This is a genomic window from Polaromonas glacialis (genome assembly GCF_000709345.1).
Classification (GTDB): domain Bacteria; phylum Pseudomonadota; class Gammaproteobacteria; order Burkholderiales; family Burkholderiaceae_C; genus Polaromonas; species Polaromonas glacialis.
In genome coordinates this window covers 2,527,273-2,582,441 of sequence record NZ_KL448323.1, presented here as the reverse complement: position 1 = coordinate 2,582,441, position 55,169 = coordinate 2,527,273, and the positions used below count along the sequence as shown (strand labels likewise).

Below are 55,169 nucleotides of genomic sequence, written 5' to 3'. Positions count from 1 at the left end.
TGCTTCGCGGGGTGCTGTGTAATTCCATTTCCAGATCAAACCGATATGTCGTTGCTTCGCCTTGCCGTGCTACAGCACTGTCTGCGGCTTCGCCCCTAATCTCGAATTGATCTGGAAACGGAATAAAAAGCGCAGAAGCGAGCAAAGCGCCGGACTTGCCAGTCCGCCAGCAGGGGCTGCGGAACCGGCTTCGCCGGGCCGCAGGCGCAGCGGCCCCTCGGGGGGCAGCGCATTACACGAAGTGAAAAGCGTGGGGGCCATTCAGGTCCGCGCCAGCGCTTCCACCACGCAGCGCGTCACCACCGGCGGCCCGTCGCCGATGTGAAAGGCCAGCTTGCGCTCGCGCAGCGCCACGTCGCTGGCGGTGACGCGGTCAAAACGCCGCAGGTGCTCGGTCCATGATTCATCGACGATCTGCTCCACGAAGCGCCCGGGCTGGTTCACGTCGCGCAGCAGTTCCCATTCCAGCGCGCCCTGGCGCAGCCGGCTGCGGCGGCTCATCCGCATGATCTTGTGAAAATCGTCGGCCCGCGCCGGGTCGATCAGGTATTCAATCGTCACCACCATGCGGCCCGCGCCCGGCGGCGCATCGGCCACCGGCATCTTGAAGTCGCGCGACGGCGTCAGGTCTTCCTCCATGCTCAGGTCGCGCACCCAGTGCTGCGCCAGCAGCATGGTGACGGTGCCGCTCGCGGCGGCCACCAGCAGCGCGGTGGGGACATCGGTCACGGTCGCCACCTGGCCCCACAGCGCGGCGCCGAGCGCGCTGGCGCCCATGATGGCCATCTGGTACATCGACATGCCGCGCGCCCGCACCCAGTCGGGCAGCGCCAGCTGGGCCGACACGCTGAGCGAGTTGGCGCAGGTGATCCAGGCCATGCCGTTGAGCATCATGGCCGGCACGGCCACCCAGGCATTTGGGGCCATGGCCATGGCGGCCGTGGACGCCGACTGCAGCATGACCGAACGCAGCACCAGCGTGTCTCTAGCCATCATCTGGCGCAGGCGCGGCAAAAACAGCGCGGCCACGATCGCGCCCGAACCCATGGACGCCAGCAGCAGCGTGAAGGTGCCCGCATCGCCGCCGTGCAGGCCGCGCGCCACCAGCGGCAGCAGCGCCAGCAGGGCGGTCGAGTGCAGGAAAAACAGCGAGATGCGCACCAGCACCGCCCGCAGCCGGGTGGACTGGCTGACAAACTGCAGCCCGACCCGCATGGCGCTGACCAGGCGTTCGCGGCCCAGCGGACTGTGTACATGCTCGCGCCGCCAGCGCATGATGACCAAGCCCGAGATGATCGACAGCACGGCATTGAGCACGAACACATAGGCCGTGCCGGCACTCGCAATCAGCGCACCGGCCACCAGCGGGCCGACGATGCGCGACGCATTCATCGAAATGCCGTTCAGCGCCAGCGCCGCCGGCAGCTGGATGCGCGGCACCAGTTCGGGAACGATGGCGGAAAACACCGGCCAGCGCATCGCCAGGCCGATGCCGTTGGCAAAGGTCAAAGCCAGCAGCAGCGGCGGCGTCATGACGCCCGAAACCACGGCAATGCACAGCAGCGTGGCCACGCCGGCCACCCAGAACTGCGTCATCAGAAAATAGCGCCGCCGGTCCAGGATGTCGGCTAGAGCGCCGCTGGGCAGGCCGAGCAAAAACACCGGCAGGGTAGAGGCCGACTGCACCAGCGCCACCCACAGCGGCGTGCTGGTCATGGAGGTCATCAGCCAGGCGGCGGCCACGTCGTTCATCCACATGCAGATGTTGGCCGTCAGCCAGACGGTCCACAGCATGCGGAACACCGGGCGCTTGATGGGCCCCCAGGGCGACAGGGAAGGGGCCGCAGCCACGGCGGCGGTCGGGGAGGGCTGGGCGGCTTCTTCAGGCATGGCCTGCCATTTTCAGGCCTTTTCCGCCACCTTGCTGTGCGGGGTATCACGCACCTGGTACAGGGCAGGCGCACCGGGCGGCAGTTTTTCCAGTTCCCACAGCCGGCCATGGAAAGCCGCCACCGCCGGCCGGTGGGCAATCGACACCAGGCTGCCGCCGGCCGCCTTGACGCTGGTCAGCAGCCGGTCGTAAATGGTTTTCTCGGCGGCTTCGTCAAGCGCGCTGGTCGCCTCGTCGGCAAACACCCAGCGCGGCTTTTTCAGCAGCACCCGGGCAATCGCCAGCCGCTGCTGCTCGCCGCCCGACAGCTTCTGGCTCCAGGCGTCCTCGTCGTCCAGCCGGCTGGTCAGTTGCGGCAGCAGCGCATCGTCCAGCGCCTTTTTGAGCGCAGCGACGTCGTACTGCGCTGCCGGCTGCGGATAGGCCAGCGCGTTGCGCAGGCTGCCATCGGGAAAGTAGGGGCGCTGCGGAATGAACATGGCATCAAGCGGCAGCTGCGCCCTGCCGGTGGCAAACGGCCAGATGCCCGCCAGCGCGCGGAACAGCGTCGATTTGCCGCTGCCCGACGGGCCCTTGAGCAGCACGCTCTCGCCCGGCCCGGCCTGCAGCGACACGCCGCTGAGCAAGGTAGCGCCGGTCGGCAGCTTGAGCGACAAATCGTTGACGGCCAGCGTGCCGGCCGCCAGCGGATGGGCATCGTTTGCTGTTGAATTGATAGCGGTCTGCGCCCGTCCCTGCTGGGTGATGGCACTGATGTTGTCTTCAAAACTGGTCAGCCGGTCGGTCGTGGCGCGCCAGGCGGCCAGGCTGCTGTAGTTATCGACCAGCCAGCTCAGCGAATCCTGCACACGCCCGAAGGCCGACGAAATCTGGATCAGTTCGCCCAGCTGGATGGCGCCGCTGAAAAAGCGCGGCGCGGCGACGATGAAGGGAAACACCACCGCCGCCTGGCCGAAGAAGTTGGTGAACCAGACCAGGTTCTTCTGCTTCTTGATCAGCTTGAGGTAGTTGGCCAGCACGGCGGCAAAGCGCGTATCCAGCTGCGCGCGTTCCACCGCTTCGCCCTTGTCCAGCGCAATCGATTCGCTGTATTCGCGCACCCGCACCATGTGGTGGCGAAAGTCGGCCTCGACCTGTTGTTGCTGGAAATTGAGCCTGATCTGCGGCCGGCCGATGTAGTGCGTGATCACGCTGCCGGCCACGCAGTACAGCACCGCCATCCAGACCATGAAGCCCGGAATGGAGTAGCTCGCGCCATTGAAGTTGAAGGCAAACGCGCCCGACAGCGACCATAGGATGCCGACAAAGCTCACCAGCGTGACCACCGCGTTCAGCAGGCCCATGCTCAGCGAAATGCTGTAGGTGGTGAACAGGTTGATGTCTTCCTGGATGCGCTGGTCCGGGTTGTCCGGCGTGCCCGTGGTTGCGCTGCCTTCGCCGGTAAAGCGCGCCAGTTCCATCTTGTAAAAAGCATGGTCGCTCAGCCAGCGCTGCAGGTAATGCGCCGTCATCCAGGCGCGCCAGCGCACCTCCAGCAGCTGCGTCAGGTAAAAGCGGTACACCGCGATGATGATGAAGGCAAACGCCAGGTAGGTGAAGCGCGCCAGCTGCGTCCAGAACACCGCCGCATCCTTGTTTTGCAGCGCGTCGTAGAACACCCGGTTCCACTCGTTGAGCAGCACCAGCATGTAGACCGCGCCCAGGTTCAGCAGCACGATGGCGGCCAGCAGGCCGCGCGCCTTCCATTTGTCCTCGGAGCGGAAGTAGGGCGCCGACAAGGCCCAGACGCGGTTTTTGAAATGGTTGAAGTCGCGGAGCTTTTGGGCGATGCGTGCAGGCTGGGTCATTCAGGGTTCTCTTGGCAAAAATTCACAACAGCGGGTTCGACACGCCGCTGACCACATGGCCAGCCGGCACATGCATCGCGGCCGAGTGGACATGGCCGGTCTGGTCGTCAAAGAAAAAATCGGGCTCGAACTCGCGCAGGAACTCGCCCTTGGCCAGGCCGCCGAGGAACATCGCCTCATCGACCTCGATGTTCCAGTTCATCAGCGTGCGGATCGCCCGTTCATGCGCCGGCGCGCTGCGCGCCGTGACCAGCGCGGTGCGGATGCTCATGCGCGAGGTGCCGGCCTGCTGCAGCCGCTGCAGGGCCTCCAGCAGCGGCTTGAACGGCCCGGCCAGCAGCGGCTGCGCGGCCTTGTCGCGTTCATGCGCCTGGAAGGCGCTCAGGCCCTGCGCCTGGAACACCAGCTCGGCCTCGTCGGAAAACAGCACGGCATCGCCGTCAAAGGCAATGCGCACCTGGTTCGGATGCGCGTCGCTGGCACGGGCCGATTGCGGATAGACCTGCGCCGCCGGCACGCCCGCCTGCAGCGCGGCGCGCACGTCGCTCAGGTGGGTGGACAAAAACAGGTTGGCGTGCAGCGGCTTGAGGTAGCGCCACGGCGGCGCGCCCCGGTTGAAGGTGCCGCGCTGGATGTTCAGGCCGTAATGCTGGGCCGAGCGGAACACGCGCATGCCCGACACCGGGTCGTTGCGCGACAGCACCACGACTTCGACGCGCTGGCGGGGCGCCGCCGGGTTGATGTTTTCCTCGACGCTTTCCGGCGCATCGTTGAAGGCCAGCAGTTTTTTGACCAGCGAAAACGCCACGCCGGGCTTGGCCGGCACGTCGAGCCGCTCCAGCTGCAGCTTCATGTAGGCCGCGTCTTTCTTCACGCCGGGCGGCGTGTCCGGGTCCAGGCCGGGGGCAAAGCCGGTTTCAAACACCTGGTTTTCTTCCTCGAAATCAAACAGCGCGCGCGAGGAAATCGCCACCACGAGCTGGCCCTCAAGACTTGCCGACATGGGTTTGCCCCTCCTTGCGTTGCTTTTTTGGATGTCTGGCGCGCCGCCATCACGGGCCGGCGTGCAGGTTGACCAGCCGCCATTGTCCATATTTCGGCGCGTCCAGCGGCCACTGGTCGGCGCGCTCGATCTGGCGCTGGCCTTGCGCCAGCAGGCAGGCCGTCCGGATCACGCCGGCATGGGTGATCCACAGCGTGTCGCCGTGGCCGGGCAGCGCATCGAAGGCCGAGCCGACGCGCGCCATGAAGCGGGTCACGCTTTCGCCGTCATGGCCGACGCGGTAGTTGGCAAAATCGCGGGTCCACGCGTCCAGTTCGGCCCGGTCAATGGCCTGCCAGGCGCGGCCTTCCCACTGGCCAAAGTCCATTTCCTGCAGCCGGGCGTCGGTTTTACAAGCCAAATCAGGCCTTTGCGCATACAGGGCGTGCGCCAGCTGCTCACATCTTTGTAGCGGCGAGCTGATGACACGGCTACCAACGGGAAGCCATTCCGCCAGCGCTTGCGCGCATTCGGCGGTGGCGGCGGCATCGGCCGGCATGTCCAGCCGGCCGTAGCAGATGCCGGCTTCAACCAGCGGTTGTGCATGGCGCACCAGCCAGAGCTTCATGCGCTCAAAGGCTGATCGCCAGCCCTAGGTAAAACGCGATTTCGCAGACCTGCTGCGTGGTGCCCAGGCAGTCGCCGGTGAAGCCCTGCAGCCGGCGCCTGAAAAAGCGCAGCAGCCCCAGCAGCGCCAGCACCGACAGGCCGCAGGCAAATGCAAGATTGATAGCATCAAACACAGGACTGGCAAGCGCAAGGGCAGCAAAACACCATAAAAACGCAATTCCCAGCCCTCCCCCGGAGATCTGGTCGGCCAGTGGTTTGGATTTGGACGTGGCCGTGTCGCCCACATGCGGCAACAGCCGGATCATCACCAGCGGCAAGGTGCGCGACACCACATGGCCCAGCCACAGCGCGGCGCACACATACCAGCCGCCGAAAGCCGGGGTGTCCCCGGCATCGGTAATCACCTCGACCGAGCCCAGAAGCGCCAGCAGCGCCACCTTGCACAGCAGCGCCAGCACCAGCGCCATCGCGCCGAAAGCGCCGACGCGCGAGTCCTTCATGATCTCCAGCGCGCGGTCCCGGTCGTAGCTGCCGCCCAGGCCGTCGGCCACGTCGGCCAGGCCGTCTTCATGAAAGCCGCCGGTGAGCCAGACCGTGGCGACGGTGGACAACGCCGCCGCCACCAGCGGCGTGAAGGTCGTGTCGGGCAGCAGCAGGAGCAGCAGCGCAAAGACCGCCGCCGCCGCGCCGCCAATCACCACGCCAATGCCCGGGAAATGCGCGGCGCTGGCGCGCAGCATGTCGGGGCTGTAGCCCACCCATTCGGCCAGCCGGCCGGTGACCGGAATGCGGGTGAAGAACTGCACGGCCAGCAGGTAGTGGCGAATGAACCGGAGCATCAAGGCGCTTACTTTTCGCTCACGCCGGCCGACTCGAAACTGGCCATTTCATTGAGGAAGTTCGCCGCCGACTGCACCAAGGGCCAGGCCAGCAGCGCGCCGGTGCCTTCGCCCAGGCGCAAATCGAGTTCGAGCAGCGGCCTGGCCTCCAGGCAGGACAGCAGCAGGCGGTGGCCGGTTTCGGCGGAGCGGTGGCAAAACACCAGGTAGTCGCGCACGGCTGGCGCCAATGCCTGCGCCACCAGCGCCGCAGCGCCCGCGATGAAGCCATCGACCAGCACCACACGCCGTTCGCTGGCCGCCTGCAGCATGGCGCCGGCCATCATGGCGATTTCAAAGCCGCCCAGCGCCGCCAGTTCCCCGACGGCGTCAAACGGTTCGGTGGCCGGGTGCCACAGCAGTGCGCGCGCCAGCACCGCCTGCTTGTGCCGCAATTGCGGGTCGTCCAGTCCGGTGCCGCGTCCGGTCGCATCCATGATGCTCGCGCCCGTCAGCCGGGCCAGCAGCAGCGCGGCGGGCGAAGTGTTGGCAATGCCCATCTCGCCAAAGGCGACGACGTTGCCCGGCAGCGCCTGAACGACTTGCATGCCTGCCATGAGCGCGGCCTGCGCCTCAAGCCGCGACATGGCGGCCTCTAGGCAGATATTGTTCGTTCCCATGGCGATTTTTCGCGCCTGCAACCGGGGATGGGCGGGCAGTTCGGCGGCGACGCCGGCATCGACCACCTGCAGCGCAAAGCCGTGCTGGCGCGCAAACACGTTGATCGCCGCGCCGCCGGCCAGCATGTTGCCGACCATCTGCACCGTCACCGCCTGCGGATAGGCCGACACGCCTTCGGCGGCAATGCCGTGGTCGGCCGCGAACACCACCATCTGCGGGTCGTGCAGCGCCGGCGACTCGGTGCGCTGGATCAGGCCCAGCTGCAGCGCCAGGGTTTCCAGTTGGCCGAGCGCGCCCTGCGGCTTGGTTTTGTGGTCGATCTTGTGGCGCAGCCTGGCCTCCAAAGCGAGGTCGGCGATGGCTTCAATCGCGGGCAGGTGAAAGCGGGTGTTGTCGTTCATCGGTAATTTGTTTCAGGCAGGCGGGGCAAAAGCAGGAGGCTGCGCTGCTGTCCGGCAGCGCTTGTTCAGGCAGGGCAGGGGGAACCGGCATCACATGCGGCAACTGGACGCACCAGCATTCGGCATCGCCCGCCACCATGCCGCAGCGCAGGCCCGCGCCGCAACGCGGGCAGATAGAGGTGTCGGGTTTCAGTTCAGTTGATGCCATGGCGGCGCTCAGCTTTGCAGGAACAGCCGGTACACCGGGTTGCTGGTTTCTTCCACATGCGGGTAGCCCAGCGTGTCCAGGAACTCCTGGAACGCGCCGTTATCGGCCTGGGGCACCTGCAGGCCGACCAGGATGCGGCCATAGTCGGCGCCCTGGTTGCGGTAGTGGAACAGCGAGATGTTCCAGCCGGGACGCATCAGGCTCAGGAACTTCATCAGCGCGCCCGGCCGCTCGGGAAAGATGAAGCGCAGCAGGCGCTCGTCTTTCGACAGCGCGCTGTGCCCGCCGACCATGTGGCGGATGTGCTCCTTGGCCAGTTCGTCGTGCGTCAGGTCCAGCGCCTTGAAGCCGTGGCGGTTGAACTGCGCGGCAATCTTGCTGCTCTCGCCCTTGGACGAGGTGGTCAGGCCGACAAACACATGCGCCATCGCCTGGCCGCTGATGCGGTAGTTGAACTCGGTCACGCTGCGCGGCCCGCCGGGCAACTGGTCGATCAGCTCGCAGAAACGCCGGAAGCTGCCGCGCTCCTCGGGAATCGTCACGGCGAACAGCGCTTCGCGTTCCTCGCCGACTTCGGCGCGCTCGGCGACAAAGCGCAGGCGGTCGAAGTTCATGTTGGCGCCGCACAAAATCGCGGCATAGGTCTCGCCCTTGGTCTTGTGCCTGGCGACGTACTGCTTGATCGCGGCCACAGCCAGCGCGCCGGCCGGCTCGACGATGCTTCTCGTATCGACGAACACGTCCTTGATGGCGGCGCAGACCGCGTCGGTGTCCACCGTCATGAACTCATCGACCAGTTCGCGGCTGATGCGAAAGGTTTCCTCCCCCACCAGCTTGACCGCCGTGCCGTCCGAAAACAGGCCCACGTCAGGCAGCGTGATGCGCTTTTCCGCCTTGACGGACTGGATCATGGCGTCGGAGTCGTTCATCTGCACGCCAATCACCTTGATCTCGGGCCGCACCGCCTTGATGTAGTTGGCCACGCCGGAAATCAGTCCGCCGCCGCCAATCGCCACAAACACCGCGTCCAGGCGGCGCGACCCCAGGGTTTGCAACTGGCGCAGGATTTCCATGGCAATCGTGCCCTGGCCGGCAATCACGTCCGGGTCATCGAAAGGATGGACAAAGGTCAGGCCCTGCTCTTTTTGCAGCGTCAGCGAATGCGCATGGGCATCCGAATAGCTGTCGCCGTGCAGCACGACCTCGCCGCCCCAGCCCCTGACCGCGTCGATCTTGAGCTGCGGCGTGGTGGTCGGCATGACGATCACCGCACGGCTGCCGAGCTTTTGCGCGCTCATGGCCACGCCCTGGGCATGGTTGCCGGCCGAGGCGCAGATCACGCCCTTTTTGAGCTGCGCCGGGGTCAGGTGCGCCATCTTGTTGTAGGCGCCGCGCAGCTTGAAGCTGAACACCGGCTGCTGGTCCTCGCGCTTGAGCAGCACGGTGTTGTTCAGGCGCAGGCTCAGGTTCCTGGCCGGCTCCAGCGCGGACTCGACCGCCACGTCATAGACCCGTGCGGTGAGGATTTTTTTCAGGTAGTCGGCGGGCTTGAGCGTCCTGGCCACAGGCTTGGCGACTGTTTTGGCGGAAGCTTTGGGGCCGGATGGCGTGGCGGTTGCAGAAGCAGCGCCAGCGATGGATTTTTTAGCAGAAGGCATTTTTTTTCTCGCAGCAGAACCTGATGATCATAGGCGCACGAAAAAAAAGGCCCAGACCATGCGATCTGGGCCTGTAAATCCACCCTTTGAGGAGGTGGAGGAGACAACCAGTGCAAAAATACAGCGGGTCGGCAAGGACTGTGTACTGATGCGATGAGTTCAGTATATCGGAGTCGATGCTGCACTGCACCATGCATTTGTGGCGAAAGTCGCACAATTACAGCCTTTAAGGGTTTCTACCTACAAGACGACTACAAGTCGCTGCCACGGCCGCCAGTGCGATGAATGCAGGTAGGCTCGGCAACACCAATCAATCTGGACAAGGAATGGCAGTTATGGAATGCACAGTGAGCTGGACCGGCAGCAACGCGGTCAATGGATCGAAATCGGGAATGACCTTCCTGGCAGAAACCGGCAGCGGCCATACGCTGGTCATGGATGGCGCCCCCGATGCGGCCAAGCCAGAAAACGGCGGCGCCAACCTCGCGCCCCGGCCGATGGAAACCGTGCTGGCCGGCGCGGGCGGCTGCACGGCCTACGATGTGGTGCTGATCCTCAAGCGCGGCCGCCATGATGTGCGGGGCTGCACGGTCAGGCTCAGCACCGAACGGGCGCCCGTGGACCCCAAGGTATTCACCAAAATCCACATGCATTTTGTCGTGACCGGCAGCAAGCTCAGCGACAGCGCTGTCGAGCGCGCGATTGCCATGAGCCACGACAAGTACTGCTCGGCCACTATCATGCTGGGCAAAACGGCGGACATCACTACCAGTTTTGAATTGGTAGAGATTTCTGCTTAAATAGACGTCATGGCTACCATCACATTTGATTCCCTCAAGCTCAGCGACAAGCTCAAGGCTTCAGGTTTCACCGCAGAACAAGCCGAAGCCGTAGTTCGCGTCATTGCCGAAGCGCAGGACGATCTGGTGACAAAAAGAGACTTGCAGATCGCTTTGGAGCAATCTCTTAACCCCATGAAAGCTGATCTTCTTGTTTTAAAGTGGGCTGTCGGATTGAACACAGCGCTTGGCTTGCTGATTTTAGGCAAGCTGTTTAGCCACTGATAAATCTTTAAATCCGGTGCGCCACCGTCGTCATCACCTTGGCGGCAGAACGCATCATCAACCTGACCGGCGCGGGCAACTGCACGCCGCCCGCGTCTTGCGCCATCCTGGCATGGTGCGCTTCGTCGTCCTTCATCTGCGCCACGATGGCGCGCGATTCGTGGTCGCCCTGCGGCAAGTGCTCCAGGTGGCTGGCCAGGTGGGCCTCGACCTGGCGCTCGGTCTCCACCACGAAGCCCAGGCTCAGCCGGTCGCCCAGGCGGCTGGCCACCAGGCCCAGTCCAAACGCCCCTGCGTACCACAAAGGGTTGAACAGGGAGGGGCGGGCGCCCAGTTCGTCCAGCCGGTCCTTGGTCCAGGCCAGGTGGTCGCCTTCCTCGCGGCTGGCGTCCAGGAAATGCTTGCGCAGCACCGGATCGCGCGTTCCCAGCGCCTGCGCCGCATACAGCGCCTGCGCGCAAACCTCGCCCACATGGTTGACGCGCATCAGCGCGCCTGACAGCGCTTTGTCCTCGGCGCTCAAGTCGGTGGCCTGGGCGGGCACAGTGGGGCAGGCGCGGCTGGCGTGCGGTTTGGCAAACAGGGTGCGCAGGGCGCCGTCCGCGGCATTCAGGGCAAGGTCAAGGGCAGTGGTCATGGGCAGCTTTCATGCTTGGGGGCAGGAGGGTCGACAGTTCAGCCACCATGTTAGCGCCCGTCAGCCAGGCTGCCGAAAAATGAAAAAGCCCCCAAAAGGGGGCTTTCAATGTGTCAGGCCCGGCCCCAGGACCGGACAGTGATCAGAACATGTGGCGAATTCCAAATGCCACGTTGGTCGAATCCGTGCCGGCAGAAGCCGTGACGCCGCCGAGGAAGCCATTTCCGCCAGGGGCAATTTGACCAGCCCCCTTGTTGTTAAAGCGCGTCAGCACGGCGTTCAGGTTGGTGCGCTTGGACAGCGCATAGGTGTAGGTTACGCCATAAGAATCAGTGTCGGCGTTGACCACCCGCTTGTCGTCAAGCCGGTTGAAGGCCGTCACGAAGGTATGGACGCCGCTCGTGAGTTTGTAGCCGATATGCATCAGCTTGGCGTCTTGCCGGAAGGCTGCGTTGTAAGCGTTTTGGAAAACAGGGCCGGCAGTCACAAAAAATGGCGAAAGACCGGAAGGATTGTCGTCCTTGATCGTCGCGTACTGGCCATACAAGGTGCCCGGTCCAACGTTCAAGTTGGCGCCTAACACATTGTTGGTGAGGGATTTCTGGCCAAACTCGTTCTTTTTCTCGTTGTGTCCAAAGCCGACAGAAAAACCGTCGCCTGCGTACATCGCCATGGCACCGAGAAACCGGCCTGCGGAATTGCTGCCTGGCACTTCTCCTGCCCCGTACATCAATGTGGCCGTAACGCCGCCTGTTTTAATCCCGTATTGCACGGTATTGCTCAGCCGGATGTCAAACGCCGCCGGCAAACTGGCAACCTGCCCGGCTGCCAGGCTCGATTGGGTTCCTGAGGCGTCGAACGCGGCGCTGGTGAGATAGGCCGGTGTGTACTGGCGGCCCAGCGTGAAGGCGCCGAATGGCGTGACCAGGCCGGCAAAGGCCTGGCGGTCAAACAGGTTGCCGGCAAGGTTGACGCCAAATGCGTTCGTGCCAATAGCGTTGTTGATGGCCGATATGGTGCCGAGTGCAAGTGGGGTTCCGGCAAGGCCAACGGGCAGGTTGGCGTTCACGGTAGACCCAACACGATCAGGAAGTTGGTTCCCCGATGCGGGCCGATTTGTCACCGACCCCGTATCCGCCTCAAACCTGCTTTCGAGCGTAAAAATGGCTCTGTAACCGCCGCCCAGGTCCTCATTGCCGCGCAGTCCCCAGCGCGAACCTTCCATGATGCCGCTGGCGATGCCGTTGAAAGAGCCATTCTTCAGGCCGCTGACGTGGTTGTAGCCCGCGTCGACCAGGCCGTAAAGCGTCACCGTGCTTTGCGCCATGGCGCCGGAAGCAGATAACAGCCCCATCACGGCAGTTGCAACGAGAGTAAGTTTTTTCATGAAATCTCCAGGATTCTTGATTTGATAAGGAAATGTTTCCAACGCGCCATCACTGTGTCGATGGTTTCGACAGAGTCAAGATTAATGGTGAAGCCAAGACACGTAAAGAGTGTTACCACGCACGGGTATCACTTTTGGGACAGGGGAAAACCCTGTACTTTCAACCACTTGCAGACGCCCGGGTGGGTGGGCCAAAGCCATTTTGTTCTTGCGTTTGTCCCTCAAATCAATAAGGGCCATCTCATCGCAGCGCATGCTTCTTGTCATGTTGTGTGGTTGCAAAATCTTTTGAGTCCGGCGAACACATTTTTAGTATTTGTTGTAATAAAGAGACTCTAAAACCTGCGAATCCTCGTTTTTAAATTGCCTGCGTTTTAAATGTCGTGGGACGAATATGCGATGTCAGCTTTGCATGCTTTTCTTTGCTGCCTATGCACCGGTATTTACTGTTGAAGAATTAACACCACAACGTGCACTGTTTTGGTGCTTCTGGTGCAGAAAGTGGGGCGCAAACACCCTGCAGTCATGCCGTTTTCAAGTTGCTCCTCCAATGAATTTCTCTGCGTTGCGAACGACGTTGCTCGTGACCAACAGGTAAGGCACATAAGTTGCTTTTGTTTTAAAAGGCTTTGCCTTGAATGTGACTGTTTGGTTAAATTGACTAAGGGTTAACCAGAAAGCCCTCAAGCAATGTTTTGGCCCAGTCTTTTTGTTTTCCACTTTTGGAGTTTTTCAATGAAAAAGAATTTGATCGCTTTGGCAGTTCTCGCCGCTTCCGGCGTTGCATCGGCTCAGTCCAGCGTGACCCTTTACGGTCTGGTCGATGCCTATGTGGGCACCAGCAGGATCAAGCAATCATCGCCAGGTCTTGCCACCACATCGGCACGCCAGAACGTGGTTGACAGCGGCGGTTTCAACACCAGCCGTTTCGGCCTGAAGGGTTCGGAAGACCTGGGTAGCGGTTTGAAAGCCAATTTCGTGCTGGAAGCGGGTTTTGATGTCAGCACCGGCGCGGCAAACAACTACACCAATCCGTTCACTGGTGCCGTGTCCAGTTCAACGTTCGGACGCCAGTCGTGGGTTGGCCTGTCGGGTGGTTTTGGTGAAGTCCGCATCGGTAAAATGTGGACGCCTTATGACGAAGTCAAAGGCAGCGGTGCCGCAGCTTTCGATGCCAATATCTTTGCGCCCGCAACCGGGGTGTGGGTGAGCAACAGCTACCAAGATCGTCCAGGCAACGCGCTTTATTACGCAACTCCGTCTTTTAGCGGTTTCAGCGCTGCAGCTATGTACAGCTTCGGCGAAAACAAGACGACAACGCAAAGCGCCGGCAAGATTGCCAGTTTTAACGTGCAATACGCAGGTGGCCCGATTGCAGCTGCACTGGCCTACCAGACCGAAAAAGAGGGCGGTGCATTGTCTGCAAACGCTACGACCAAGTACACGCAACTCAATGGTTCGTATGACTTCGGTCCCGCCAAACTGCTGGCTGCTTATGGCCATGTGAAAGATGGCAGTGACAAGGCCAAGGAATTCCAGATCGGCGTTGACGTTCCGCTCGGCGCTGTCACCGTATCCGGTGGCGTTGCACGTTCCAAAGTCACGCTCGGCGCCGGTGGCGAAGTCAAGAGCACCGGCGTTGGCCTGGCTGCCAAGTACGACCTTTCCAAGCGGACCTTCCTGTACACCGGTCTTCAACTGGCTAAAAACGAAATCGCCCGTTCGGAAGTCAAGACCGACACGTTCGCAGTGGGCGTTCAGCACAAGTTCTGACCGGTTCCTGGCTTGAAGCCAGGCCGTTGAGCTTCTTGGAGCCGCTTTGGGGAAAACCTGAAGCGGCTTTTCGTTTTTTTGATCACTAATTTGAATCACTGAAAATTGAAAGCGTTTAAGGGCGGCGCATCAACGTTGTTTTCCTTCCACGCAGTCACCCTATTTGTCGCTTCTGTGCAACGGAAAAGCGCTTTTGTGGCGCATTCCTTTGCGGATCAAGGTTCGTTCTGGTGCAATAGACCCAACTTCCCGAAAGGGGGTTGGCCCGGGTCTCTGGGGGAACTGCAAAGGTGAAAGCCAGACACAGTCCTCACGCCGGAGCCCTATGTTTAACCTTGGAGAAATTCTCAATGAAAAAATCACTCATCGCCCTGGCTGTATTGGCTGCTTCCGGCGCCGCAATGGCCCAATCCTCCGTAACCCTGTACGGCATTGCCGACGCATGGGTTGGCAGCACAGAAACCCAAGTCAATGGCGTTGGCCAGCGTCAAACCGCCGTGAACACCTCCGGTGTGAATGGTTCGCGTTGGGGCCTGAAAGGCTCTGAAGATCTGGGCGGCGGCATGAGCGCCATTTTCCAACTGGAAAGCGGCTTCAGCCTTGACACCGGCGCTTCTGCCCAAAACGGCACGCTGTTCAGCCGTCAAGCTTTCGTTGGCCTGCAAAGCGGTTTCGGTACTGTGTCCCTGGGTCGTCAGTACTCTGCGTATGACAATCTGCAAGGCGCGACCAACCACAACTACGACGCGTTCACCTTCAGCGCACGCGGCGCCGTGTCTGCCAACGGCATCAAGGACTACACCAACCGCATCGACAATTCGATCGCCTACACATCGCCAAGCTTCGGCGGTTTCAGCGGTGCAGTTGTTTACGGCTTCGGCGAAAACAAGAATGCTACTGCCGGTACCCCACCTGTCGTCGTGAACTCCGACGCAACGGACAGCGCCAGCGTACACATTAAGTACGCCAACGGTCCTATCCTGGTTGGTTACGCATATCAGCAAGACAAACTGGCTGGCGTTGGTGCTGCCCAGGACAAGAACAAGTACAACCTGGTCGGCGGTTCTTATGACTTCGGCGTGGCTAAATTGACCGCCAGCTACAACACCGTCAAGAACAACACGCTGAAAGACAAGGAAGGCCAGATCGGCGTGTCGGTTCCATTCGGCGCTGCTGCCATTTCCGCCGGCTATGCCCGTTCCAAGACCGAAGGCATCACTGGTGAGCGCACTGGCAAGGGCTACTCCATCCTGGGTACCTACGCATTGTCTAAGCGTACCGGTCTGTACGCCGGTGCCCAAAACACCAAGGCTCACATCCTGAACGCAGCAGCTGAAACCGAAATCACGACCTACGGTCTGGGTGTTCGCCACTCGTTCTAATTTTTCAGCTAGCGTAAGCTAGCGGTTAAAGCAGAAAACAAGACCCCGCCGTGGCGACACGGTGGGGTTTTTTTTATGGGCGGCTTACCGTAACCCACTGAGCTTTCCGTAGATCGTGACGGCTGTCAGCATTGAGGCCGTCTATTGTTTGCCGGTTACTGCACCCAGACTGTTGTTTTTACGCAAATACAGCTTGCACGGACTCCCTGATATTTACGCTGCCAAAATTTCGCCATAGCATTTACTACTTGCTGAAATCAGGATCAAACAGACATGCGCACCCCGGCTCTTCTTGAAAAAACCCTGTCGCCGCTGTCAGCGGACATGAGCGATTCGGTAACCCTGGGGCGGCCACGCCTGTTGCAGGCGAACGGCCGGGCCTTTGCGCAAATTTCCCAGTTCCATCCCGAACTGACCGCTTTCCGCCGGGACCTGCATGCGCATCCGGAACTGGGTTTCGAGGAGGTTTACACCGCCAGCCGCGTGACCCATGCGCTCAAGCTGTGCGGGGTGGACGAAATACACACCGGCATCGGAAAAACCGGCGTGGTCGCGATCATCAAGGGCCGCCAGTCCGGCCGTGCTTCACGCGCCACTCAGCCGAATTTCAGGCCGATGACTGGCTTGCGCGCCGACATGGATGCGCTGCCCATGACCGAGTACAACGAATTCGGCTGGAAATCGGCCAAGCCCGGCCTGATGCATGGCTGCGGCCATGACGGCCACACCACCATGCTGGTCGGTGCGGCGCGCTACCTGGCCGAAACCCGGAATTTTGCGGGCGATGCCGTGCTGGTCTTTCAGCCAGCTGAAGAAGGGCGCGGCGGCGCCGAGGCCATGATCAAGGATGGATTGTTCGAGCGCTTCCCGGTCCATGCGATTTACGCCATGCACAACTGGCCGGCCATGCGGCCCGGCACCATCGGCATCAATTCCGGGCCGATGATGGCGGCGGCCGACCGCATCACCATCGAAATCACCGGCAAGGGCGGCCATGGCGCCCATGCCTACCTGACCGTCGATCCGATCCTGGTGGCGGCGCACATCATCACTGCCGTCCAAAGCATCGTGTCGCGCAACGTCAAGGCGATGGACAACGTCGTGATCAGCCTGTGCGCCATGCAGGCCGGCGACATGGCGGCGATGAGCGTGGTGCCCGGCCATGCCACGCTGGTCGGCACGGTTCGCACCTTCAAGCCCGAGATGCAGGATTTTGTCGAGCAGCGCTTGAAGCAGCTTTGCGCCGCGGTGGCCGACGGGTTTGGCGCCACGGCCACGGTGAACTACGAACGCATCTATCCAGCCACGATCAACTCGCCGGCCGAATACCAGCTGGCGACTTCAGTGGCCGAGCAACTGGTGGGCTTTGATAACGTGGTGCGCAACCTGGAGCCCAGCATGGGGTCGGAGGATTTTTCCTTCATGCTCAAGGAAAAACCCGGCGCCTACCTGCGGCTGGGCCAGGGCGAGCAGCTTGCCGGCGGGCAGGGCGGCGTGGGCAGCCGCTTTCTGCACAACAGCTGCTACGACTTCAACGACAGCGTGCTGCCGCTGGGTGCGGCGCTGTTTGCCGGCATCGTCGAGCGTTCGATGCCGTTGGGCTGAGAGCGTTTGCTACTGAAAACATAGCTGTTTGCGCATGCTGGATATGCGCTAAAGGTGTTTTTTGTTTAAAACAGTCGCTGGCCATGCGCTGAGCCGTTAAACAACAGGCCTGCTCACGCGTAGCGCTTGGTACGCAAATTGTTCTTCATCTCCTTGAGCAGCGGCTGCAGCTTGGGGCCGATGCGCAGCGCCACGCAGGTGGCCAGGATGTCGATGATCATCAGATGCAGCAGGCGCGACACCATCGGGCTGTAGCGGTCGTAGCCTTCGGGATGGTCGGCTGCCAGGTGGATATGCCCGGCGGCAGCCAGCGGCGAGGCGGTGGCGGTGATGACGATGGTGGTCGCGCCGTTCTTGCGCGCGATGTCGCAGGCGTCCATCAGGTCGCGGGTGCGGCCCGAATTGGAAATCACCACCACGCAGTCGCCCGGTCCGAGCAGCGTCGCGCTCATGACCTGCATGTGGCCGTCGCTGTAGGCAATGCAGTTGATGCCCAGTCTGAAGAACTTGTGCTGCGCATCCTGCGCCACGATGCCTGAGTTGCCCGCGCCGAAAAATTCAATGCGCTTGCCGGTGTGGTAGGCCGCCAGCAGCGCCAGCGTGGCTTTTTCAATCGCCACCGGGCTGGCGTCATTGCGGTATTTCAGGAAGGCCGCCACGGTGTTGTCGATCACCTTGACCATCACGTCGCCGGTCTTGTCGTCCACATCGACGCTGCGGTGAATGAAGGGCACGCCTTCGCTGACGCTGCCGGCCAGCTTGAGCTTGAAGTCGAGCAGCCCGTCGTAGCCGACGCTGCGGCAAAAGCGCACCACCGTCGGCTTGCTGACATGCGAGCGGCTCGCCAGTTCGGTGATCGGCAGGCTGGCAAAGGCGCGCGGGTCGGCCAGCACCAGACGCGCCACGCGTTGTTCCGCCGGGGCCAGCGACGGCAGGGAGGCCTTGATTCGGTCGAGCATGCTAGCGTTCCTCGCTCCAGCAGTAGCCATCCCTGGCGATCATCGCGCTCGTTGCGCTTGGCCCCCAGGTGCCTGCCGCATAGGGGCGCGGCCCGGTCGGGTCGTGGCTCCAGCGGTCCAGGATCGGCTCGACCCAGCGCCACGCTTCCTCCTGCTCGTCGCTGCGCACGAACAGGTTCAGCCGGCCGTCAATCACATCGAGCAGCAGGCGCTCGTAGGCGCCGACGCGCTCGGCGCCGAAACGCTTGTCGAAGTCCAGGTCGAGTTGCACCGGCTCCAGCGTCGGGGTGCCACGGCGATGGCGCTGGTCGGCGCCCTGCGCCAGCAGGTGCAACTCCAGGCCGTCCCGGGGCTGCAGGTCGATGACCAGCCGGTTGCCGGTGTTGCAGTCCTGCCGCGATTTGAAAATCGCGTGCGGTGTGTGTCGAAAGTTGACCTCGATGTGCGCGTCGCGGCCGGCCAGCCGCTTGCCGGTGCGGATGTAGAACGGTACGCCGGCCCAGCGCCAGTTTTCGATCTCGGTGCGCAGGGCAACAAAGGTTTCGGTGCGGCTTTCCGGGTTCACGCCCGGCGCGCTGCGATAAGCCTCAACCGCCTCGCCGTCGATGGTTCCGGCGGCATATTGGCCGCGAATGGCATGCTGGCTCAGGGTCTCGGGCGTCCAGGGCTTGAGCGAGCGCAGCACCTTGAGTTTTTCGTCGCGAATCGCGTCGGCATGCGAATTGATGGGCGGCTCCATGCCCACGGCGCAGAGCAGCTGCAGGGCATGGTTTTGCACCATGTCGCGCAGCGCGCCGGTGCTGTCATAAAAAGCGCCGCGTTTTTCCACGCCGAGTTCTTCGGCAATCGTGATCTGGATGTTGGCGATGTACTCGCGCCGCCAGAGCGGCTCGAACAGCGAATTGCCAAAGCGCAGCGCAAACAGGTTCTGCACCGAAGGCTTGCCCAGGTAATGGTCGATGCGGAAGATCTGCTGCTCGGTCAGCACGCTGCGAACGGTGCTGTTGATGGTGCGGTTCGACGCCAGGTCATGGCCGAGCGGCTTTTCAAGCACCACGCGGGTTTGCGTGCCATTCAGGCCGGCAGCGGCGATCTGTTCGCAGACCGTGGTGAACAGGCCGGGCGCGGTCGCCAGGTACATCACCACCACATCAGCTGGGCGCTGCTGGAGCCGGTCCGCCAGGCGCGCATAGTCGTCCGGTTTCGACAGGTCCATGCGCAGGTAGTCGAGCATCTGGGCAAAACGCGTGAATTCTTCTTCGTTCGGCCGCTTGGACAATTCGACATGGTCAAAGCGTGACTTGATGAGCGCGCGGTACTGGTCGTCCGACAGGTCGTCGCGGGCCACGCCAATGATGCGGCCGTCGGCCGGCAGCGAGCCGTGGCGAAACGCCTGGAACAGGGCGGGCATGATCTTGCGCCACGCCAGGTCGCCGGTTCCGCCAAACAGGATGAGGTCAAAACTCATGGTAAGGACTTGTTCTGGTAATAAAGTTTCACATTCTATGGGCATAATGGTAACTACACCCGGTGACCTGCTGCGACCCCTGTGTTGGCACGGTGGGTTTTCCGGGCTTCCTGATCCACTTTGCGCCCTTGCCCGGCGCTCCCCAAGCCCATGAACCAACTCGACGCACTGAAACAATTCACGACCGTGGTGGCCGATACCGGCGACTTCAACCAGCTGGCCCGGTTCAAGCCGCAGGACGCCACCACCAACCCATCGCTGATCCTCAAGGCGGTGCAAAAAGCCGATTACGCGCCGCTGATGCACGGCACGGTGGCGCGTTTCAAGGACCGGGCGCTGGACGAAACCATGGACCGGCTCTTGGTGCGCTTTGGCTGCGAAATCTTGTCCATCATCCCGGGCCGCGTCTCGACCGAAGTCGATGCCCGCCTGAGCTTTGACACCTATGCCACGGTCGCGCGGGGCGAGCGCCTGATCGGGCTGTACCAGGCCGAGGGCATCCACATCGACCGGGTGCTGATCAAGGTCGCCGCCACCTGGGAAGGCATTCAGGCGGCGCGGCTGCTGGAGCAGCGCGGCATCCATACCAACCTGACGCTGCTGTTTTCCTTCTGCCAGGCGGTGGCCTGCGGCCAGGCCCGGGTGCAGCTGATTTCCCCCTTCGTCGGCCGGATCTACGACTGGTACAAGAAGTCGGCCGGCAGCAGCTGGATTGAAGCCGCGAATGCCGGCGCCAACGACCCCGGCGTGAAGTCGGTGCGCGAGATCTACAACTACTACAAGCATTTCGGCATTGCCACCGAGGTCATGGGCGCGAGTTTTCGCAACGTCGGCCAGATCACGGCGCTGGCCGGTTGCGACCTGCTGACCATCAGCCCCGAACTGCTCGCCCAGCTGGCCGCCAGCGACGCGCCCCTGGCGCGCGCGCTGGATGCCGGCGCCGCCGATGCGTTGGACCTGGAGGTGGTGGACTTTGACGAAGCGCGCTTCCGCTACGCGCTCAATGAAGACGCCATGGCGACGGAAAAGCTGGCCGAAGGCATCCGCGCCTTTGCCGTTGATGCGATCAAGCTTGAGCAGCTGATGCAGGCTGTCTGAACCCAAGGAAGCTGACATGAAACCAGTGCGTTGCGACCGGACCCCGGCCTGGGGTGAACTCACGGCCTGCCTTGAGGCCGGCGGCCGGAATTTTGACCTGCGCGACGCGTTCGCGCGCGACCCCGGCCGCTTCGAGGCCTTCAGCCAGGACGCGCCGCATGTGTTTGCCGACCTGTCCAAAAACCTGATCGATGCCGGCAGCCAGGCACTGCTGCTGGCGCTGGCGCGGCAGTGCGGACTGGAGCAGCAGCGGGACGCAATGTTCGCCGGGGAACGCATCAACCGCACCGAAAACCGTGCCGTGATGCACTTTTTATTGCGAAATCCGCCTTCTGCGCAGTATCTGCCTGCGCAAGCTGCTATTAATAAAATAGCGGATGCGCAGGCCGAGGTCGAAGTGACGCTGGACGCCATGCTGGCCTACGCGGAGCAGGTGCGCGCCGACGAGGCGATCACCGACATCGTCAACATCGGCATTGGCGGCTCGGACCTGGGACCGCAGATGGCGGTGCTGGCGCTCGCTGAATTCGCCACGTCCGGCAAGCGGATTCACTTTGTCTCGAACATCGACGGCAACGAGCTGGCCAGTGTGCTGAAGCAGCTCAAACCCGCCGGCACGCTGTTCCTGGTGGCGTCCAAGACCTTCACCACCACCGAAACCATGACCAATGCGCATTCGGCCAAGGACTGGTTCGAGGCGCAGGGCGGGCAGGACATCGCCAGGCATTTCGCCGCGCTGACGACCAACGTGGCGGCGGCGAACGACTTCGGCATCACCACCACCTTCGGTTTCTGGGACTGGGTGGGCGGGCGCTATTCGCTGTGGTCGGCCATCGGGCTGCCAATTGCCATTGCGATTGGCGCGGCTGGTTTCAGGCAGTTTCTGGCGGGCGCGCACGCCATGGACGAGCACTTTCGCACGGCTGCGCTGGAAGGCAATCTGCCGGTGCGGCTGGGCCTGCTCGATGTCTGGTACCGCAACTTCCACGGCTTTTCCAGTCGCAGCATTGCGCCCTACAGCAGCGCGCTGCGCCGCTGGCCGGCGTATCTGCAGCAACTGGAAATGGAAAGCAACGGCAAGCGCGTGGACCAGGACGGCCAGCCTTTGCCGTTTGACACCTCGCCGGTGCTGTGGGGCGAGCCCGGCACCAACGGGCAGCATGCCTATTTTCAAATGCTGCACCAGGGAACGACGGTCGTGCCGGTTGAATTTGTCGCGGTCAAACAAGCCGCGCATGCGCCGGATGACCTGCCCGGCCACCACGGCAAGCTGCTGGCCAACGTGCTGGCGCAGGCGCAGGCGCTGATGCACGGCAAGCGCGACGCCGCCGGGCCGCCCCAAGGCAACGCAGCCCCCTCGGGGGGCAGCGAGCCACACGCAGTGGGCGAGCGCGGGGGCAGCATGTTTTCCGGCGGCCACCGCGATTTTCCCGGCAACCGGCCCAGCACCTTCTTGCTGCTGGAGCGGCTCACGCCCGCCAGCCTGGGCGCGCTGATTGCGCTGCAGGAGCACCGCGTGTTTGTCAGCGGAGCGATCTGGGGCATCAACAGTTTTGACCAGTGGGGCGTCGAGCTGGGCAAGGTATTGGCCAGGGACATCGAGCCGCGCCTGCTCAGTGGCGATGTTTCCGGACTCGATGGCTCGACCGCCGGCCTGCTGCGCAAGCTGGGGTCCGGCCCCGCATGAACATCGTGTTTGATTTTGGCGCGGTGCTGTTCGACTGGCAGCCGGCGCAGCTGGTGGCGCAGCATTTTCCCGAGCGGGGCGCCACACCCGGGCAGGCACGAAAACTGGCCCATTCCCTGTTCGACCATGCCGACTGGCGCGGTTTTGACCACGGCACGGTGACGCTGGACCAAGTGGTTTCCCGCACTGCCTTGCGGCTGGAATTGTCCGAAGACAGGCTGCATGACGCCCTGGCGCCGATTGGCGAGCGGCTGGCGCCGATTGCCTGCAACATCGAACTGCTGGCCGGCTTGCGCGAGCGCCAGGGCAGCCGGGGCGGCATCCGGCTTTATTTTCTGTCCAATATGCCCGAGCCCTTTGCCCGCGCGCTGGAACGGCGCCACGCTTTTCTGCAGTGGTTCGACGGCGGTATTTTTTCAAGCGATGTGAAGCTGGGCAAGCCGGACCCGGCGATTTTCAGGCTGCTGGCGTCGCGCTACCGGCTGGCGGGCGCTGACACCCTGTTCATTGATGACAGCCTGACCAATGTGCAGGCGGCCGATGCGCTGGGATGGCAGACGATCCACTGCGAAGCGCCGCAGCAGCTGCCGGGCCAGCTGATGAACAAATTGGGCTGGTAGCGCTTTGTGTGTCGCCATGGCCCGGCCGCCCATGCGCAGGCCGCCGGGTTCGAGGGTGCATCTGTTCGCTGACCCCACAGGCGAGGCCAGCCCTGTCCGTGACGATGTTGCAAAAGCGTAAGAATCACCAGGTTCTGCGACAGTTAACAAAAAATGACATGGAATCCACGAAGAACCCCTACAAAGAAGCTGCCTGAAGGGGACGTGCATGCATTCATTCAAACTGGCGGCCTTGGTGCTTGCCGCGACGCTCGCCGGTTGCGGCGGCAGTGACAACACCACCAAAATCAAGTTCAGCTCGCAGGTGTCGTTCGGCGACAGCTTGAGCGATGTAGGCAGCTATGCGGTGGGCCAGGTTGCCGCGCTCAAGGGCGGGAAATACACCATCAACGATGTCGGTGCGGACGGCAGGAATGCGGCGAAGAACTGGACCGAGCTGATGGCGGAGAAATTCGGATTGCCCGCCCCCTGTGCCGCGCAAACCGGCCTGGACGGCTCGGCCGCGCTGGGATTCAGCGTGCCGGTGGTCAATCATCCCGGTTGCACCTCGTACGCGCAGGGCGGCGCGCGGGTCACCGATCCGGTCGGGCCGCGCAACAAGTTGCTGGGGGCCGCCGGGGGCGGGGAATTGGGTCAATTGACGGTGCCCGTCGTGCAGCAGATTCAAAACCACCTGGCAGCGGTTGGCGGCAGCTTCAAGGGCGATGAAGTCGTTTTTGTGGCGACAGGCGGCAACGACCTGACGATGCAGCTGGCTGGCTTGACGGCAGGCGCCACGGTGGCGGCAACCGCTGCCGTGACGGTGGCGGTGGCGGGCCAGATTGCCGCCGACATCCAGTCGGGCGCCTGCGTGCCGGCCGATGCGCTGGGCAGCAATTGCCAGGCGGCCGCCATCGCCAGCTTGTCGGCAAGCGTCGGTGCGGCGGCGGCTGGCGCCCATGTGCAAGCCAACACGCCTGCGGTGGTTGCAGCCATGGGGGTGGCCGGCGCAGAGCTGGCGGGCTATGTGAAGTCGCAGGTGGCCGGCAAAGGCGCCAAATATGTCGTGGTCCTCAATTTGCCGGATGCCAGCCAGTCGCTTGAAGCGGTTGCCGCCGGCAAGGACACGCAAGCCTTGATCACCAGCATGGTGACCGCGTTCAACGCGCAATTGAAATCCGGCGTGAGTGACAGCGCCAGCGTCCTGTACCTGGATTTGTACACGTTCAGCCGCGACCTGATTGTCAACCTGGGGTCGTATGGCTTGCTCAACGTGAGCAGCCCCGCCTGTGATTTGAGCCCGGCGAAAAATCCGCTGGGCTTCTCGCTCATTTGCAACCGGTCCAATCTGGCGCCCGGCAACGTTGACAAATATTTGTTCGCGGACAACTCGGGCCATCTGACGCCGTTCGGCTATTCGCTGGTGGCGGTCTATGTCGCGAAGGAAATGGCTGGCAAGGGCTGGCTGTAAGGATTGGCAGGCGGCGCCTCCTGTGGTCTGGCATATCATCGCGCGGGGAATTGCCCCGCATCCATCCTGAGGAAAAATCCATGAATTTTGGCCAAGCCATTTCCAGCTGCCTGAGCAACTATGCAACGTTTTCGGGGCGCGCCTCGCGGTCGGAATTCTGGTGGTTTTTTCTGTTTCAGGTGCTGGCATCGGCGGCGGCGTCCATGCTCAGTGAAAAACTGAGCGGCCTGGTCAGCCTGGCCCTGCTGCTGCCGGCGCTGGCAGTCGGCGCACGCCGGCTTCACGACATTGGCAAGAGCGGCTGGTGGCAGCTCCTGATGATCTCGGGAATCGGATTCCTTGTGCTGATTTACTGGTGGGTCCAACCCACGGAAGATAACGTCAGCAGCTACGGCTCCAACCTGGCCTGACGTTTTCGGTTTTCGGCCATCCCTAAAAAAAGGGCCCCAACGCTTGCTCGCTGTGGCCCTGTCTTTAGAGCAAAACCCGTTTGACTGGCAATTGCAGCATGCAGGAAATTCAGCTTTTTTGCTATTGAATAAATAGCTGATTGCACATATACAGCATGCGAAAACGGCATTTTTTATGCTGAAAAATTTGTTTGCTGGTCAGAGCGGTGCCTCCCTGACTTGCAAACGTCGCCATGTATGGCGCGCAAAGTTCAAGCCACGCCGTCATTCCCGCAGGCGGGAATCCAGAAGGTACGCAAAGGGCGTCACACCGGTTTTGCCTGCTTTCGGGCTTCTTCCAGTAGCTGCTGGATGACTTGTTCTGATTTTTCGTACTCGCCTTCGCCAAAGTGATGAAAGCGAATTCGGCCTTGGGCATCGACGAAATAATGCGCTGGCCAATACTTGTTGTTGAACGCGCGCCAGATCGCAAAGTTGTTGTCAACCGCGACCGGAAACACAATACCCAGATCACCGAGTGCGCGCTTCACATTGCTGATGTTTTTCTCGTAAGCAAACTCAGGGGAATGCACCCCGATCACGACCAACCCCTGGTCTTTGTACTTGCGGTGCCACTCCCGCACATAAGGCAGGGCATTGCGGCAGTTGATGCAGCCAAAAGTCCAGAAATCGATCAGCACCACTTTGCCGCGCAGTTCTTCCGCTGTGAGAGGTGGCGAATTGAGCCACTCGACAGCGCCGCTGATCGGTGGCATCTTGCCTTCCACAAGCAAGTTGAGCGGTGGCAAGGTCTGGCGCGCCTGAACCTTGATGAACCGGCCGGCGTCGGCGCCACCCTGCTTTTGCGAACCAATGGCAGCCATCGGGATATGTTCTTCTGGCCGCGGTGCCAGCCATTGAAACAGGCTTTTTTCTACCGATGCGCCGCTGCCCGACGGGAGTTGCGCCAGCAAGCCGGTGTCCAGGCCCAGCGCTACTGCCGTCACCCCTGCGATCACTGCCACGCCCAGCCCCTTGCGAACCCACTCGCCCATGCCGAGCGAGCGCTTGAGGGTGCTGAAGACCTGGTTGCCGGCAAGCAGCGCCAGCGCCAGTGAACTCACGGCGCCAGCCGCATAGGCCAGCAGCAGCAGGGAAGTGCGCAGGCTCGGGCCTTCGATCGCCGCGCCGGTCAGGATCAGGCCGAGGATGGGGCCCGCGCACGGGGCCCAGAGGAGGCCGGTGGCCATGCCTGTAAAAAATGCCGGTAGCACGGAGTTTTCCGCGCTGCCGCCGGCTTTCGATGCCGCGCTGGAAAAGCGCGAACCCAGCGCCACGACTGGCCGCCCCAACCGTTCTGCCCAAAGCGGCGCAATCAATGCCAGGCCCATGAGCGAGAGCAGTGCCAGCGCGGCCAGTCGGCCGTACTGGTTGGCTTGCACGGCCCAGTTACCCGCAACGGCGGCCAGTGTTCCCACCGCCGCGAAAGTCAATGCCATTCCACCCAGCAAGGGCAGGCCGCTTTTCATGAAGGGCCGGTCAACCCGTGCGAAAACAAAGGGCAGTACCGGCAGTATGCAGGGCGCAAGGATAGTCAGCGCGCCGCCAAGATACGACAGGAGGTAGAAAATCATGTGGAACCTTGGGTCAGAGCGCTGTCGAAATCACTTTTTCATTTCGTCTTTTTTCATGGCGTCATCTTTGGACATGGCGTCCTTGCCCATGGCATCCTTAGCCATGGTGTCCTTTTTCATGGCGCCTTTCTTCATGTTGTCCTTGGCCATGTGATCCTTGGCCATCGAGTCCTTGGCCATGTGATCCTTGCTCATCGAATCCTTCGTCATGGCGTCTTTGCCCATGGCATCTTTTTTCATCTCGTCCGCGGCAAAGGCCGAAACGGAGGCGATGATCATGCAGGTGGCCAGGAGGGTTGCAGAGAGCTTGTTCATTTCAGTTCCTTAAGAGTCGTTTTCAGATGGCCGCGTCCGGGATGAACGCGTGCCGCACGTATCAACAGTGTTGAGCCTTCAAAGTGCTCAACTGCCGCCGAACCAGTTGTAGCCCTGGTCTTCCCAATAGCCGCCAGGGTAGGTGTTGGTGACGAACATCGCCTTGATGTATTTCGGATTTTTGTAGCCCAGCTTGGTCGGCATGCGCAGCTTCATCGGGAAGCCGTATTTTGGCGGCAGGGGTTGCCCGTCGTAGCTCAGCGTGAGCAGCGTCTGCGGGTGCAAGGCGGTCGGCATGTCGATGCTGGTGAAATAATCGTCGGCGCATTTGAAGCCGATGTACTTCGCACTGGTGTCGGCGCCAATGCGCTTTAAAAAAGAGGCAAAGTGAATGCCGCCCCATTTGCCGATGGCGCTCCAGCCCTCGACGCAGATGTGCCGCGTGACCTGGTCCTGCTGGGGCAGGGCGCGAAGTTCAGCCAGCGTCCAACTGCGCCTGTCGGCCACCAGGCCGGTGACTTCAAGCTTATAGCTGGCCTCGTCAACTTCACGCACCTCGTCTTCGCTGTAGTAGGCATTGAAGGGGAAAGGCCGCGTGATCATGGATTCCGGATACGTAGGCGCCAGCTGCCTGGGGTCGAAAATCCAGCCTTGCACCGTGTCATTGAAGCGCGACATTCGCGTCAGCGCCACTTCAACACTGTCGTTGTCGGTGATGCTGCAGCCGCTCAGCAGCGACAGGCCGCCCAGCGTCAGCGAACGCTGCAAGAACGCACGGCGCGCCGGCTGCTCGATGCGCCTGCCGATCAGTTTGCGTGCTTCGGCCAGGGCGGCATCGCTGTCGATGCCGGCAAGGGGTGGGCGTTGAATGATTTTCATACCGTCTTTCGTGTGCGGCCGCTGCTCAGCATGGTGAGCAGCGTTCGGGGAACCAGCGCCACCATGACCAGATGCACGGCAATAAAAGCAACCAGGGCGGCCATGGCAAAAAAGTGAATCCGGCGGGCAAATTCATAGCCGCCCAGCAGCTCGCGCAGGAAGCCGAACTGGACCGACTTCCACAGCACCAGTCCCGACAGCACCAGCAGCACGATGTCAAGCATCACGAACAGGTAGGCAAAGCGCTGCACGCTGTTGTACTGGCGCGGGTCGGCATGCGAAAGGTGGCCATGCAGTGCGGCGAGGGCGTCGCGCACGATGGCCGACACCGACAATGGAAAAAATTTGCGGAACAGGCGGCCGCTTGCAATGTTCAGCATCAGGTAGGCAAGGCCATTGGCGGCCAGCAGCCACATGGCGGCAAAATGCCACTGCAAAGCGCCGCCGAGCCAGCCGCCCAGAGTCAGTTCGGACGGAATACTGAAAGGGAAAAACGGCGACGCGTTATAGATGCGCCAGCCGCTTGCCACCATCACCAGCACCGCAAGGGCGTTGAGCCAATGGGTGATGCGCATCCACAGCGGGTGGATGGGCGCCCTGTCTGCTGCATTGATGTTTGGTTTCATGGGGCCGATTATTCGGCGGGTTCCATGGCGGATTCATCACCAAATGTTCAATTAATCGTGATGACTAAAAAACGTGGATGCCGTGATAATTTCCGGTTATGGACCCTGCCAAACGCGTTTTGATTGTTGAGGATGACCCCCACATTGCCGAACTTTTGCGCATGCACCTGTGCGACGAGGGTTTTACGGTGGTTCATGCGGCTGACGGGCATGCGGGCTTGCGTGAGCTGGAGGGCGGTCACTGGGATGCCCTGGTGCTCGATGTCATGCTTCCAGGCGTCGATGGCCTGGAAATCTGCCGCCGCGCCCGCGCGATGACGCGCTACACGCCCATCATCATCACCAGCGCCCGCTCCAGTGAAGTACACCGTATCCTGGGACTGGAACTGGGTGCAGACGATTACCTTACCAAGCCTTTTTCCTTACTGGAACTCGTTGCGCGTGTGCGTGCGCTGTTGCGGCGCACGGACGCCATGGCCCGCATTGCGCGTGCAGGATCGGGCCGCATCGATTTTGGCAACCTCTGCATCGACCCGCTCGAACGTGCGGTAGAGGTGGACGGCAAGCCGATCGAACTCACGCCCCGTGAGTTCGATCTGCTGTATTTTTTTGCACGTCACCCGGGACGGGTCTTTTCGCGGCTCGACCTGCTCAACCAGGTCTGGGGCTATCAGCACGATGGCTATGAACATACGGTCAACACCCACATCAACCGCCTGCGTATCAAGGTAGAAGCCAATGTAGCGGAACCCCGTCGCATTCTCACGGTATGGGGGCGCGGTTACAAGCTGGTGGCTGACACCCCATCCGCGACGGCATCATGAAAACCGCCATGAAGCTTGGCGGCCTTTCACTTTCCCAGCGTTTGTCTGTCGTTTTTACCGTGTTGCTGCTGGCTTGTTGCGGCGCGTCGGTCTGGCTGCAGACCAGAGCCCATAGTCAGTATGAAGAAGAATTGACCCAGCGCCTTTCCATGGGCCTGGCTGCGCACATTGCCGAAAACTCGACTTTGATAGAGCAGGGAGGTCTAAACGAGGTCGCAGTGCGTGACCTGTTTGACAAGCTGATGGCGGTCAATCCCAGCGTTGAGGTCTATCTGCTGGCGCCTGATGGGCGTATTCAGGCGCAGGCCGCACCGCCTGGGCATCTGAAACGGGGCCGAGTCGATATGGCGCCTGTGCTGCGCCTGCTGGCCGGCGCGCCATTGCCGGTTTTTGGCGACGATCCGCGCAGCCCTGGTTCGCGAAAAGTATTCAGCGCTGCGCCGCTCAAAGTGAATGGGCGTAATGCAGGTTATGTCTATGTCGTGTTGTTCGGCGAAGAGCGCGACACCCTGGCTGCCAAGCTGTCGGCCGACAGCGTGCTGCGTTCAACGCTCTGGTCCATGGGGCTGGTGACGCTGCTGGGCTTGCTGGCGGGGCTGGCGGCTTTTCACCTGATCACGCGTCCCTTGCGCCAGCTATCGGATGCAGTGCGCCACCTGCAAACCGATGGTCTGGCGGCGCTGGATGGCGCTGCACCCGCGCTGGCGCAAGCGTGCGAAGGCAGCGACGAAATTTCCACCTTGGGCAAATCTTTTGCGGGGATGACCCAGCGTATCGCCGAGCAGTGGCACGAATTGACGGCTCAGGATCAGCAGCGACGTGAACTGTTCGCCAACATATCGCATGACCTTCGCACACCGCTCACTTCCCTGCATGGCTATCTTGAAACCTTGCTGATAAAGGCCGACACGCTGGGAGAAGCTGACCGCCGCCGCTATCTTGAGATAGCACTCGGCCAGAGCCGCAAGGTCGGGCGCCTGGCGCAAGAACTGTTTGAACTGGCCCGGCTGGAGTACGGGGTGGTCCAGCCGGAGATGGAAAGCTTCGCGCTGGCCGATCTGATTCAGGATGTCTTTCAGAAGTTCGGGTTGGCTTCAGAGGCTCGGCGTCAGCGGCTGGTGGCTGATATCGCGCCGGGCTTGCCGGCGGTCACGGCTGATTTTGGCCTGATCGAGCGGGTGCTCACCAATCTGCTGGACAACGCCATACGCCATACGCCCGAGGGCGGTGAAATCGTGGTGCAGTTGCGTGCCGAAGGGAAAGGTGTGCGGGTTGAAGTCAGCGACACGGGGCCGGGCATTCCGGACGAACTGCACCAGGGGCTCTTTATGCGTCCGATGTTTACGTCGGCGGGCGGGCGGGCCGGCGGACTCGGGCTGGTGATTGTCAAACGTATTTTGCAACTCCATGGCAGCGACATTGCGCTGCTGCAGCGCGCTGAAAAGGGCGCCGTGTTTTCTTTTCAGCTGGCATAAAAAAAGCCCCGCAGCTTGGCGCTGCGGGGCTTTTGGCGGGCTGGATGGCCAGGATCAAAGCCTGGCCAGGCCGGACATTACATGCCCATGTCGCCCATGCCGCCCATTCCACCCATGCCGCCGCCCATGCCGCCGGCAGGTGCGTCGTCCTTGGCGGACTCGCAGACCATGGCTTCGGTCGTCAGCATCAGCGATGCGACGGAAGCGGCGTTCTGCAGCGCGGTGCGGGTCACTTTCGTGGGGTCCAGGATACCCATTTCGATCATGTCGCCGTAGGTGTCGTTGGCGGCGTTGAAGCCGTAGTTGCCGGTTCCGGCCAGCACGGCGTTCACCACCACAGAGGCTTCGCCGCCTGCGTTGTAAACGATTTCGCGCAATGGGGCTTCGATGGCGCGCAGCACCAGCTTGATGCCGGCGTCCTGGTCAGCGTTGTCACCCTTGATGACGCCAGCGGTCTGCTTGGCGCGCAGCAATGCCACGCCGCCGCCAGCCACGATGCCTTCTTCGACGGCAGCGCGGGTCGCGTGCAGTGCGTCTTCAACGCGGGCTTTCTTTTCCTTCATCTCGACTTCGGTGGCAGCGCCCACCTTGATCACGGCAACACCGCCGGCCAGCTTGGCCACGCGCTCTTGCAGTTTTTCACGGTCGTAGTCGCTGGTGGCTTCTTCGATCTGGACGCGAACCTGCTTGACGCGGGCTTCGATGTCGCCAGCTTCGCCGGAACCGTCGATGATGATGGTGTTTTCCTTGCCCACTTCGATGCGCTTGGCCTGGCCGAGGTCAGCCAGCGTCACTTTTTCGAGCGACATGCCCACTTCTTCAGCGATGACCTTGCCGCCGGTCAGGACAGCGATGTCTTCGAGCATGGCCTTGCGGCGGTCGCCGAAGCCCGGGGCCTTGACAGCCACGACCTTCAGGATGCCGCGCAGCGTGTTCACGACCAAGGTAGCCAGGGCTTCGCCCTCGACTTCTTCGGCAATGATCAACAGTGGACGGCCAGCCTTGGCGACTTGTTCCAGGGTAGGCAGCAGGTCACGGATGTTGCTGATCTTCTTGTCGTAGAGCAGAACAAACGGGTTGTCCAGCAGGGCGGACTGCTTTTCAGGGTTGTTGATGAAGTAAGGCGAGAGGTAGCCGCGGTCAAACTGCATGCCTTCGACCACGTCGAGTTCGGAGTCGAGCGACTTTCCGTCTTCAACGGTGATCACGCCTTCCTTGCCGACCTTGTCCATCGCATCGGCAATGATCTTGCCGATGGTTTCGTCAGAGTTGGCCGAGATGGAGCCGACTTGCGCGATTTCCTTGGAGGTGGTGGTGGCCTTGGAAGCCTTCTTCAGTTCTTCGACCAGGGCAGCAACCGCCTTGTCGATACCGCGCTTCAGGTCCATCGGGTTCATGCCGGCGGCCACGTACTTCATGCCTTCGTGAACGATGGCTTGTGCCAGCACGGTGGCGGTGGTGGTGCCGTCGCCAGCGATGTCGGACGTCTTGGAAGCAACTTCCTTGACCATCTGCGCGCCCATGTTCTGAAGCTTGTCCTTAAGTTCGATTTCCTTGGCGACGGACACACCGTCCTTGGTCACCGTGGGGGCGCCGAACGAGCGCTCCAGCACCACATTGCGGCCCTTGGGGCCGAGCGTGACCTTGACCGCATTGGCCAGAATGTTCACGCCTTCAACCATGCGTGCGCGGGCTTCGCCGCCGAAAACTACGTCTTTTGCTGCCATGATTCGTATTCCTTAAGATTTATGAATGAAATAAGCTGCTTGCGCACGTCCAGCGTGTATGGGCAGCTATTAAATAAGTAGCAATATTGGAGCGGGTGAATTACTTCTCGACCACTGCGAACAGGTCTTCTTCCTTCATGACCAGCAGTTCGTCGCCATCGACCTTGACGGTCTGGCCGCTGTACTTGCCGAACAAGACACGGTCGCCGACCTTGACAGCCATCGCACCGAGTTCGCCCTTGTCATTTTTCTTGCCTGGACCGACGGCCAGCACTTCGCCCTGATCTGGCTTTTCAGCGGCGCTGTCCGGAATCACGATGCCGGAGGCGGTTTTGGTTTCGTTTTCCACGCGTTTGACAATCACGCGGTCGTGCAAAGGACGAAGATTCATGAAAAGCTCCTTGTTTTGTAACAATAGTTTTGAAATTCAAGCGCAGCCGCAAAAAGGCGGCTACCTGTCGATTGGGTGGTGTGTCATGTTGTTAGCACTCCATACCATCGAGTGCTAATAATAGGGGCAATCGTGCCAGTTTTCAAGGGCTGCCTGTTTAATTGATGTGTCGGCCTGTGATCAGGCGAGTAGCCAGGCCACCGGCCGCTGCTATTATTTGTCCGGTACTGCCTGCTGCCGAGGCGGCTTTGTCGTGCGGTTGCGCTATTGCATTCCTGCCCGCGCTGATCCCTGATTCCTGATTTATTGAAACCCTCTGCCTTTCCTTTATGTCCAGCGAAATTCCTCATCTGAAAGAGCGTCTTGCCGAGGCGGCCCGCTATGCGCTCATGCGCCGGCTGCTGCCAGCCATCCGCCACAACCTCGCCGGTACGCTTCAGCCCATCGGCATGATGTCGGCCATGCTGGAAAGGCGGATCAAGGCCGCCGCGCCCGACATGGCCCAGCTGGCCAAGAACACCCAGGCCCTCACCACCTTGTCGCGCGAAGCCGCCGCCACGTCCCTGAACCTGATGACCTGGCTGGCGCCCAGGGACAACGAGCTGATCGCGGTGAACAGCGCGGTCGAGGAATCCCTGGGCCTGATGGCGACCGAGCTTTCCTTTCGCGGTTTTTCCCTGGACAACCAGGCGACAGAGGCCGTCGCCAAACTGCCCAAGGGCATGCTTCGCAGCGTGTTCACCGCCAGCCTGATCACCCTGACCGATGCGGTAGAGCAACCGGCCTGTGTGGTGGTCAGCGTGGAAGGCGGCGCAGGCGACACCCGGCTGCGCATCACGATAGCGGCCGCCGCGCCAAATGACCTGGCCGCCCTGGGCAACCGGATGCCGACTTATCGTTGCCTGCAATGGGCTGATGTGCAAGCGCTTGCCGATGCCGAAGGTGTGCATATCGACTATGCACCGGACTTTGTGCAGCTCAAGTACGCGGGCGCCGGAGCTGTGATTTCCGGGCAGTAAGCTGGCAGATATCGTGGCTTCTCTAAGAAATGGATTAGCCCGTCTTGCTCCATGTCCTACGTGCGTTTCCTTTGATTCCGATACAGGACAGGCAAGGGCAACCTTAAAGTGAACTTCTATTGACTGTTGCGCAAGAAAGCACCATGCCCAAAGATAGTTCATGCCTTACCGATTCCAGTGTGTCGATCTCCGTGCGCGATATGCCCGTGTGCAGCGAAAGGCCAGGCCTTGGCGTTGGCAAACGGCCGAACCGCTGGCCGTTTACCGTGGAAGGAAACAGCAGCGCGATCCAGTCGCCAGTGGCTGACAGGCTGCCGCTGGCGCGCAAGGAAAGCAGTCATTTCATTACCTGAGGGAGCGTGGCCATGACCCGAACGCCTGACTCGCCGATTGCTGACGATCCGCATGGCGCCCCAAAATCTTCCACCAAGGCCGGTTCCGGGCCGAAGCGCAAGGGCAAGGATTTCGGGCTTGAAGGAACCAACAAGACGATTCCTGTCCCCCAGCCCGATGCACAACCGGCCGACGAACTCCAGGGAACCAAAAGCAAGTTCATTCCGAAGTCGCCTTACACCCGCGGCTAGCGCCAGCGGCTCATCGCCCTGATCATTCCCCAAGCCCTGCGTGGCCAGAAACAAGCCGGCAACAAAATCGCTGCTTTTTGGTGACTGTTCAGCCTACGCGAGCGCCAGGGCCTGTCCCGAGAAGACGGCGCGCATGGCGTGAAGCATGCCAAAGCCTTGCTTGCGCGCGGTGTCCAGATAGGAGCGGATGGTGCAGAAATTCTGCGCGCCCGGCAAGGTACGAAAGCAGCCTGAAATTCTCTGCTTGACCTTTGGCATGCGAATGGCGCGCTCGGCCAGGTTGTTGGTAAAGGGCACACCCAAATCGCGCATGAAGCGCAGTACCTCCTGCTCTCGCTCCAACAGCCGGCGCAGCAGGTTGAAGGCACCTGACTGCTTGGCCCGGCCACGTTGTCCTAGCGCCTTGGCCGCTGGCAGGTTTTGCGCCTGGCCTTCCTGCACCAAGGCGCGGTATTGGCTGGCAAAGACCTCGACCTGCACAGCCTGTAGTGCCGTATCGGTCTGACGCGCCGCCTTGCAGGCTTGGTCAGCGGCCAGCAACAACTCGATAAGGCCCTGGGGCCACGCTTGCGCAGTGGTCTCTTTTTGATAAATCAGCTCGCGCAGTAAGTGTGCGCCGCACAGCGAGTGCGCGCACTCCAGGCTCCAGTAGGGCGCCCAGCAGTCGTGCACCAGCGTGCCCGCGTAGTTGGGCAGCACCCCATGGTCGGCTATTGCTTGCATGCCCCGCTTGGGATGCACGCCGTACCAAGTGTGGGTGGCCGTGGCGGCCGTATGCAGCCACTGCAGGCAAGACGCTACGCGCAGGCCCGATTCATCGACATGCACCACCGCTGCGGCCTGCACGCTTTGCACGATGGCCTGCACCGTGGGCACCAGCGCCTGCGCGGCCTCGTGCACCCACTGCACCAGCGTGGCCGGCGAGATGTCCAGTCCATACAGGTCCTTGATGAGTTCGCCCGCCCGCGCGAAAGGCAGCAACTGGCCCTGCGTCAGGTGCACCGCCAGCGCCCGCACGTTCGGGCCGTATTGCGCGACTTCACACACTTCGGGCGCAAACTCGTTCTCGTGGAGCTTGCCGCACGGGCAGCGCAGTTGCAGCGTCTGGAACTCCACCACCTCAAAACGCACGGCCGGGATGTCAAACACCTGGCCGCGCCGGTGAACTTGCGCATCACTATTGGACAGCGTCGCCTGGCAGGCATCGCAGCGCTCGGGCAGCGCATGCCGGATGACGATGTCTGGCCTGTCTGTTTGCTCCAACGTCTTGCCCGCGTGCCCGGCCTGACCGCCCGGCTTCCTGCCCGAGGCCACGCGCAGCGAGGTCGTCTTTTTCAAGCCGTCCGAAGATGGCGGCTTGCTCGAGTTCTTGCTGTTCTTCGATGCCTGGCCTTCGAGCTCCTTGATGCGCAAACGCAGTCTTTCGACTTCGCTCGTGAGCGCCTGCACTTGCCCTTGCAGCGCTTGGGCTTTCTCGTTCATGGCCTGGAGCGTCAGGTCGGCAGTAGCGTCTGGTTCTTGCACGGCTTCAAGTTTGACATAAACCCCTTGGGCTGCAATTCAGGAGGGCTGAACAGTCACGCTTTTTGAACGATCACCGAGGATCGCAAGCAGCTGATCCGCTGCCTTCCTGTGGCCAGTCCCGACAGGTACCGGCCGCAGGGAATCGCGCTACAGTCCGGCCGCGCTGCGCAAGAGCGCTGCCTTGTCGGTGCGTTCCCAGGTGAATTCAGGCTCGTCGCGGCCAAAGTGGCCGTAGGCGGCGGTCTTTTCATAGATCGGCCGCAGCAGGTCGAGCATCTGGATGATGCCGTTCGGGCGCAGGTCGAAATGCGCGTTGATCAGCTCGGCGATCTGGCTGTCCGGAATCACGCCGGTGCCTTCGGTATAGACCGTCACGTTCATCGGCTTGGCCACGCCAATCGCATAGGCCACCTGGATCTGGCACTGCCGGGCCAGGCCGGCGGCGACGATGTTCTTGGCCACGTAGCGCGCCGCATAGGCCGCCGAGCGGTCCACCTTGCTCGGGTCCTTGCCGCTGAACGCGCCGCCGCCGTGCGGGCAGGCGCCGCCGTAGGTGTCAACGATGATCTTGCGCCCGGTCAGGCCGCAGTCGCCTTGCGGCCCGCCGATGACAAAGCGGCCGGTCGGGTTGATCAGGTAGCGGGTGTTCTGCAGCCATTCCTTGGGCAGCACCGGCTTGATGATTTCCTCGATGACGGCTTCGATGAACGAGGCCTTCATCTTGTGCGGCGTCTCGCTCTGGTCGGGGCTGTGCTGGGTGGACAGCACCACGGTGTCGATGCTGTGCGGCTTGCCATCGACATAGCGCATCGTCACCTGGCTCTTGGCGTCGGGCCGCAAAAACGGCAGGCGGCCGTCCTTGCGCAGTTGCGACTGGCGCTCGACCAGGCGGTGTGCGTAGTAAATCGGCGCGGGCATCAGCTCGGGCGTTTCGTCGCAGGCGTAGCCAAACATCAGGCCCTGGTCGCCCGCGCCGATGTTCAGGTGGTCGTCGCTGGCGTGGTCAACGCCCTGGGCAATGTCCTTGCTCTGCTTGTCGTAGCAGACCATGACCGCGCAGCCTTTGTAGTCGATGCCGTATTCGGTGTTGTCGTAGCCGATGCGCTTGAGCGTGTCGCGCGCGACCTGGATGTAGTCCACATTCACGTCCTGGCGCGCCGTGATTTCGCCGGCCAGCACGACCAGGCCGGTGTTGGTCAGCGTCTCGGCAGCGACGCGGGCATGCGGGTCTTGTTTGAAAACCGCGTCCAGAATGGCATCTGAAATCTGGTCGGCGACCTTGTCGGGATGGCCTTCGGAGACGGATTCGGAAGTAAAGAGAAAATCGTTCGCCATTGCGTACACTCCATAAGTTTTGTTGGCGCGTTGCCAGCAGGAAGTGCTTTGGCGAACGCTTTAGCAGTTTGGTTTAACGTCGCCCTGCAAGTTGTTCAGTAACTCGGCGACAGTCGCAATTATAAGACGCTGCCTTTTTTGGCTTCATTAGTCCTTTAGCACCCTTTTCATGCTCTGGTTATTCCGTTTTTTCTCGCGCTGGCCCTTGTCGGTGCTGCACATCCTGGGCGCCGGGCTGGGCTGGATGGTCTGGCTGCTCAGTGCCCGTTACCGCGTCCAGTTCCGGGCCAACGTGGCGCAGGCCGGCCTGCCGTTTGCTGCCGCGCGTCCGGCGATTGCCGAGGCCGGACGATTTGTCGGCGAGTTGCCCAAGCTGTGGATGCGGCCGCGTTCGCAGTCTTGCCTGGGCAATGTCCGCGTCGAAGGCCGGGCGAATGCCGAGCAGGCGTTTGCGCAGGGCCGAGGTGTGATTTTTTTCGGACCGCACTGCGGCAGCTTCGAACTGGGGCCGCAGGCGCTGGCCGAACTGTACGGTCCGATCACGGCGATTTACCGGCCGGCCCGCAAGGCCTGGCTGGCCCGCCTTGAAAGTTTTGCCCGCGACCGCCAGAACCTCACCGTGGTGCCGGCCAGCCTGAGCGGCATCCGGCTGATGCACAAGACCCTGAAGGCCAACCAGGCGGTTGCCATGCTGACCGACCAGGTGCCGCCCGAGGGCTGGGGCGTCTGGGCGCCGTTTTTCGGCAAGCCGGCCTACACCATGACGCTGGCCGCCCGGCTGGCCCTGCAAACCGGCGCGGCGCTGCTGCCGGTCAGCTGCGAGCGCCTGCCCCGGGGCCGGGGCTATTTCCTGAAAATCTGGCCGGCCGTGACTGGTCTGGACGCGGGCGAAAAAGGCGAAAGAGCCGACATGCTGCAGGTGGTCACGCGCATCAACCAGGCGATCGAGGCCATCGTGCTCAGCCAGCCCGGCCAATACCTGTGGGGCTATGCGCGCTACAAGACGCCGCGCAAGGAAGCCGCTTGAAAAATTTCCGTCCCTCGCTTGGTCATGCGATGACGCGGGCCGGCATTGCCTTCATGAAAGCGCTGGCCTGGCTGCCGCTGCCGGCCGTGCGCGCCCTGGGAACGGTGCTGGGCTGGGTGCTGTATGGCTTGATCGGCGCTCGCCGGCGGGTCGTGCATGCGAATTTTTCGGTGTGCTTTCCGGCGCTTTCAATGGCTGAGCGGCGCAAGCTGGCCATCGAGACCTTTGTCTGTTTCTCGCAGGCCTGGCTGGACCGCGCCTGGCTGTGGCATGCGCCTGAAGCATGCGTGCGGCGGCGTGTCCGCCTGACCGGCGTCATCGAGGAGCTGGCGGGCACCGACCCAACGGTGATTTTTCTGCCGCATTTCATCGGCCTGGATGCGGCTTGGGCGGCAACGGCGCTAAGCATGCCCCGGCCCTCTACGACTATCTACACCGACCAGTCGAACAAGTTGGTTGACCAGTGGATCTTGCAGGGCCGCCAGCGCTTTGGCCATTTGCGGCTGTTCGGCCGTATCGAGGGCGTCAAGCCCATCGTCGCTGCGCTGCGCGAAGGCCAGCCGCTGTATTTGCTGCCTGACATGGATTTCGGCCCGGACGAGTCGGTGTTCGTGCCGTTTTACGGCGTCACGACCGCCACCGTCCCGTCGCTGTCGCGCTTTGCCCGCCTGGGACGGGCCAAGGTCGTGCCATTGCTGCCACGCCTGACGGCCACTGGCTACGAGGTTCAGGTACTGCCGGCCTGGAACGATTTCCCCAGCGGCGACCCGGTGGCCGACACCGCGCTGATGAATGCGCGGCTGCAGGATTACATCGCCACCATGCCGGCGCAGTATTACTGGGTGCATAAACGCTTCAAGACACGGCCTGAAGGCGAGCCTTCGCTTTACTGAGCGAACATCGGGCCATCGCGGCTAGTTTTTCAAGCCTTTTAGTGCTTTTTCGCTTTACAGTCCTGTATCTATTGCTATTTTTTTAATAGCAATTTGCATGCAATCCATGGTTCAGCGAAGAAATTCCTGCAGGTAGCCGATGACCCGCTCGGGCTGCTCATGCACGATCCAGTGGGTGGCGCCCTCGACACGGTGCAGCCGCATTCGCGGCACGAAGTCTTCGAGTCCGTCGAGCAGGGCCGGGGGCAGGGCGGTGTCGTCCATGGCCCAGACGACCAGTGTCGGCACATTGACTTTCAGCTTCTCGGGCGCAATCATCACGGCGGCCGCCGCCGGATCGTGGTGCGGCGGGCCGGGTCGGGGCGGGCGCAGCGGGGAAGCGCGGTAGTAGTTGAGCGGCCCGCTCAGCCCGGCGCGCCAGACCTCGCGGTATTGCGCCTTGACAGCGTCGGTCAGCCAGGCGTGCGGGCCATCGACCGCGCCCATGCTGCTGAAAAATTCCCACAGGCGGCGAAAGTCGTCCTCGGCCAGCAGCGCTTCGGCATCCGGGCGGATCAGGAAGTTCATGTAGGCGCTGGCGGACTGCTGCGCCGGCGAATGCTGCAGCTCGCGCAAAAAGGTGCCGGGATGCGGCGAATTGATGATGGCGAGCTTTTCCATGCAGCCCGGCGCGCTGGCAGCCAGGTTCCAGGCCACGGCGCCGCCCCAGTCGTGCGCAATTAAACACGCCAGCGGGCCGCCTTCGTGTTCGATCAGCGCGGCAATGTCCTGCATCAGGTGGCGCGGCCGGTAGTCGGCCACGTCGGCGGGTGCGCTGGACTGCTCATAGCCGCGCAGGTTGGGGGCGATGCAGCGAAAGCCGCCGTTTTCGGGGCGCGCGAAATGCGCCAGGAAGCCGTCCCAGACAAAGGCCGCTTCCGGAAACCCGTGCAGGAACATCAGCACCGGCCGGCCCCTGGCGCCTGCGAAACGGCATGAAAGGGTGATGCCGTGGGGCAGGGCGCACAAACCGGTTTGAATCATGATTGCTACCTTATTAATAGCTGCTTGCGCATGCTGGATAAGCGAGAAAGCTATTATTTTCTTAAAATTGAAGTCGCTGGCCGTTCCGGCTGACTTCCCGGGCGATCAGGCCTGATCAGCCGCTGGCGGTATGGACGCTTCCGGGTCTGATTCCCGGCCGTCTTGCGACGCTGGCGCTGGCTTGGGCGCCTTGACCGGCTTTTCCTTCGGATGCGCCCAGTCCCACAGATGCTGGGCCACTTCCTCGACGCCCTGGCGTTTCAGCGATGAAAACAGCTTCACGTCGCCGCCGCCCGCCTGCAGCTTGACGATCTGCAGCGCCTTGGCGGCATCGGTCTTGTTGAGCTTGTCGGACTTGGTCAGCAGCACCAGGAACTTCAACCCTTCCTCGACGCGCGGCCGGATCACGTCGAGCAGCACTTCGTCGAGTTCCGTCAGGCCCAGGCGCGGGTCGCACAGCAGCACGATGGCCTGGAGGTTGTCGCGTGTCTGCAGGTAATTGCCCATCACCTGCTGCCAGCGGTATTTGGCTTCCTTGGGAACGGCGGCATAGCCGTAGCCCGGCAGGTCGGCCAGCACCGCGTCGGTCACGCCCTGCTTGCCCAGCGAAAACAGGTTGATGCTTTGCGTGCGCCCCGGTGTCTTCGAGGCAAACGCCAGCCGGTGCTGCTGCGTCAGGGTGTTGATGCAGGTCGATTTGCCGGCGTTGGAGCGGCCCACGAAGGCGATTTCGGGCACCTCGATGCGCGGCAGGTGCTTGAGTTCGGGCGCGGTCGTTAAAAATTTGGCGGTGTGCAGCCAGCCCATGGCGATCTTGGGATCGGGCTTGGCGGCGTCTGCAGGAGGCAATGAGGCTGAAGAAGTCATGATGGGGCGATCCCTGAAAGTCGTTGGCTGCGCTGCCGTTGCAAGGCAGGCCGGGAAAAATAAAAGTGCAGAGCAGCAGGCGCTGGCTCGCAAGGCAGGCAATAGCCGTTTTCCAAATCCCGATAATAGAACCTGGCGTGAAGCCATTGTAAAATCCTGCTCTGCCCAAGTTCTGTGCGCCAACCAATTAAAAGTCCCGATATGAAGCTGTTCGCTACTTCCCTACTGGCCGCCTTGCTGGCCTTGCCCGCCATGTCTTCATTTGCTGCGGGCGAAGCCGCACCTGCGGATGCTGGCCAGGCGCATGCAGCGCCGGCGGTCGCCGCAGCGGCGCCGGCCATGGCCGCCAAGCCTGACCTGGTCAAGGGAGAAGCCAGCTTCACCGCCGTCTGCGCTGCCTGCCATGGCGCCGACGGTAATTCCGGAACACCGGCTTACCCCAAGCTGTCGCAGCAGCATCCCGAATACCTGGTCAAGCAGTTGCAGGAATACAAGGCCGGCAAGCGTAAAAATGCCATCATGCAGGGCTTTGCCGCCACGCTGTCCGATGCCGACATGAAAAACGTCGCTTACTGGGCCACCAGCAAGCAGGCCAAGCCCGGTTTTTCCAAGGAAAAAGAGCTGGTCACGCTGGGCGAGCGCATCTATCGCGGTGGTATTTCCGACCGTCAAATCCCTGCCTGCGCCGGCTGCCACAGCCCGACGGGCCGCGGCATTCCATCGCAATACCCGCGCCTGAGCGGCCAGCATTCTGAATACACCGCCGCGCAACTGACCTATTTCCGTGATGGCACTCGTTCCAACAGCCTCCAGATGACCCAGGTGGCCGCCAAGCTCAATGACAAGGAAATCCGCGCGGTTGCCGACTACATTGCCGGATTGCGCTAAGCCTTTGACCCTGGGGGTTTGCCATGGTTCGAGGCAGGCTTTTATTTTTTGCCACTGTCCTGCAGAAATCCTTGGCTGGCATTGAACTGAAGCCGTAATCATCAATCACAACAAGGCGAGTCTTTCCGAGGAAAGTCCGCCTTTTTGTTTTTTTTACCGTCTATTCCCTTCCACACACCAAGCCTTTGGGCTCTGAATTTCACGTATGACAGTTTCCACCGAAGGCATGAAGGTCAACTGGGGCTCGCGCACCCTGCGCGCGTCAGTGGAGTTGCTGTCGTCGATGCGTTTTTCGATTTCGCTGTTGACGGTCATCTGCATCGCCTCGGTGATCGGCACGGTCCTCAAGCAGCAGGAGCCGCTCGGCAACTACGTCAACCAGTTCGGACCGTTCTGGGCGCAGGTGTTCAGCCTGGCGAGCCTCAACACGGTCTACAGCGCCTGGTGGTTCCTGCTGATCCTGGCGTTCCTGGTGATTTCCACCTCGCTGTGCATTGCCCGCAACACGCCCAAGATACTGGCCGACTACAGCCAGCTCAAGGAAGACGTTCGCGAGCAAAGCCTCAAGGCCTTTGGCCACCGCGCGCAGGCCGCGCTGGCCGAGTCGCCCGAAGCGGCCGCGCGGCGCATCGGCCAGACGCTGGTGCAAAGCGGCTGGAAGGTCAAGCTGCAGCAGCGAAGCGCCGGCTGGATGGTCGCCGCCAAGACCGGCTCGGCCAACAAGCTGGGCTACATCGCCGCGCACAGCGCCATTGTGCTGATCTGCATCGGCGGCCTGCTCGACGGTGACATGATGGTGCGGGCGCAGATGCTGCTGGGCGACAAGTCCACCTTCACCGGCGGCGGGCTGATCGCCGACGTGCCGGCCGAGCACCGCCTGAGCGAGCGCAACCCCACTTTTCGGGCCAACCTGCTGGTGGCCGAGGGCACGCAGTCGAGCACCGCGATCCTGAACCAGCCCGGCGGCATCCTGCTGCAGGAGCTGCCTTTTGCCATAGAACTGAAGAAATTCAGCGTCGAGTACTACTCCACCGGCATGCCCAAGTTGTTTGCCAGCGACATCGTCATCCACGACAAGGCCACGGGCGAGAAAACGACGGCGCTGGTCGAGGTCAACCATCCGGCCAGCTACAAGGGCATCGAGATCTACCAGTCCAGCTTTGACGACGGCGGCTCCAGCGTCACGCTCAAGGCGATTCCGATGTCCGCCGCCAGCAATCCTTTCGAGATTCAGGGAACCATTGGCGGCACCAGCGCCTTGACCAACGGCCAGGGGGCAGGCGCCGAGCAGCTCACGCTGGAATACACCGCGCTGCGCGTCATCAATGTCGAGAATTTCGCCGGCGTTTCGGGCACTTCTTCAAGCCCGGGCGCCGACGTGCGCAAGGTGGACCTGCACAAGGCGATTGAAACGCGGCTGGGTGCGGCCAACAAGACCGTCACGCAGAAGAAATTGCGCAATGTCGGCCCCAGCGTCAGCTACAAGCTGCGCGATGCCGCCGGCCAGGCGCGCGAGTTCCAGAATTACATGCTACCGGTCAAGATGGATGACAACCCCGACACCCCGGCCATGTTCCTGATGGGCGTGCGCGAGAACACGGTCGATGCCTTCCAGTACCTGCGCATCCCGGCCGATCCTGAAAGCAGCACGGCGACCTTCGTGCGCCTGCGTGCCGCGCTGGCCGCTCCGGCGCAGCGCGACGAGGCGGTCAGGCGCTACACCCGTCTGGCTGTAGGCACGGATCGTCCGGAACTGGCGCAGCAGCTCAACGAATCGGCCTCGCGTGCGCTGGCCCTGTTTGCCGGATCAGAGGCGGCTTCGGTTCCTGCTGCCGGCGCATCTGCCGGCAAGGTGAAACCGGTCGCCGGATTGCAGGCCATTTCGGATTTCATGGAAGCCAACGTGCCCCAGGCCGAGCGTGAGCGCGCCGGGGAAGTGCTGGTTCGCATCCTCAACGGCGTGCTGTTCGAGCTGACCTCGATGACGCGCGAGCAGGCCGGTCTCAAGCCCTTGGCGCAGGACGAGAAAACGCAGGCCTTCATGTCGCAGATGGTGCTGAGCCTGTCGGACGCGCCGCATTACCCGGCGCCGATGGCGTTTGAACTCAAGGATTTCAAGCAGGTCCAGGCCAGCGTTTTCCAGGTGGCGCGGGCGCCCGGCAAGACCATCGTCTACCTGGGCTGCGCCTTCCTGATCCTCGGTATCTTTGCCATGCTTTACATCCGCGAGCGCCGGATATGGGTCTGGCTGGCACCGCTTGCGGCTGCCCCTGCACCCGGCAATGCCGAATCCGCAGGCGGCACCGAGGCCATGCATTCGGTGTCAGAATCTGCCGGAAAAGCCCAAGCCACCATGGCCTTGTCCACCAACCGCAAAACCATGGATGGCGACAAGGAATTCGAGATGTTGAAGACAAAACTGCTGCAGGCGCCCCTATGAACACCACGACGAGCATCAACACCACGACCACCCTTTCGGCAGGGCGCGCAGGCGGCACGCTGAACCTGAACGAAGGCTATTTCGCCAAGCGCAATGCGCTCGACTGGGTCTTTGCCATGCTGGTGGCGGGCGGCTTCCTGTATGCCTTTGCCCAGTACAGCGCGTACATGGATGTCTATGAAAAAGGCATCTTGTTCGGCGCCATTCCGGCCACCATCGCGATGGGCTGGTTCTGGCGGCCGCTGCGCGTGCTGATGATGGTCGTCGCCGGCTTTGCCCTGCTGGGCATCGCGTCCTACCAGGGCGACCTGGCCCGGGCCGAGCAGGTGTTCTGGCTCAAGTATTTCCTGTCCAGCCAGTCGGCCATCCTGTGGATGAGCGTGCTGTTCTTCATGAGCACGATTTTCTACTGGCTCGGCATGTTCGCCAGTAACACGCCGAACAGCGTCGGCTCCAGCCACAGCGTCACGCTGGAGTCGCTGGGTTCCAAAATCGCCTGGGTCGGCGTCGGCATGGCGCTGATCGGCACGCTGGTGCGCTGGTACGAAAGCTACCTGATCGGCGCCGACATTGGCCATATCCCGGTCAGCAACCTGTATGAAGTGTTCGTGCTGTTTTGCTGGATGACGGCGGCGTTTTACCTGTACTTTGAAGCCGAGTACAAGACCCGCGCGCTGGGCGCCTTCGTCATGCTGGTGGTCAGCGGCGCGGTCGGTTTTCTGCTCTGGTACACCGTCATTCGCGAAGCGCATGAAATCCAGCCGCTGGTGCCGGCGCTGAAAAGCTGGTGGATGAAGCTGCATGTGCCGGCCAACTTCATCGGCTACGGCATGTTCGCGCTGGCGGCCATGGTGGCGCTGTCCTACCACGTCAAGCAGCAGGCGCAGGAAACGCGCTGGTACAAGCTCACTCCCTTGTGGATGCTGGGCGTGGTGCTGTGCTTCGTGCCCATCGTGTTCCGCAAGTCGCCGCTCGAAGCCGGCGGCAGCAACTACTGGATCGGCTACCTGCTGGTGGCCGGCCTGATCACCGGCGGCATCCTGCTGGGCCGCAAGCACATCGCCGCGCGGCTGCCGAGCCTCGAAGTGCTGGACGACGTGATGTACAAGGCGATTGCCGTCGGCTTCGCATTCTTCACCATTGCCACGGTACTGGGCGCCCTGTGGGCCGCCGAGGCCTGGGGCGGCTACTGGAGCTGGGACCCGAAGGAAACCTGGGCATTGATCGTCTGGCTCAACTATGCTGCCTGGCTGCACATGCGGCTCATGAAGGGCTTGCGCGGCACGGTGGCGGCCTGGTGGGCGCTGGGCGGCCTCGCGGTCACCACCTTCGCCTTCCTGGGCGTCAACATGTTTCTGTCGGGCCTGCACAGTTACGGAACCTTATAGCCGCTTAGCGAGTCTTTTGCATTGAATCCTTTGCGGGACTTGCTGCGTATTACAGGCAACCATTGCCGGACTTTAAGGAACCACCATGCTCATCAAGACAAATTCCAGCGGATTTCACCATCCGGTTTCCAGCGATATCACGCCGCAAGGCATCTACCAGGGCCGGCGCGACCTGATCAAGCTCATGGCCACGGGAACCGCCGGCGCCGCGCTGGCCAGCTGGGCCGGTCGCGATGCGCTGGCGCAGACGGCCCCCAAGCCGGGCAAGCTGGCGGCACTGCCGGGCGCCAAGTCTGCGGCGGCTGGCGCGGTGACGATGGAAAAATTCACCGACTACAAGGACGCGACGACCTACAACAACTTCTACGAGTTCGGCACCGACAAGGCCGACCCGGCGAAAAATGCTGCGACGCTGCCAGTGAAGCCCTGGTCGGTCGCGGTCGAAGGGCTGGTCAAGAATCCGAAAAGCTACACGCTTGAGGAATTGCTCAAGCTCAGCCCGCAGGAAGAGCGCATTTACCGTCTGCGCTGCGTCGAAGGCTGGTCAATGGTGATTCCGTGGGTGGGGTATTCGCTGTCCGAGCTGATCAAAAAGGTCGAGCCGCTGGGCAGCGCCAAATATGTCGAGTTCATCACCCTGGCCGATCCCAAGACCATGCCGTTTGTCGGCTCGCGCGTCCTCGAATGGCCTTATGTCGAGGCCTTGCGCCTGGACGAAGCGATGCATCCGCTGGCGCTGCTGACCTTTGGCATGTACGGCGAGGTGCTGCCCAACCAGAACGGCGCGCCGGTGCGCCTGGTCGTGCCCTGGAAATACGGCTTCAAGAGCGGCAAGAGCATCGTCAAGATCCGCTTCACCGACAAGGAGCCGCGCACCGCCTGGAACAAGGCCGCCGCGCAGGAATACGGCTTTTATTCGAACGTCAATCCGCTGGTGGACCATCCGCGCTGGAGCCAGGCCACCGAGCGGCGCATTGGCGAGGACGGGCTGTTCGCCAAGAAGCGCAAGACGCTGATGTTCAACGGCTATGAAGCGCAAGTTGGCCAGCTCTACGCCGGCATGGACCTCAAGAAGAATTTCTGATGGCTGCCGCGATGGCGGGGCGGCAAAAATGGCTGCTGCACCCGGGAGCCAAGCCGCTGGTCTTCATGCTGTGCCTGCTGCCGTTTGCATGGCTTTTCTACCAGGCCTTCAGTGACCAGCTGGGCGCGAACCCGGCCGAAGCGCTGATCCGCGCCACGGGCAGCTGGACCTTGCGTTTTGTCTGCATCGTGCTGGCGGTCACGCCGTTGCGGGTGATCAGCAAAACCCCGGCGCTGGCGCGCTTTCGGCGCATGCTGGGGCTTTTTTGCTATTTCTATGTTGTCGTCCACCTGCTCAGCTACAGCTGGTTCGACATGGGTTTTGACGTGGCGGACATCGTCAAGGACATCATCAAGCGGCCGTTCATTCTGGTGGGTTTTTCGGCTTTCCTGCTGCTGACCCCGCTGGCGGCCACATCGTTCAATGCGGCGATCAAGGCCATGGGCGCGAAGCGCTGGCAGTTGCTGCACAAGCTGGTGTACCTGATTGCCGGCTTGGGCATCCTGCATTTTTTCTGGATGCGCGCTGGGAAAAACAACTTCAATGAAGTCTTTGTCTATGCCGCCATCGTTGCCATGCTGCTGGGCTGGCGCTTGTGGAACTACGCTTCGAAGCGGCGGCGCCAGGTTTCCGGCCACCCGGCCGTCGGCATTCGCTGATGTTGAATGCTATTGAATAGATAGCTGGATACGCCCGTGGAATTAGCGGAAAAGGCCTATATTCCTTAAAGTTCAGGCTGCCGGAGAGCCGGAGAGCCGGAGAGCCGGAGAGCATGAATCGAGCTCCGCGCCGCCACTTCAAGGCAGCAGCAGTTCACCGCGAAAGGTGTCGGCCGCCGACTCGCGCTCACGAATCAGCCTGGCCACGTCGCCATCGACCAGCAGTTCCGCTGCGCGTCCCCGGGTGTTGTAGTTGCTGGCCATGCTCATGCAGTAGGCGCCGGCGGACATGACGGCCAGCTGGTCGCCGGGCGCCACGTCCAGCACGCGGTCGCGGCCAATCCAGTCGCCGCTTTCGCAGACCGGACCGACCACGTCGTAAACCACCCCTTCCGCTTTCGGGGCAAGCGCTTCCACCGGCACGATGGCATGAAAAGCCTGGTACATGGCCGGTCGCGGCAGGTCGTTCATGGCCGCGTCGATGATGCAGAAGTTCTTCTGCTCGCCGGGCTTGAGGTAAAGCACTTCGGTGATGCAGATGCCGGCATTGCCGACCAGCGAACGGCCGGGCTCGATCATCAGCTTCCTGCCGCCATAACCGCGTGCATCGAGCTTGGCCAGCAGTTGGCGCCAGAGCGCGTCGGCCTCGGGCGGCGTGTCGTCGTTGTAGTTGATGCCCAGGCCGCCGCCAAAGTCGATGTGCGCCAGCGTAATGCCGGCCGCTTCAATCGCGGCGACCAGGTCCAGCATCCTGTCCATGGCATCGAGGTAGGGCGTCGCCTCGGTGATCTGCGAGCCGATATGGCAATCGATGCCAACGACCTTCAGCCCTTGCAGCGAAGCGGCATGCTGGTAGATGCGCAGGGCGTCTTCATGCGCAACGCCAAACTTGCTGCCTTTCAGGCCGGTGGAAATATACGGGTGCGTCTTGGGATCGACATTCGGATTGACGCGGATGCTCACCGGTGCGCGCAACTTCATTTCAAGAGCCACGCCAGAGAGCACGTCAAGCTCGGCTTCGCTTTCAACATTGAAGCAGCCGATGCCAGCCGCAAGCGCCTGGCGCATCTCGGCGCGCGTCTTGCCGACGCCTGAAAAAATGACTTTCCTCACGTCGCCCCCCGCTGCCTGGACACGCTCCAGCTCGCCGCCCGAGACAATGTCAAAACCGCAACCCGCCCGGGCAAACACCTGCAGCACGGCCAATGAGGAATTGGCCTTCATGGCATAGCAGATCTGCGCATCCCGGCCTTCAAAGCCGCGCTGGTAGGCCGCCAGCGCCGACAGCATGGCGGCTTTTGAATAGATGAACAGCGGCGTCCCGTAGGTGGCGGCCAGTTCGCTGACGCGCATCGCCTCGGCAAACAGCGCGTTGCCCTGGTAGGAAAAATGGGGATGGCCGGGAAGGACGGGTAGTGGCATGGGACAGGTTGTGTTGAAGCAAGGGAGCAAAAATGGGAGCACTAACGGGGTGGCGGGCCAGGCATGCGTGAAGGCTGCGTCCACCGCAGCAAGGCGAATCTGCTGATGAATGCATCGCCTACCGCGCCGCTGACGCCGGGGCAGCCGCTGGTGCGGGAAGTTGGGAAAGACCGGGCGACATCACCAGCGCAGGCGCCTGTGGCGGTAGAGGTAAAAACAGCGGGCCTTTCTGCCCGCAACCGGACAGCATTGCCGCGCCCGCCACGATGGCGACAAAACCATGCCTGGCAACTACACGGGCAAGCCGGCCTAGAATTCGGTGTGAAAAAACCATGACAGGATTGTAATGACGGACCTTGAATACCAGAACCAGGCGGAGAGCGTGCTCAAGGCCATCGAACAGGCCTGCGACCGGCTGAACGACGAGAGCGATGTGGACATCGACAACCAGCGCACCGGCGGCATGATCACGCTGAGCTTTTCGAATCAAAGCCAGATCATCATCAACCTGCAAAAGCCGTTGCAGGAAATATGGATGGCAGCCAGGGCCGGCGGTTTTCACTACAAATTCAATGGCGGGCAATGGCTTGACACCAAGGACGGCCGGGAGTTTTTCGCCAACCTGTCGCGCTTCGCAAGCGCGCAGGCCGGCCAGCCACTGGTGTTCGCTGCTGCCGCCTGACCGTTGAAAAACCCTAAAAAACGGACTTTGAAGGTCCGTTTTTTTATTCAGGGCTTTTCCCGGACGCGGGTAACGATCAGTTCTTGAACAGGTCCAGGATTCGTTTTTTCTCGTCGGAAGGGGGCAGAACCTGAATGCCGCCTGCCGGCGCAGGCGCCGTTTCCTCGCTGGAAGCACCTGCCTCCGGCTGCATGCCCACGCTGCTGATGCCCGCGCCCTTGGCATATTCCTCGTAGTACCACTCGCCATTGAGGTTCACCACGCCTGCAGGCGGCTGGTATTCGGTGACCGGCACGTCCTTGAGGGCGTATTCCATGAAATTGATCCAGATCGGCAGACTTAAGCCCCCGCCGGTTTCACGGTCGCCGAGCTTCTTGGGCGTGTCGTAACCCATCCACACCGCCGCCGCCAGCGTGGGCTGGAAACCGACAAACCAGGTGTCGATCGAGTCATTGGTGGTGCCGGTCTTGCCGAAAATATCTGCCCGCTTGAGCATGGCCTGGGCCTTGGCGGCGGTGCCTGAACGCGCCACTTCCTGAAGCAGGCTGTCCATGATGAACGCGTTCCTGGCATCGATGCCGCGCATTGACTCGTTGAGCGCAGGCGGCGTGACTTCAAGCAAAACCTTGCCGCGCTGGTCGGTGATTTTGGTGACCAGGTAAGGATTGACGCGGTAGCCGCCATTGGCAAAGACCGAGTAGCCCGTGGCCATCTGCATGGGCGTGACCGATCCGGCGCCGAGTGCCATGGTCAGGTAGGCCGGGTGTTTTTCCGCATCGAAACCGAAATGCGTCACCCACTCCTGGCCGTACTTGGCGCCAATCGATTGCAGGATGCGGATCGACACAAGATTTTTTGACTTCTTCAGGGCCGTACGCAAGCTCATCGGACCCTCGAAACCGCCGTCGTAGTTCTTCGGTTCCCAAGGCTGCCCACCAGTCACGCCGGCGTCGAAAAACAGTGGCGCGTCGTTCACGACCGTGGCGGGGGTAAAGCCTTTTTCCAGCGCCGCCGAATAAATGAAGGGCTTGAAGCTCGAACCGGGCTGGCGCCAGGCCTGGGTCACATGGTTGAATTTGTTTTTCTCGAAATCAAAGCCGCCAATCAGCGCGCGGACCGCGCCATCACGCGGGTCCATGGCCACGAAGGCGCCTTCGACTTCCGGCAACTGGGTGATTTCCCAGGCATCTTTCGGCGTCTTGACCACCCGGATCAGCGCGCCCGGACGAATCTTGATGTTCGGGCCGGCCTTGTCGGCCAGACCCGACTGCGCAGGCCGCAGGCCTTCTCCGGTGATGGTCACCTTTTCGCTGTTCAGGCGCATCGCAGTGATCCGCTTGGGGCTGGCCTCCAGCACGACGGCGGCCATGATGTCTCCGTTGTCGGGGCTCTCGGCCAGGGCCTCGTCAATGGCATCTTCAACTTCCGGCGGGTTGGACGGCAGGTCGATGAATTTTTCGGGCCCCCGGTAAATCTGCCTGCGCTCGTAATCCATGATGCCCTTGCGCAAGGCCTTGTAGGCCATGGTCTGGTCGGCGGATTTAAGGGTGGTGTAGACGTTCAACCCGCGCGTGTAGGTTTCTTCGCCATACTGGTTGAACACGAGCTGGCGAACGGTTTCGGCCACATATTCGGCATGTACGCGCCCGGCATCGCGTCGGGTCCTGATATGAAGTTCTTCTTCCCGCGCCGTTTTTGCCTGCTCGGCATTGATGAAACCGTTTTGCTCCATGCGCTCGATGATGTAAAGCTGACGCGTCCGGGCACGGCTGGGATTGGCGATCGGGTTGTAGGTCGAGGGCGCCTTGGGCAGGCCGGCCAGCATGGCGGCTTCTGCAATGCTGACATCCTTGAGCGGCTTGCCAAAATAGGTTTCCGCCGCAGCGGCAAAACCGTAGGAACGATTTCCCAGAAAGATCTGGTTCATGTAAATCTCAAGAATCTGGTTCTTCGACAGGGAGCGCTCCAGCTTGAACGTCAGCAGTATTTCGTAAATCTTGCGCGTGTAGCTTTTCTCGGCCGTCAGGTAGACATTGCGGGCAACCTGCATCGTGATGGTCGATGCGCCCTGGCTTTTAGCCCGACCCAGGTTGGCCAGCGCCGCCCGCACCACGCCCAGGTAGTCCACCCCGCCATGCGAGAAAAACCGCGCGTCCTCGATGGCCAGCACCGCATCTTTCATGCTCTGCGGAATTTCATCGATAGGCGTGAGCCTGCGCCGCTCTTCGCCGAATTCCCCGATGATGACGCCGTCAGCCGTGTAGACCCGCAATGGTTGCTTCGGACGATAGTCCGACAGAGCCGAAATATCAGGCAGGTTGGGATAGGCGACCGCCAGCGCAACCGCCAGAAAAATCGCCAAGCCGGCAAGACCGGCCAGCACCAGGCCAATGCTGCCGAGAAAGAACTTGGCAAAAGAGCGCAGCCAGGAAGACGGCCGCTTTACCGCACTGGGTTTTGATCGGGAATCTGGGGTACGGGAAGAAGAGGGCATCAAGGTCAATCAATAGAGTCGCAACCGCATTATAAAAATTTCTTGATGCCCAAGCGTGTCAGGCATGTAGCCGTGAATTGCACTGTTACATCCACGGATAACTTTTTACATCAGCGGAATCTCTGAAATTCGTCTGAATTTGACAACGAACGTTTAGTTCGCATGCGTGAAAGTGATTACTCCCGTAGGGGCTTGCTGCTAACATTCGGTAGATTTTTAAGCAAATAGGTTACATAGTAGCCGTACATCCGGGGGCGCCCTTGATCTCACTGGGATCGTTATTCAACCGTCAACAACCCCCTTTGCTGGGCGTGGACATCAGCTCGTCCAGTGTCACGCTGGTCGAGGTGAGCCGCGACAAGGCCGGCCGTCTGGTTCTCGAGCGCTGCGCCATCGAGCCTCTGGAAGCCGGATGGGTCACCGATGGCAACATCGAAAAATTCGATGAGGTGGCGGACGTGCTTCGCCGCGTCGTGAAAAAGAGCGGCACGCGCACGCGAAACGTCGCCATGGCGCTGCCTCCCTCCGCTGTCATCAGCAAAAAGATCATTCTGCCTGGCGGGCTGAGCGATGCCGAGCTGGAAATTCAGGTCGAATCCGAAGCCAACAAATACATCCCCTTTTCGCTTGACGAAGTCAGCCTTGATTTTTGCGTCCTGGGGCCCAGTGCAACGTCCAGCGGCGATGTTGAAGTGCTGATTGCCGCTTCGCGCAAGGAAAAGGTCCAGGACCGGCAGGGTCTGGCTGAAGCCGCCGGGCTCAAGCCCATCGTGGTGGACGTTGAGTCCTATGCGTCCCGCATTGCCACGGCCCGGCTGATCGGGAACATGCCCAACAAGGGCGTGGACACCATGGTGGCGCTGTTCGAGATCGGTTCGGTCACCACCAGCATGCAGGTCATCAGGAATGATGAAGTCCTGTACGAACGTGACCAGGCATTTGGCGGCGCACAGTTGACCCAGCTGATCGTCAGGCAGTATGGTTTCTCGCTTGAAGAGGCAGAAACCAAAAAGCGTGGCGCAGACTTGCCGGAAGACTACGCACTGGGTGTGTTGAAGCCGTTTGTCGAAAGCATGACCCAGGAAATTAGCCGCGCGCTCCAGTTCTTTTTTACCAGCACACCCTACAACCGGGTTGATTATGTGATGCTTGCCGGTGGTTCCTCTTCATTGGACGGGCTGACGGAGTCGGTAACGAAGCAGACTGCTTTCGCCTGCCAGCTGGTGAATCCTTTTGACGGAATGGAAATCGGCAGCGGCGTCATGGAAAACAGGATGCGGCGCGAAGCCTCGTGTTACCTGACCGCCTGCGGCTTGGCTCTGCGAAGGTTTGCACAGTGATTCTGATCAACCTGTTGCCGCACCGGGAAGCTGCCCGTAAACGCCGGCGTGAAGTCTTTTTCGTGACCTTAGGCCTGGCCGCCCTGGCAGGTGTGCTGATCTGCAGCGCGATGTATTCTTTGTATCTCACCCAGATTGAAAGCCAGCGCGGCAGAAACTCTTTTCTGCAGTCTGAAATCAAACGCCTTGACGAACAGATCAAGGACATTGCCACCTTGCAGGCAGAAATCAACTCGCTCAAGGCGCGCCAGACAGCCGTCGAGGATTTGCAGGGAAACCGCAACCTGCCGGTGTATTTGCTGAGCGAACTGGTCAGGCAGTTGCCCGATGGCGTGTATGTGAACAGCCTCAAGCAGGAAAACCAGACGGTGCTGTTGACAGGCATTGCCCAGTCAAACGAACGGGTTTCAGAACTTTTGCGCAATGTTTCCAACAACAGCGCATGGCTGTACAAGCCTGAACTGGTGGAAATCACCGCAGGTACGGTGGCGCTGACTCCGCGCGACCAGCGCCGGGTTTCAAATTTCTCGATGCGGATGGAAATCAAACGGGCCAGTGATCAAAAAGAGGCCGCTTCGTCGGCGCCTGCTGCGGCCAAGCCCTGATGCGGCACGAATGAACTGATCATGGCAAAAAAAACGTCCAAACCCTCCTTTGATTTTGCAGCCTTTCAAAGCCGTATCCAGAACCAGTTCACCGGACTGGACCCGAACGATCCGTCGTCCTGGCCGTCTTTCCCGCGCTATCTCCTGTGTGTTGCCCTCACGATCGCGGTGGTGGTGGCGCTGTGGTTTGTGTGGCTGAGTGCAGCGGATGAAGAACTGACGGCTGAAAAGGCCAAGGAAGTTCAGCTCCGGCAGGACTACACCGGCAAGCTGACGCAGGCGGTCAATCTTGAAGCGCTAAGGAAACAGCGTGAACAGGTTCAGCAGTATGTGACGCAGCTTGAAAAGCAGTTGCCCAGCAAGGCTGAAATGGACGCCTTGCTGTCCGACATCAACCAGGCCGGCCTGGGGCGTAGTCTTCAGTTCGAACTGTTCCGGCCGGGTCAAGTCATTGTCAAGGATTACTACGCTGAATTGCCTATCGCGGTCAGGGTCACGGGCCAGTACCACGACATGGGTGCCTTTGCAGCCGACATCGCCAATCTTTCGCGGATTGTGACGCTGAACAACATGGCCATCACTCCAGCAAAAGATGGCAACCTGGTCATGGACGCCATGGCGAAGACCTTCCGCTATCTGGACAGTGAAGAAATCATGCAGCAGAGCAAGAATGCTTTGGCCAAAGGAGCCAAGAAATGAGCCTTGTTCGACAAGCCCTTGCCCTGACGGTGGCATGCAGCCTGCTTTTGCTGGCAGCTTGCGGTTCATCGGATCAGGAGGAACTGCAGCAATGGATGACTGCCCAGCGCGACATGGCGCGTCCCAAGGTCGCGCCCTTGCAGCAACCGACCAAGTTCACGCCGCAAACTTACGGCCAGGAAAGCTCGATCGAGCCTTTCAGCAATCAAAAACTGGTGCAGGCGCTCAAACGCGATTCCAGCCAGTCCAACTCCAATGCAGCGTTGATCACGCCGGAACTCACCCGGCGCAAGGAGCCGCTGGAGGCAACGCCGCTGGACAGCGTAGCCATGGTCGGCACTCTGACAAAAGCCGGGCGGCCCGTAGCGCTGGTGCGGGTTGACAACCTGATCTACCAGGTGCGCGTCGGCAATTATCTGGGCCAGAACTATGGCCGTATTACTTCCGTGACCGAAGCCAGTGTGGTGTTGCGTGAAATCGTGCAGGACGCAGCAGGCGAGTGGACAGAGCGGCCAGCGACTTTACAGCTTCTAGAGGAAAAGAAATGAACAAGCAGACAGCGGAATTGGCAGTGAAGGCGAGAGCGCAAGAAAGTCTGCCGCGTTTGCTGGGGCGCGTCGTGCGCCGCGCATTGCTGGGGGTGATGGTGGTGGTGGGGAGCATGCCCCTGCTGGTCAGGGCAGAAAATTC

The 55,169-nt window shown here is 61.5% G+C and carries 54 protein-coding genes (2 of these 54 only partly in view); 29 read left to right on the top strand and 25 right to left on the bottom strand.

The window, feature by feature from the left end:
- Positions 1–22: the final stretch of a 7-cyano-7-deazaguanine synthase QueC gene (queC, locus tag EC86_RS0112725; protein WP_029526020.1), read on the top strand. The gene continues 734 nt to the left of window position 1, outside the view; the window shows 22 of its 756 coding nt (coding positions 735–756); the start codon falls outside the window, past its left edge; the stop codon is at positions 20–22.
- A gap of 239 nt (positions 23–261) precedes the next feature.
- Here queC and EC86_RS0112720 read toward each other — a convergent pair whose 3' ends face one another.
- The 8 genes from EC86_RS0112720 to ilvA are packed head-to-tail and all read right to left on the bottom strand — an operon-like array spanning position 262 to position 9,116.
- Positions 262–1,890, bottom strand: coding sequence for an MFS transporter (locus EC86_RS0112720; protein ID WP_029526019.1), 1,629 nt, complete (start codon positions 1,888–1,890; stop codon positions 262–264).
- A gap of 12 nt (positions 1,891–1,902) precedes the next feature.
- Positions 1,903–3,738 carry an ABC transporter ATP-binding protein/permease gene (locus EC86_RS0112715; protein ID WP_029526018.1) on the bottom strand — a complete coding sequence of 612 codons (1,836 nt, stop codon included), beginning with the start codon at positions 3,736–3,738 and terminating at the stop codon, positions 1,903–1,905.
- Positions 3,739–3,760: 22 nt separating this feature from the next.
- A complete protein-coding gene (locus EC86_RS0112710) occupies positions 3,761–4,741 on the bottom strand; it encodes a 5'-nucleotidase (RefSeq protein WP_029526017.1) in 981 nt (326 codons plus the stop codon).
- 49 nt (positions 4,742–4,790) lie between these two features.
- Positions 4,791–5,348, bottom strand: coding sequence for a histidine phosphatase family protein (locus EC86_RS0112705; protein WP_029526016.1), 558 nt, complete (start codon positions 5,346–5,348; stop codon positions 4,791–4,793).
- A gap of 4 nt (positions 5,349–5,352) precedes the next feature.
- A complete protein-coding gene (locus EC86_RS0112700) occupies positions 5,353–6,189 on the bottom strand; it encodes an adenosylcobinamide-GDP ribazoletransferase (RefSeq protein ID WP_029526015.1) in 837 nt (278 codons plus the stop codon).
- Between the two features lie 8 nt (positions 6,190–6,197).
- The gene (cobT, locus tag EC86_RS0112695; RefSeq protein ID WP_029526014.1) at positions 6,198–7,250 is read right to left on the bottom strand and encodes a nicotinate-nucleotide--dimethylbenzimidazole phosphoribosyltransferase; all 1,053 of its coding nucleotides are present in this window, start codon (positions 7,248–7,250) and stop codon (positions 6,198–6,200) included.
- The gene (locus EC86_RS27780; RefSeq protein WP_084181305.1) at positions 7,213–7,458 is read right to left on the bottom strand and encodes a cysteine-rich CWC family protein; all 246 of its coding nucleotides are present in this window, start codon (positions 7,456–7,458) and stop codon (positions 7,213–7,215) included. Before EC86_RS27780 ends, cobT begins: the two co-directional genes overlap by 38 nt.
- An 8-nt stretch (positions 7,459–7,466) precedes the next feature.
- Positions 7,467–9,116 carry a threonine ammonia-lyase, biosynthetic gene (ilvA, locus tag EC86_RS0112690; RefSeq protein WP_408633901.1) on the bottom strand — a complete coding sequence of 550 codons (1,650 nt, stop codon included), beginning with the start codon at positions 9,114–9,116 and terminating at the stop codon, positions 7,467–7,469.
- A 335-nt stretch (positions 9,117–9,451) separates the two neighbouring features.
- On the opposite strand from ilvA, the gene EC86_RS0112680 reads away from it, so the two are divergent.
- Entirely contained in the window at positions 9,452–9,916 is a 465-nt protein-coding gene (locus tag EC86_RS0112680; RefSeq protein WP_029526011.1) for an OsmC family protein, read from the top strand.
- Between the two features lie 9 nt (positions 9,917–9,925).
- On the top strand, positions 9,926–10,180 hold the full coding sequence (locus EC86_RS0112675) for a CCDC90 family protein (protein WP_029526010.1): 255 nt from the start codon (positions 9,926–9,928) through the stop codon (positions 10,178–10,180).
- A 7-nt stretch (positions 10,181–10,187) separates the two neighbouring features.
- Here EC86_RS0112675 and coq7 read toward each other — a convergent pair whose 3' ends face one another.
- Both coq7 and EC86_RS0112665 read right to left on the bottom strand, forming a co-directional pair.
- The gene (gene coq7 / locus EC86_RS0112670) at positions 10,188–10,817 is read right to left on the bottom strand and encodes a 2-polyprenyl-3-methyl-6-methoxy-1,4-benzoquinone monooxygenase (RefSeq protein ID WP_029526009.1); all 630 of its coding nucleotides are present in this window, start codon (positions 10,815–10,817) and stop codon (positions 10,188–10,190) included.
- A 142-nt stretch (positions 10,818–10,959) separates the two neighbouring features.
- Positions 10,960–12,204: a porin gene (locus tag EC86_RS0112665; protein ID WP_029526008.1), complete on the bottom strand. Its 1,245-nt coding sequence runs from the start codon at positions 12,202–12,204 to the stop codon at positions 10,960–10,962.
- A 735-nt stretch (positions 12,205–12,939) separates the two neighbouring features.
- Here EC86_RS0112665 and EC86_RS0112660 point away from each other — a divergent pair.
- From EC86_RS0112660 to EC86_RS0112650, 3 genes are all read left to right on the top strand, one after another.
- On the top strand, positions 12,940–13,977 hold the full coding sequence (locus EC86_RS0112660; RefSeq protein WP_029526007.1) for a porin: 1,038 nt from the start codon (positions 12,940–12,942) through the stop codon (positions 13,975–13,977).
- A 350-nt stretch (positions 13,978–14,327) separates the two neighbouring features.
- The gene (locus EC86_RS0112655) at positions 14,328–15,359 is read left to right on the top strand and encodes a porin (RefSeq protein ID WP_029526005.1); all 1,032 of its coding nucleotides are present in this window, start codon (positions 14,328–14,330) and stop codon (positions 15,357–15,359) included.
- 324 nt (positions 15,360–15,683) lie between these two features.
- On the top strand, positions 15,684–16,964 hold the full coding sequence (locus EC86_RS0112650; RefSeq protein WP_029526004.1) for a M20 aminoacylase family protein: 1,281 nt from the start codon (positions 15,684–15,686) through the stop codon (positions 16,962–16,964).
- Between the two features lie 113 nt (positions 16,965–17,077).
- Here EC86_RS0112650 and EC86_RS0112645 read toward each other — a convergent pair whose 3' ends face one another.
- Both EC86_RS0112645 and zwf read right to left on the bottom strand, forming a co-directional pair.
- Entirely contained in the window at positions 17,078–17,923 is an 846-nt protein-coding gene (locus EC86_RS0112645; protein WP_029526003.1) for a MurR/RpiR family transcriptional regulator, read from the bottom strand.
- Position 17,924: 1 nt separating this feature from the next.
- Complete coding sequence (zwf, locus tag EC86_RS0112640; protein WP_029526002.1) at positions 17,925–19,391, bottom strand: glucose-6-phosphate dehydrogenase; 1,467 nt, start codon at positions 19,389–19,391, stop codon at positions 17,925–17,927.
- A 150-nt stretch (positions 19,392–19,541) separates the two neighbouring features.
- Between zwf and tal the strand changes: the two genes are divergently transcribed.
- From tal to EC86_RS0112615, 5 genes are all read left to right on the top strand, one after another.
- The gene (gene tal / locus EC86_RS0112635; protein WP_029526001.1) at positions 19,542–20,489 is read left to right on the top strand and encodes a transaldolase; all 948 of its coding nucleotides are present in this window, start codon (positions 19,542–19,544) and stop codon (positions 20,487–20,489) included.
- Positions 20,490–20,505: 16 nt separating this feature from the next.
- Positions 20,506–22,176, top strand: a complete 1,671-nt coding sequence (gene pgi / locus EC86_RS0112630; protein ID WP_029526000.1) for a glucose-6-phosphate isomerase — start codon at positions 20,506–20,508, stop codon at positions 22,174–22,176.
- On the top strand, positions 22,173–22,796 hold the full coding sequence (locus EC86_RS0112625; RefSeq protein WP_029525999.1) for an HAD family hydrolase: 624 nt from the start codon (positions 22,173–22,175) through the stop codon (positions 22,794–22,796). Before pgi ends, EC86_RS0112625 begins: the two co-directional genes overlap by 4 nt.
- Before the next feature lie 208 nt (positions 22,797–23,004).
- Entirely contained in the window at positions 23,005–24,246 is a 1,242-nt protein-coding gene (locus tag EC86_RS0112620; protein WP_029525998.1) for an SGNH/GDSL hydrolase family protein, read from the top strand.
- Positions 24,247–24,326: 80 nt separating this feature from the next.
- The gene (locus EC86_RS0112615; RefSeq protein ID WP_029525996.1) at positions 24,327–24,656 is read left to right on the top strand and encodes a DUF805 domain-containing protein; all 330 of its coding nucleotides are present in this window, start codon (positions 24,327–24,329) and stop codon (positions 24,654–24,656) included.
- 305 nt (positions 24,657–24,961) lie between these two features.
- Here EC86_RS0112615 and EC86_RS0112610 read toward each other — a convergent pair whose 3' ends face one another.
- The 4 genes from EC86_RS0112610 to EC86_RS0112595 form a co-directional block, all read right to left on the bottom strand.
- Positions 24,962–26,269 carry a cytochrome c biogenesis protein DipZ gene (locus EC86_RS0112610; RefSeq protein WP_029525995.1) on the bottom strand — a complete coding sequence of 436 codons (1,308 nt, stop codon included), beginning with the start codon at positions 26,267–26,269 and terminating at the stop codon, positions 24,962–24,964.
- Positions 26,270–26,299: 30 nt separating this feature from the next.
- Positions 26,300–26,584 (bottom strand): pentapeptide MXKDX repeat protein, encoded by a 285-nt coding sequence (locus EC86_RS0112605; protein WP_029525994.1) that lies wholly within the window; start codon positions 26,582–26,584, stop codon positions 26,300–26,302.
- 87 nt (positions 26,585–26,671) lie between these two features.
- On the bottom strand, positions 26,672–27,463 hold the full coding sequence (locus tag EC86_RS0112600; protein WP_029525993.1) for a molybdopterin-binding protein: 792 nt from the start codon (positions 27,461–27,463) through the stop codon (positions 26,672–26,674).
- Positions 27,460–28,089: a cytochrome b/b6 domain-containing protein gene (locus EC86_RS0112595; protein ID WP_029525991.1), complete on the bottom strand. Its 630-nt coding sequence runs from the start codon at positions 28,087–28,089 to the stop codon at positions 27,460–27,462. Before EC86_RS0112595 ends, EC86_RS0112600 begins: the two co-directional genes overlap by 4 nt.
- Before the next feature lie 98 nt (positions 28,090–28,187).
- Between EC86_RS0112595 and EC86_RS0112590 the strand changes: the two genes are divergently transcribed.
- Together EC86_RS0112590 and EC86_RS0112585 are read left to right on the top strand one after the other, a co-directional pair.
- The gene (locus tag EC86_RS0112590) at positions 28,188–28,913 is read left to right on the top strand and encodes a response regulator transcription factor (RefSeq protein WP_029525990.1); all 726 of its coding nucleotides are present in this window, start codon (positions 28,188–28,190) and stop codon (positions 28,911–28,913) included.
- Positions 28,910–30,388 carry a sensor histidine kinase gene (locus EC86_RS0112585; RefSeq protein ID WP_232229877.1) on the top strand — a complete coding sequence of 493 codons (1,479 nt, stop codon included), beginning with the start codon at positions 28,910–28,912 and terminating at the stop codon, positions 30,386–30,388. The genes EC86_RS0112590 and EC86_RS0112585 overlap by 4 nt, the downstream gene beginning before the upstream one ends.
- A gap of 77 nt (positions 30,389–30,465) precedes the next feature.
- On the opposite strand, the gene groL is transcribed toward EC86_RS0112585, so the two are convergent.
- Positions 30,466–32,115, bottom strand: coding sequence for a chaperonin GroEL (gene groL, locus EC86_RS0112580; protein WP_029525988.1), 1,650 nt, complete (start codon positions 32,113–32,115; stop codon positions 30,466–30,468).
- Positions 32,116–32,215: 100 nt separating this feature from the next.
- Positions 32,216–32,506, bottom strand: coding sequence for a co-chaperone GroES (groES, locus tag EC86_RS0112575; protein ID WP_011800072.1), 291 nt, complete (start codon positions 32,504–32,506; stop codon positions 32,216–32,218).
- Between the two features lie 329 nt (positions 32,507–32,835).
- Here groES and EC86_RS0112570 point away from each other — a divergent pair, with 329 nt between their 5' ends.
- The 3 genes from EC86_RS0112570 to EC86_RS0112560 all read left to right on the top strand — a co-directional run bounded on the left by EC86_RS0112570 (position 32,836) and on the right by EC86_RS0112560 (position 34,109).
- Positions 32,836–33,525, top strand: coding sequence for a hypothetical protein (locus EC86_RS0112570; protein WP_029525987.1), 690 nt, complete (start codon positions 32,836–32,838; stop codon positions 33,523–33,525).
- 143 nt (positions 33,526–33,668) lie between these two features.
- Positions 33,669–33,878 carry a hypothetical protein gene (locus tag EC86_RS28825; RefSeq protein WP_156955309.1) on the top strand — a complete coding sequence of 70 codons (210 nt, stop codon included), beginning with the start codon at positions 33,669–33,671 and terminating at the stop codon, positions 33,876–33,878.
- Between the two features lie 12 nt (positions 33,879–33,890).
- Entirely contained in the window at positions 33,891–34,109 is a 219-nt protein-coding gene (locus tag EC86_RS0112560) for a hypothetical protein (RefSeq protein WP_029525986.1), read from the top strand.
- A 93-nt stretch (positions 34,110–34,202) separates the two neighbouring features.
- Here EC86_RS0112560 and tnpC read toward each other — a convergent pair whose 3' ends face one another.
- On the bottom strand, positions 34,203–35,633 hold the full coding sequence (tnpC, locus tag EC86_RS0112555) for an IS66 family transposase (RefSeq protein WP_232229797.1): 1,431 nt from the start codon (positions 35,631–35,633) through the stop codon (positions 34,203–34,205).
- A gap of 147 nt (positions 35,634–35,780) precedes the next feature.
- Positions 35,781–36,968: a methionine adenosyltransferase gene (gene metK, locus EC86_RS0112550; protein WP_029525985.1), complete on the bottom strand. Its 1,188-nt coding sequence runs from the start codon at positions 36,966–36,968 to the stop codon at positions 35,781–35,783.
- 169 nt (positions 36,969–37,137) lie between these two features.
- On the opposite strand from metK, the gene EC86_RS0112545 reads away from it, so the two are divergent.
- A complete protein-coding gene (locus EC86_RS0112545; protein ID WP_029525984.1) occupies positions 37,138–37,995 on the top strand; it encodes a lysophospholipid acyltransferase family protein in 858 nt (285 codons plus the stop codon).
- 29 nt (positions 37,996–38,024) lie between these two features.
- Complete coding sequence (locus tag EC86_RS0112540; protein WP_029525983.1) at positions 38,025–38,888, top strand: LpxL/LpxP family acyltransferase; 864 nt, start codon at positions 38,025–38,027, stop codon at positions 38,886–38,888.
- Positions 38,889–38,999: 111 nt separating this feature from the next.
- Here the strand turns inward: EC86_RS0112540 and EC86_RS0112535 are convergent, their stop codons facing one another.
- Both EC86_RS0112535 and yihA read right to left on the bottom strand, forming a co-directional pair.
- Entirely contained in the window at positions 39,000–39,911 is a 912-nt protein-coding gene (locus EC86_RS0112535; protein WP_029525981.1) for an alpha/beta fold hydrolase, read from the bottom strand.
- Between the two features lie 105 nt (positions 39,912–40,016).
- The gene (gene yihA / locus EC86_RS0112530; RefSeq protein WP_051675877.1) at positions 40,017–40,778 is read right to left on the bottom strand and encodes a ribosome biogenesis GTP-binding protein YihA/YsxC; all 762 of its coding nucleotides are present in this window, start codon (positions 40,776–40,778) and stop codon (positions 40,017–40,019) included.
- Between the two features lie 201 nt (positions 40,779–40,979).
- Here yihA and EC86_RS0112525 point away from each other — a divergent pair, with 201 nt between their 5' ends.
- The 5 genes from EC86_RS0112525 (at position 40,980) to EC86_RS0112505 (ending at position 47,237) form a co-directional block, all read left to right on the top strand.
- Positions 40,980–41,666, top strand: coding sequence for a c-type cytochrome (locus EC86_RS0112525; protein WP_029525979.1), 687 nt, complete (start codon positions 40,980–40,982; stop codon positions 41,664–41,666).
- A 205-nt stretch (positions 41,667–41,871) separates the two neighbouring features.
- Entirely contained in the window at positions 41,872–44,106 is a 2,235-nt protein-coding gene (locus EC86_RS0112520) for a cytochrome c biogenesis protein ResB (RefSeq protein WP_029525977.1), read from the top strand.
- Positions 44,103–45,494: a c-type cytochrome biogenesis protein CcsB gene (gene ccsB, locus EC86_RS0112515; protein WP_029525976.1), complete on the top strand. Its 1,392-nt coding sequence runs from the start codon at positions 44,103–44,105 to the stop codon at positions 45,492–45,494. The genes EC86_RS0112520 and ccsB overlap by 4 nt, the downstream gene beginning before the upstream one ends.
- Before the next feature lie 85 nt (positions 45,495–45,579).
- Positions 45,580–46,578 (top strand): protein-methionine-sulfoxide reductase catalytic subunit MsrP, encoded by a 999-nt coding sequence (msrP, locus tag EC86_RS0112510; protein ID WP_029525975.1) that lies wholly within the window; start codon positions 45,580–45,582, stop codon positions 46,576–46,578.
- Entirely contained in the window at positions 46,578–47,237 is a 660-nt protein-coding gene (locus EC86_RS0112505) for a protein-methionine-sulfoxide reductase heme-binding subunit MsrQ (protein WP_029525973.1), read from the top strand. The genes msrP and EC86_RS0112505 overlap by 1 nt, the downstream gene beginning before the upstream one ends.
- A gap of 138 nt (positions 47,238–47,375) precedes the next feature.
- Here EC86_RS0112505 and lysA read toward each other — a convergent pair whose 3' ends face one another.
- A complete protein-coding gene (gene lysA, locus EC86_RS0112500) occupies positions 47,376–48,659 on the bottom strand; it encodes a diaminopimelate decarboxylase (protein WP_029525971.1) in 1,284 nt (427 codons plus the stop codon).
- 118 nt (positions 48,660–48,777) lie between these two features.
- The gene (gene lptM, locus EC86_RS30545) at positions 48,778–48,993 is read right to left on the bottom strand and encodes an LPS translocon maturation chaperone LptM (protein WP_084181301.1); all 216 of its coding nucleotides are present in this window, start codon (positions 48,991–48,993) and stop codon (positions 48,778–48,780) included.
- Positions 48,994–49,005: 12 nt separating this feature from the next.
- On the opposite strand from lptM, the gene cyaY reads away from it, so the two are divergent.
- The gene (gene cyaY / locus EC86_RS0112495; RefSeq protein ID WP_029525970.1) at positions 49,006–49,341 is read left to right on the top strand and encodes an iron donor protein CyaY; all 336 of its coding nucleotides are present in this window, start codon (positions 49,006–49,008) and stop codon (positions 49,339–49,341) included.
- Between the two features lie 76 nt (positions 49,342–49,417).
- Here cyaY and EC86_RS0112490 read toward each other — a convergent pair whose 3' ends face one another.
- Positions 49,418–51,835 (bottom strand): penicillin-binding protein 1A, encoded by a 2,418-nt coding sequence (locus EC86_RS0112490; protein WP_029525969.1) that lies wholly within the window; start codon positions 51,833–51,835, stop codon positions 49,418–49,420.
- 260 nt (positions 51,836–52,095) lie between these two features.
- Between EC86_RS0112490 and EC86_RS0112485 the strand changes: the two genes are divergently transcribed.
- The 5 genes in view from EC86_RS0112485 to pilQ are tightly spaced (at most 21 nt apart) and all read left to right on the top strand, a layout consistent with a single transcriptional unit that may run on beyond the window.
- Positions 52,096–53,175 carry a pilus assembly protein PilM gene (locus EC86_RS0112485; RefSeq protein WP_029525968.1) on the top strand — a complete coding sequence of 360 codons (1,080 nt, stop codon included), beginning with the start codon at positions 52,096–52,098 and terminating at the stop codon, positions 53,173–53,175.
- Entirely contained in the window at positions 53,172–53,780 is a 609-nt protein-coding gene (locus tag EC86_RS0112480) for a PilN domain-containing protein (RefSeq protein ID WP_029525967.1), read from the top strand. Before EC86_RS0112485 ends, EC86_RS0112480 begins: the two co-directional genes overlap by 4 nt.
- 21 nt (positions 53,781–53,801) lie before the next feature.
- Positions 53,802–54,479, top strand: coding sequence for a type IV pilus inner membrane component PilO (locus EC86_RS0112475; RefSeq protein WP_029525966.1), 678 nt, complete (start codon positions 53,802–53,804; stop codon positions 54,477–54,479).
- The gene (locus EC86_RS0112470) at positions 54,476–55,027 is read left to right on the top strand and encodes a pilus assembly protein PilP (protein WP_029525965.1); all 552 of its coding nucleotides are present in this window, start codon (positions 54,476–54,478) and stop codon (positions 55,025–55,027) included. The genes EC86_RS0112475 and EC86_RS0112470 overlap by 4 nt, the downstream gene beginning before the upstream one ends.
- On the top strand, positions 55,024–55,169 hold the start of the coding sequence (gene pilQ / locus EC86_RS0112465) for a type IV pilus secretin PilQ (RefSeq protein ID WP_029525964.1). 1,993 nt of this gene lie beyond the right edge of the window; the window shows 146 of its 2,139 coding nt (coding positions 1–146); its start codon is at positions 55,024–55,026; the stop codon falls past the right edge of the window. The genes EC86_RS0112470 and pilQ overlap by 4 nt, the downstream gene beginning before the upstream one ends.

What these genes read in the sequence shown, in the direction of transcription:
- EC86_RS0112475 (WP_029525966.1), top strand. Translation starts at nt 53,802, where the DNA reads ATGGCAAAAAAAACGTCCAAACCCTCCTTTGATTTTGCAGCCTTTCAA.
- EC86_RS0112520 (WP_029525977.1), top strand. Translation starts at nt 41,872, where the DNA reads ATGACAGTTTCCACCGAAGGCATGAAGGTCAACTGGGGCTCGCGCACC.
- EC86_RS0112535 (WP_029525981.1), bottom strand. Translation starts at nt 39,911, where the DNA reads ATGATTCAAACCGGTTTGTGCGCCCTGCCCCACGGCATCACCCTTTCA.
- tal (WP_029526001.1), top strand. Translation starts at nt 19,542, where the DNA reads ATGAACCAACTCGACGCACTGAAACAATTCACGACCGTGGTGGCCGAT.
- groES (WP_011800072.1), bottom strand. Translation starts at nt 32,506, where the DNA reads ATGAATCTTCGTCCTTTGCACGACCGCGTGATTGTCAAACGCGTGGAA.
- ilvA (WP_408633901.1), bottom strand. Translation starts at nt 9,116, where the DNA reads ATGCCTTCTGCTAAAAAATCCATCGCTGGCGCTGCTTCTGCAACCGCC.
- lptM (WP_084181301.1), bottom strand. Translation starts at nt 48,993, where the DNA reads ATGGTTTTTTCACACCGAATTCTAGGCCGGCTTGCCCGTGTAGTTGCC.
- lysA (WP_029525971.1), bottom strand. Translation starts at nt 48,659, where the DNA reads ATGCCACTACCCGTCCTTCCCGGCCATCCCCATTTTTCCTACCAGGGC.
- EC86_RS0112470 (WP_029525965.1), top strand. Translation starts at nt 54,476, where the DNA reads ATGAGCCTTGTTCGACAAGCCCTTGCCCTGACGGTGGCATGCAGCCTG.
- EC86_RS0112560 (WP_029525986.1), top strand. Translation starts at nt 33,891, where the DNA reads ATGACCCGAACGCCTGACTCGCCGATTGCTGACGATCCGCATGGCGCC.
- EC86_RS0112620 (WP_029525998.1), top strand. Translation starts at nt 23,005, where the DNA reads ATGCATTCATTCAAACTGGCGGCCTTGGTGCTTGCCGCGACGCTCGCC.
- EC86_RS0112505 (WP_029525973.1), top strand. Translation starts at nt 46,578, where the DNA reads ATGGCTGCCGCGATGGCGGGGCGGCAAAAATGGCTGCTGCACCCGGGA.
- EC86_RS0112645 (WP_029526003.1), bottom strand. Translation starts at nt 17,923, where the DNA reads ATGCTCGACCGAATCAAGGCCTCCCTGCCGTCGCTGGCCCCGGCGGAA.
- zwf (WP_029526002.1), bottom strand. Translation starts at nt 19,391, where the DNA reads ATGAGTTTTGACCTCATCCTGTTTGGCGGAACCGGCGACCTGGCGTGG.
- ccsB (WP_029525976.1), top strand. Translation starts at nt 44,103, where the DNA reads ATGAACACCACGACGAGCATCAACACCACGACCACCCTTTCGGCAGGG.
- EC86_RS0112590 (WP_029525990.1), top strand. Translation starts at nt 28,188, where the DNA reads ATGGACCCTGCCAAACGCGTTTTGATTGTTGAGGATGACCCCCACATT.
- EC86_RS0112665 (WP_029526008.1), bottom strand. Translation starts at nt 12,204, where the DNA reads ATGAAAAAACTTACTCTCGTTGCAACTGCCGTGATGGGGCTGTTATCT.
- EC86_RS0112715 (WP_029526018.1), bottom strand. Translation starts at nt 3,738, where the DNA reads ATGACCCAGCCTGCACGCATCGCCCAAAAGCTCCGCGACTTCAACCAT.
- EC86_RS0112525 (WP_029525979.1), top strand. Translation starts at nt 40,980, where the DNA reads ATGAAGCTGTTCGCTACTTCCCTACTGGCCGCCTTGCTGGCCTTGCCC.
- EC86_RS0112625 (WP_029525999.1), top strand. Translation starts at nt 22,173, where the DNA reads ATGAACATCGTGTTTGATTTTGGCGCGGTGCTGTTCGACTGGCAGCCG.
- cyaY (WP_029525970.1), top strand. Translation starts at nt 49,006, where the DNA reads ATGACGGACCTTGAATACCAGAACCAGGCGGAGAGCGTGCTCAAGGCC.
- EC86_RS0112675 (WP_029526010.1), top strand. Translation starts at nt 9,926, where the DNA reads ATGGCTACCATCACATTTGATTCCCTCAAGCTCAGCGACAAGCTCAAG.
- EC86_RS0112545 (WP_029525984.1), top strand. Translation starts at nt 37,138, where the DNA reads ATGCTCTGGTTATTCCGTTTTTTCTCGCGCTGGCCCTTGTCGGTGCTG.
- EC86_RS0112660 (WP_029526007.1), top strand. Translation starts at nt 12,940, where the DNA reads ATGAAAAAGAATTTGATCGCTTTGGCAGTTCTCGCCGCTTCCGGCGTT.
- yihA (WP_051675877.1), bottom strand. Translation starts at nt 40,778, where the DNA reads ATGACTTCTTCAGCCTCATTGCCTCCTGCAGACGCCGCCAAGCCCGAT.
- EC86_RS0112705 (WP_029526016.1), bottom strand. Translation starts at nt 5,348, where the DNA reads ATGAAGCTCTGGCTGGTGCGCCATGCACAACCGCTGGTTGAAGCCGGC.
- cobT (WP_029526014.1), bottom strand. Translation starts at nt 7,250, where the DNA reads ATGAACGACAACACCCGCTTTCACCTGCCCGCGATTGAAGCCATCGCC.
- EC86_RS0112605 (WP_029525994.1), bottom strand. Translation starts at nt 26,584, where the DNA reads ATGAACAAGCTCTCTGCAACCCTCCTGGCCACCTGCATGATCATCGCC.
- EC86_RS0112490 (WP_029525969.1), bottom strand. Translation starts at nt 51,835, where the DNA reads ATGCCCTCTTCTTCCCGTACCCCAGATTCCCGATCAAAACCCAGTGCG.
- EC86_RS0112595 (WP_029525991.1), bottom strand. Translation starts at nt 28,089, where the DNA reads ATGAAACCAAACATCAATGCAGCAGACAGGGCGCCCATCCACCCGCTG.
- EC86_RS0112540 (WP_029525983.1), top strand. Translation starts at nt 38,025, where the DNA reads ATGACGCGGGCCGGCATTGCCTTCATGAAAGCGCTGGCCTGGCTGCCG.
- EC86_RS0112655 (WP_029526005.1), top strand. Translation starts at nt 14,328, where the DNA reads ATGAAAAAATCACTCATCGCCCTGGCTGTATTGGCTGCTTCCGGCGCC.
- groL (WP_029525988.1), bottom strand. Translation starts at nt 32,115, where the DNA reads ATGGCAGCAAAAGACGTAGTTTTCGGCGGCGAAGCCCGCGCACGCATG.
- EC86_RS0112680 (WP_029526011.1), top strand. Translation starts at nt 9,452, where the DNA reads ATGGAATGCACAGTGAGCTGGACCGGCAGCAACGCGGTCAATGGATCG.
- EC86_RS0112585 (WP_232229877.1), top strand. Translation starts at nt 28,910, where the DNA reads ATGAAAACCGCCATGAAGCTTGGCGGCCTTTCACTTTCCCAGCGTTTG.
- EC86_RS0112650 (WP_029526004.1), top strand. Translation starts at nt 15,684, where the DNA reads ATGAGCGATTCGGTAACCCTGGGGCGGCCACGCCTGTTGCAGGCGAAC.
- EC86_RS0112610 (WP_029525995.1), bottom strand. Translation starts at nt 26,269, where the DNA reads ATGATTTTCTACCTCCTGTCGTATCTTGGCGGCGCGCTGACTATCCTT.
- EC86_RS0112710 (WP_029526017.1), bottom strand. Translation starts at nt 4,741, where the DNA reads ATGTCGGCAAGTCTTGAGGGCCAGCTCGTGGTGGCGATTTCCTCGCGC.
- EC86_RS0112700 (WP_029526015.1), bottom strand. Translation starts at nt 6,189, where the DNA reads ATGCTCCGGTTCATTCGCCACTACCTGCTGGCCGTGCAGTTCTTCACC.
- pgi (WP_029526000.1), top strand. Translation starts at nt 20,506, where the DNA reads ATGAAACCAGTGCGTTGCGACCGGACCCCGGCCTGGGGTGAACTCACG.
- EC86_RS0112600 (WP_029525993.1), bottom strand. Translation starts at nt 27,463, where the DNA reads ATGAAAATCATTCAACGCCCACCCCTTGCCGGCATCGACAGCGATGCC.
- EC86_RS27780 (WP_084181305.1), bottom strand. Translation starts at nt 7,458, where the DNA reads ATGGCATCAACTGAACTGAAACCCGACACCTCTATCTGCCCGCGTTGC.
- EC86_RS0112570 (WP_029525987.1), top strand. Translation starts at nt 32,836, where the DNA reads ATGTCCAGCGAAATTCCTCATCTGAAAGAGCGTCTTGCCGAGGCGGCC.
- EC86_RS28825 (WP_156955309.1), top strand. Translation starts at nt 33,669, where the DNA reads ATGCCCAAAGATAGTTCATGCCTTACCGATTCCAGTGTGTCGATCTCC.
- metK (WP_029525985.1), bottom strand. Translation starts at nt 36,968, where the DNA reads ATGGCGAACGATTTTCTCTTTACTTCCGAATCCGTCTCCGAAGGCCAT.
- msrP (WP_029525975.1), top strand. Translation starts at nt 45,580, where the DNA reads ATGCTCATCAAGACAAATTCCAGCGGATTTCACCATCCGGTTTCCAGC.
- coq7 (WP_029526009.1), bottom strand. Translation starts at nt 10,817, where the DNA reads ATGACCACTGCCCTTGACCTTGCCCTGAATGCCGCGGACGGCGCCCTG.
- EC86_RS0112615 (WP_029525996.1), top strand. Translation starts at nt 24,327, where the DNA reads ATGAATTTTGGCCAAGCCATTTCCAGCTGCCTGAGCAACTATGCAACG.
- EC86_RS0112720 (WP_029526019.1), bottom strand. Translation starts at nt 1,890, where the DNA reads ATGCCTGAAGAAGCCGCCCAGCCCTCCCCGACCGCCGCCGTGGCTGCG.